This window comes from Pseudomonas antarctica, assembly GCF_001647715.1.
Taxonomy (GTDB): domain Bacteria; phylum Pseudomonadota; class Gammaproteobacteria; order Pseudomonadales; family Pseudomonadaceae; genus Aquipseudomonas; species Aquipseudomonas antarctica_A.
The window spans coordinates 345,044-402,714 of sequence record NZ_CP015600.1 but is presented as its reverse complement, the minus strand read 5'-3'; the positions used below and the strand labels follow the sequence as shown (position 1 = coordinate 402,714).

Here is a 57,671-nt window from a genome sequence, read left to right as displayed (position 1 = left end):
CAACCACATGGGCAGCCGCATGACCGCCCAGCCGGCCGCCATGGCCTGGCTGATGGCCGAGCTGCAACGGCGTAACAAGTTCTTTGTGGACAGCCGCACCAGCGCACAAACCGTCGCGGCCGCCGAAGCACAGAAGATTGGCCTGGCCCATGTCTCGCGGGATGTATTCCTCGATGACGAACGCACCGAAGCGGCGATTACCACGCAGCTGCAAACCGCGATCAAGCTGGCGCACAAACAGGGTTCAGCGGTGATGATCGGCCATCCTTATCCACAGACCCTGGCCGTGCTTGAGCGCGAGTTGCCCAAGCTCAAGGCCCAAGGCGTCGACTGGATTGATATCAAGTTGATGATCAGCGTACGCAGCAACCAGGCCATGAGTGCCCACGGTAAAAACGGCATCTACCGCTAGATACGACGGCGAAGAACCAAAGTGGGAGCGGGCTTGCTCGCGAAAGCGGTGCATCAGTCAGCAGATTTAGTGACTGACACAGCGCTTTCGCGAGCAAGCCCGCTCCCACATTTTTGACCGTGTGTATCCAGAGGCTGACGACCGTCGCATGGCCATCCTGCTGATTGCCGTGCACGACAGGGCTGTATTTGGAATGCAGTCAAACCTGTGGGAGCTGGCTTGCCTGCGATGGCGGTGGGTCAGCAGGCATATTTGTCACTCAAAGACCGCTATCGCAGGCAAGCCAGCTCCCACATTTTTGACCGTGTGCATCCAGAGGCTGACGCCCGTCGCATAGCCATCCTGCTGATTGCTGTGCACGACAGGGCTGTATTTGGAATGCAGTCAAACCTGTGGGAGCTGGCTTGCCTGCGATGGCGGTGGGTCAGGTGGCATATTTGTCACTGAAAGAGCGCCATCGCAGGCAAGCCAGCTCCCACATTTTTGACCGTGTGCATCCAGAGGCTGACGACCGTCGCATGGCCATCCTGCTGATTGCCGTGCACGACAGGGCTGTATTTGGAATGCAGTCAAACCTGTGGGAGCGGGCTTGCTCGCGAAAGCGGTGGGTCAGCTGGCATATTTGTCACTCAAAGACCGCTATCGCAGGCAAGCCAGCTCCCACAATTGCCTCCTGCCAGTTACAGGTAACGGGCCATGATCTCATCAACCACGCCATCTTTACGCAGTTGGTCCAGCGCAGCCTGAAGCTTGGCCACCAACTCGTCCGGTACATCCTTGTTCAGCGCGAGGTAGAGCTGGGCGCTGTTGAAGCGCAGGACCGTCTTCAACCCCGTCACACCCACCTGGCGCGCCAAATAACGCCCGGCCGGGTCGCCGGTGGCCCACAGGTCGATCTGGCCGTCCATGAGCTTTTTCGCGTTGTCCTGGTCGCGTAACACCACCAGTGGGTTGAGACCCTGCTTTTCCAGGGACTCGGCAATGGCATCGCCCTTGTATGCGCCGATCTTGTAGCGGCGCGCGTGCTCGAGGTCGTCCAGTTGAATCTTGCTGTCGGCCTTGGCCAGCATCACCCAATCGTCCGGGCCGATAGGGCCGACCCATTTGAACAGGGCTTCCCGGTCCGGTAGGCGGGCCATGACGAAGACGCCGTAGCCAGGCTTTTCCAGGGCGAGTTTGTAGATTCGCTCCCAAGGAAAGCGCAGGGTGAGGTTGTAGGAAATGCCGGCGCGCTTGAAAGTCTCCCGCACCACGTCCACAGCGATGCCTTCGATGTTCTCGTCTTTGGCGAAGTTCTTGCCGTTTTTCGCCATGTTGTAAGGCGGGAAATTTTCCGTCAGCAACACCAGGGAGGCGTCGGACGGTTCTTCGGCGTGGGCAGCACCGGCGATGAGCACGGAGGTACTGGCGAGAGCGAGCAGCAGGGTCTTGAACATGAAGGCTACCGGAATCCATGGCAAGCGCAGAGAGTGCCGCGCGCCTGCCATGGTGTCCAGCAGCGTTTAGCGAACGACGATACCGCGCGCCGCCATGTAGGCCTTGGCCTCGGGAACGGTGTATTCGCCAAAGTGGAAAATGCTCGCTGCCAGCACCGCGCTGGCGTGACCTTCGATCACGCCGTCGGCCAGGTGCTGCAGGTTGCCGACGCCGCCGGACGCGATCACCGGGATACCCAGTGCATCACTGATGGCGCGGGTCACACCCAGGTCGAAGCCGTTTTTCATGCCGTCCTGGTCCATGCTGGTCAGCAGGATTTCACCGGCGCCCAGGCCTTCCATCTTCATCGCCCATTCCACCGCGTCCAGGCCGGTCGGCTTGCGACCGCCATGGGTGAAAATCTCCCAGCGCGGGGTTTCGCCCGGGCCAGAGACTTTTTTGGCGTCGATAGCGACCACGATGCACTGCGAGCCGAAGTGCTGCGCGGCCTCGCCGACGAACTCCGGGTTGAACACGGCAGCGGTGTTGATCGAGACCTTGTCCGCGCCGGCGTTGAGCAGGTTGCGGATGTCTTGCACGGTGCGCACGCCACCGCCGACGGTCAGTGGGATAAACACCTGGCTGGCCATGCGCTCGACGGTATGCAGCGTGGTGTCGCGGCCGTCGACGCTGGCGGTGATGTCGAGAAAGGTAATCTCGTCGGCACCTTGCTCATCATAACGACGGGCGATTTCCACCGGGTCGCCGGCATCGCGGATGTTCTCGAACTTGACGCCCTTGACCACGCGACCGTTGTCGACGTCCAGGCAAGGGATGATGCGTCTGGCTAAAGCCATAGACTTAATCTCCGATTAAGAAGCTTCAAGCTATAAGCTGCAAGTAGAAGCGGATTTGCTTTTGCTTGCAGCTTATAGCTTACGACTTGGAGCTGGCCGCGTAGCCATCACAAAACGCTTGGGCTTCGGCCACATCCAGCGTGCCCTCATAAATCGCGCGGCCTGTGATAGCGCCGATGATGCCGGGGGCCTTGGCGTCCAGCAGCGACTTGATGTCGCCCAGGTTGTGAATGCCACCGGAAGCGATAACCGGAATCCTGGTGGCCGCAGCCAACGCAGCCGTGAACGGTACGTTGCAGCCCTGCATCATGCCGTCTTTGGCGATGTCGGTATAAACGATGGCGGACACGCCGTCAGCTTCGAACTGCTTGGCCAGGTCGATCACCTGGACAGTGCTGATTTCAGCCCAGCCGTCGGTGGCGACGAAACCGTCTTTAGCGTCCAGGCCCACGATCACTTTACCCGGGAACGCGCGGCAGGCCTCAGCGACGAACGCCGGGTCTTTCACGGCCTTGGTGCCGATGATCACGTAGCTCACGCCGGCCTTGACGTAGTGCTCGATGGTTTCCAGGGAGCGGATACCGCCACCGATCTGGATTGGCAGGTTCGGGTAGCGCTTGGCGATGGCAGTGACCACTTCGCCATTGACCGGCTGGCCTTCGAAGGCGCCGTTCAAGTCCACCAGATGCAGACGACGGCAGCCCCCTTCCACCCATTTGGCAGCCATGCTCACCGGGTCGTCGGAGAACACGGTGGAATCTTCCATGCGGCCTTGGCGCAGGCGGACACAAGCGCCGTCCTTGAGATCGATAGCGGGGATAATGAGCATGCTTTTCCTTCGTCAAAGAGCTGCAAGCTGCGAGCTATAAGCTGCAAGCAAGCACGCGTATTAAGTCTTGCAGCTTGAGGCTTTCAGCTGCTTTTTTCTAAAGCCCACAGGTCGCTTTCGATGCTTTCGAACCTTTCTTTAAGGAGCGTCTGCGTGTCGAAAATCGCCCTGTTGTAATAGTGCGGCGCAACTTCGGTGGTGAACAGTTCAAGAAGCTCGGCGACCTCGAACGAGCCCAGCTTGAGCTCGAAACGGTCCTCCATGAAACGCTTGATCTTGAAGGTAGCCTCACGCTCCTGCTCGGGCGTGAGGTTCAAGATCGGCACCTTGGGCTGCTTGGCCATTTACCAGCGGCCATCCCACGCGGCGAAGTTCTGCAGCAATTGCAGGCCATGGGTATGGCTCTTCTCCGGGTGGAACTGCACGGCAAAGCGCGAACCTTCGGCCAGCGCCGCGGCGAAGTCGACGCCGTAGTGCCCGCCACCCACCACCTGGCGCGGGTTACCGGCGGCGATGTAGTAACTGTGCACAAAGTAAAAACGCGCCATGTCCGGGATTTCGTGCCACAGCGGGTGGTCCACGGTGCGGCGCACTTCGTTCCAGCCCATGTGCGGGACTTTCAAATGCTCGCCGTCTTCATGCAGGTCTTTGCCGAAGAACTTCACCTGGCCGGGAAACAGGCCGATGCAGTCAACGCCGCCGTTCTCTTCACTGCTGTCGAGCAGGGCTTGCATGCCCACGCAGATGCCGAGGAACGGGCGGTCCTGGCTGACTTCGCGCACCAGGCTGTCAAAGCCCAGGCGGCGGATCTCGGCCATGCAATCGCGAATCGCGCCGACGCCCGGAAACACCACCCGGTCGGCTTCGCGAATCACGCTGGCATCGCTGGTGATCAGCACCTTGCCGGCACCTACGTGCTCGAGGGCCTTGGCCACCGAGTGCAGGTTACCCATGCCGTAGTCGATAACCGCGACCGTCTGCATTACAGAACGCCTTTGGTCGAGGGCATCTGACCGGCCATGCGGTCATCGAGCTCTACAGCCATGCGCAGCGCGCGGCCGAAAGCCTTGAACACGGTTTCGATCTGGTGGTGGGTGTTGGTGCCGCGCAGGTTGTCGATGTGCAGGCTGACCAGTGCGTGGTTGACGAAGCCCTGGAAGAATTCCTGGAACAGGTCGACGTCGAAGCCGCCCACGGTGGCGCGGGTGTAGGGCACGTGCATCTGCAGGCCTGGGCGGCCGGAGAAGTCGATGACCACACGCGACAGCGCTTCGTCCAGCGGGACATAGGCGTGGCCGTAGCGACGGATGCCTTTTTTGTCGCCGATGGCCTTGGCAAACGCCTGGCCGAGGGTGATGCCTACGTCTTCCACCGTGTGGTGGTCGTCGATATGCAGGTCGCCCTTGCTGACGATATCCAGGTCGATCAGCCCATGACGGGCGATCTGGTCCAGCATGTGCTCAAGAAAAGGTACACCGATATCAAATCGGGCCTTTCCGGTGCCATCCAGGTTAATCGAGGCTTTGATCTGGGTTTCCAGAGTGTCGCGCTCGACGGACGCCTTACGTTCGGCCATCACCAGCTCCGCAAAATCATTGGGCGAAAAAGGCAGCCATTATAGGGGCGCGGGCGCCAAACAGAAACATCGAAGGGCATAAGACTGATGGAGTGTCGAGGATAGACATGTGCATACAAGTGACCGCCCCAGGATGGTGCGCTCAGCGCATTTACCCGATGCCCCCGGCGGCTTCGCGGTAATATGAGCGCAATGTTTAAAACCTAATGAATATTCAACAATGACGATACCGACAGTCTTACAGCGCAGCGGCGTCCTCCTCCTGTGGGCGGTGACCTACTACGTGACCGGCGTCATGTCGCTGGCCTTTGAAGATCCCGTCTCGCAGATGGCGATTATCTGGTTCCCGGCGGGTATTTCCGTGTCGGCGTTCCTCAGCTCGCGACGCGCTCACTGGCCGATGTTGTTTGCGGTGTTTCTGGTCGCACGGGTGCTGCTGGATGAGCATGGCTGGCAACATCTGCCGGCCGCCGTGGCGCTTTCAGCGATGGCACTGGCAGGCTCTGTTACGATTGCCTGGCTGGTTCGGCGCTTCGCTCGGCGCGGCGACGAACTGCATGCCATTTTGCTGTGGTTGCTGGCAACCGTGGGCGTTTGCTGCGTCCTGGCATTGATCAGGAAAGGCTGGCTGATGCTGGCCGGGGAAGTATCACCGCACACGTTCATGACCAACTGGATGTCCGGCATGAGCGGCGTGTTCTTCTCAACCGTCGTGGTGATGAATGTACTGAACAGCAACCTGCGCGACTTTCCTGCGCGCACGCGCACGAGACTGGCCGGCGGGGTATGGTTGCTGCTGCTGGCATTGAACACCTGGTACGTTTTCGGGGCGTCCCCGCTCTGGCTCATCAACAGGCTGGGCTCCGACGCGGGCGCAGCGGCGTATTTCATCCTGGCCTGCCTGCCCATCGCCCTTACGCTCGCCGTTTGCATAACGTGGCGCAGCCCTGGCGGCTCGATCGCGCTACTGGTGCTGGGCGGTATCGTGGTCAATTTCACCGACCAGAAGACCGGGCCGTTTTATGTGCACGGCCTGCTGGAAGGCGAGCCCTTGCTGCTTGCGCAAAGCTACCTGTCCATCACGGCATTACTGGTGTTGGTAATACGCTTGATGAGGCAATCCGCTCAACCTTATGACCTGGAAACCGGGCGCTTGGCGGGCAGCGGTGTGATGTACCAACTGCACCCGGGAACCGGGGAAATTCTCTGGGACGACAACCTTGAAACGCTGCTGGACGTGAGTGCCCAGCCCCTGCGCACCGTGCAGCAGGTCCTGGAGCGTGTACACCCAGAGGACCGCGACAGACTCAAACGCCACTGGTCGCCGGAAACCCATACCCGCGCCGCGTCATTGGCCTTTCGCATCGACAAGGGCAATGGTGAATGGCTGACCCTGTATGACCAAAGCCCCGGCGCCCTGCGTGATGCCCATGGCCAAGTGATTGTCGGCAACTGGCAAAGCGGCCGCTACTCCTGAACCTTCGCCTGTGACAGCCTGCTTTTCCCTGTAGGGGTACTTAATGATTCAGATTGCTTTACTGCTGTTCGGCGTTGAGTTCGTGCGATCCAAATTCTGGATTCTCGGCCTGGTGGGTATCCTGTGGGGCTCGCTGGGCCTGGGCGTGATGTACGACGGCCTGGACGGTGCACTGTACTTTCCGATGCGCGCATTCGGTTTGATGTTGCTGCTGGAAAGCATTGTCACCCTCAGCGTGGCTGCCAGCGGCGTAGGCGCTCAGCGGGCCGTGCTGTATTTCAAGGGTGGCATTTTCTTCTTCGTCGCCGTGTTGATTCTCGCGAACAATGTCTATAGCCACCTGTTGCTGGCGATCATCTTTGGCCTGACCTACTTCGTGATCGGCTTGCTGACCATTAGCTCGGCCTGGGTCGTCAGGTTCCCGCACTGGCGATCGTCGTTGATCAGCGGCGGCGCTCAGCTGGCGTTCGCGGGGTTGCTGGTCAGTCCTTATCCCATCGCCCTCAGTGCAACGGTGTCGTTTTTCCTCGGTGCATTGATGATCGTCAGCGGCTTCAACACGGTGCGCATTGCGAATCGCGTGAGGCGATTGCGCAACGGCACTTCAACGTTTGAGCTGCTTGTACCAAGGGATTTACTGTCAGACTTCAAGAAGCTGCCACCGCAAAAACCGCTGGAGCCGCGCCTGGAGCAAGAGCCTGACTTGCAGGACCCATTGATCGTGCATATCTGGACGCCGGAAGGCACCGCCGGCGCAACGACAATTCCTCGCCCGATCATCAATCGCTACATTGCGGCGGTGGATGCACAAGGCGTGATTTCAACCGGGCACGCAGCGATTGAGCTGTCGCCCTCGGTGTACCTGAGCCTGTACCCGGTCGCGGACATCGATCGCTCACCGGCGGAGTTTTTCCGCATCCTCAAGGCCACGCGCAATAACGACGTGCCAGGCACATTCCAGCCGGACTACGCCACTGAAGTGGCCAACTGGTGCGACTCGGACCGCAAGATTATTTTTCACCAGTACAGCCGCAAAGCGCTGATCGAGTTCTCGAATAACTATCGCCAACAGGCCACCTACAACCTGACCTACCGCAACTGTTCCAGCAGCGTGGCCTTTGCGTTGGAAGCATCGATGGATGGCGTGTTGTCGGAACGGTCCCGGCGCTGGCGCTCGGTCCTGCAGACCTTGCTCATGCCTGAGTTGTGGATTGCCGCGCAAGTACGCAAGCGCGCCATGACCATGGCGTGGACACCCGGCCTGGTCATGGACTATGCACGTGCCTTGCGGGTGATTGTTCATCCGGTGCCGCGCCCATGGTTTCAACGCATTCCATGGCGCGGCGCTTCAGCCAGGACCTTGCCTGACAAGAAGCAGGACTAGTTGCCCGACGCCCACTCACCTTGCATGAGAGGGCACCGGGAAACCGGCTATCAGTGGAACAGTACCGCCGTCTTTTGCAGGGTCACCCACACACCCCACGCCAACGGAACACCCACGACCAACCACGCCGCAACTGCTAGCGGCACGCTGCCAGACGACGCTTTCCACTCCAGCGAAGTGCTGGCGTCAGCCCCTTTGTCATGGCCCAGCGCCTGTTCGGCCGCCAGCTCTGCGTCAGTCATGAAGTACTTGTCGGCCACCGGGCGCACCAGCAGGTTGCAGATGAAACCCAGCACCAACAGGCCCGCGAGGATGTACAAGGTGATGTCGTAGGCAGCAGCGCGTTCAACGCCGATGCTCAGCTGATACTCACGCAGGTAGTTCACCAGCACCGGGCCCAACACGCCCGCCGCAGCCCATGCGGTCAGCAGACGACCGTGGATCGCACCGACCATCTGGGTGCCGAACAGGTCGGCCAGGTAAGCCGGGACGGTCGCAAAACCACCGCCGTACATCGACAGGATGATGCAGAACGCTGCCACGAATAGCGCTACGTTGCCCAGGTGACCGAGGTTCGGAATCAGCGCGTACAGGGCAAAGCCCAGGGCGAAGAACACGAAGTAGGTATTTTTACGGCCCAGGTAGTCGGAGAACGACGCCCAGAAGAACCGGCCACCAATGTTGAACAGGCTCAACAAACCGGTAAAACCCGCAGCGATGGCGGCGATCGACGCCAACTGCCCGGCATCCAGCTGACCGAACGTCAGCCCATTGCCCAACAACTTGCCACCGAACACTTCCTGAAGCAGTGGCGAAGCCATGCCGAGAATACCGATACCGGCAGACACGTTCAGGCACAGCACCAGCCATACCAAACGGAATTGCGGGGTTTTCCACGCCACACTCACGTGAACGTGACGATGGGTAATCATCGCATTGCTGGCCTTTTTCGCCGGGGCAGTCCAGCCCTCAGGCTTCCAGCCGGTTGGCGGAACGCGATACGACAATGCGCCGCCGATCATGAACACGAAGTAGATCGCAGCCATGACCACGAAGCTCTGCCACACGCCCACGCTGGTTGGCGAAGCAAAGTGGCCCATCAGCGCTGCGGCCAACGGGGCACCCACCATCGCTCCGCCGCCGAAGCCCATGATCGCCATGCCGGTGGCCATGCCGCGCTTGTCCGGGAACCACTTGATCAGGGTCGATACAGGCGAGATATAGCCCAGGCCCAGACCGATACCGCCAATCACGCCGGAGCCGATCCACATCAGCCAGATCTGGTGGGTGTAGACACCCAACGCCGAGATCAGCAGGCCGCCGCACCAGCACAGCGCCGAAACAACGCCGGCCTTGCGTGGCCCGGCATGCTCAAGCCAACCGCCCCAGATCGCTGCCGAGCAGCCCAGGAAGATGAAGAACAGGGTGTAGATCCAGCCCAGCATGGAGATGGGCCAGTCGCATTGGGAAGAGAAGACTTGCGCGATGAAACTCATGTCCGGCGCACAGGCGACCGGTGCGGTGATACCCAGCGCCTTGGACAGTGGCAGCCAGAACACCGAGAACCCGTAGGCCATACCGATGCACAGGTGGATGGCCAGGGCGGCCGGTGGAACCAGCCAGCGGTTGAACCCCGGCTTGGCGATAATGCGTTCCTTGGACAGGAACGCAGGCTGTGCGGCATGACTGCTCGCCGCAGTGCTAGTGCTCATTGGTGTTTCCCCCAGTTATTAGTATGTGTCCGTCAGGCGCTCTCTCCCTCGGCCTTGCACGCAGAGCGTTGGCCGTTGTTGTTGAGTAAAGCTCCTTTTGAGCGCGACGCTGTGTCGCAGACGACAGACGAACCTACGAAGATTAGCACCAGTGGATGACAGAAAAACCAAACTGACATCACCTTTTTCACGCGATCTGGTCTGTTCAGCGACAAAATCCGATTTTGCCGACGCCAGATACAATGTAACGATGCGTGAACTGACGTAAGCCTTCGGGCGTTATACTCTGCGGCTAAATTTTGAAATCGACATACAAGGACTCGCCCATGAAAGCGTTCGGCAAAATCCTGGGTCTGGTACTTCTCGGGCTGTTGCTGATCATTGTGGCCCTGGGCTTTGCCCTGACCCACCTCTTCGATCCCAACGATTACAAAGACGAGATTCGCCAGATTGCCCGCGACAAGGCCCACATCGAGCTGACGCTCAATGGCGATATCGGCTGGAGCCTGTTCCCCTGGCTAGGCCTGGAACTGCACGAAGCCAGCGTGGCGACCCTGACCAACCCCACCCAACCGTTCGCCGACCTGCAAATGCTCGGCCTGTCGGTGCGCGTGCTGCCGCTGCTGCGCCGCGAAGTGCAGATGAGCGATGTGCGTGTCGAAGGCCTGAACCTGCGCCTCAACCGCGACAAGCAGGGCCATGGCAATTGGGAAGACATCGGCAAGAACGTGCCTGTCGCCAGCGCCGATGCGCCAGCTCCCGCCCCCGTGCAAACGCCGGCCGAACCGGAACCGGAAAAACCGCCAAAGCCGATCCGCCTGGACATCGACAGCCTGACCATCAACAACGCCCGCGTTGAATACAACGATGAGCAGACCGGCAAACAGTACAGCGCCGAAAGTATCCAGCTGAGCGCCGGCGCCGTGCACGAAGGTGCGAGCATTCCGCTCAAGCTCACCGCCTTCCTGGGCAGCAACCAGCCGCTGTTGCGCGTCAAGACCGAGCTCAACGGTAACTTGCGCATCCAGAACGCCCTCAAGCGCTACCAGTTCGAAGACATGAAGCTCAGCGGCGAAGCCACCGGCGAGCCGCTGCAAGGCAAGACCGTGACCTTCTCCACCCAGGGCCAATTACTGGTGGACCTGGCGGCCAACGTCGCCGAATGGACCAACCTGAAACTCTCCGCCAACCAGCTGCGCGCCCTGGGCGAACTGAAGGTCAACAACCTGGACAAAACCCCGCAACTCAGCGGCGCCTTGTCCATTGCCCAGTTTGACCTGGCCAAGTTCCTCGACAGCGTCGGCCATCCGCTGCCGGCCATGGCCGAGGGCAGCCTGAGCAAGGTCGAACTGGTCAGCCGTCTCAAGGGCTCGCCCACCAGCGTGGCCCTGGAAGACTTGAACCTGAAACTCGACGCCAGCACCTTCACCGGTCGCATTGCGGTAGATGACTTCGCCAAGCAATCCCTGCGCGTACAGCTCAAGGGCGACACGTTCAACGCCGACAACTACTTGCCGGCCAAGTCCGAATCCGCCAAAGGGGCGACCGCAGCACGCCAGGCCGAAGTACAGAACAGCGAAGTCGGCGCCATGGCCGCTGGTGGCACCACACCGCTGCCGGAAGCTCCGACCAAAGGCGCGTGGAGCACCGACAAGCTGCTGCCATTGACCCGCCTGCGCACCCTGGACGTGAACGCCGACCTGGCCTTTGGCCAACTGACCCTGAGCAAGCTGCCGATCCAGAATGCAGGGCTCAAAGCCTCCGGCATCGATGGGCAGCTCAAGCTCGACACCCTGAGCGGTGGCCTCTACAACGGCACCTTCCAGGCCAACGGCACACTCGATGTGCGCCAGGACATCCCGGTGTTGGCGCTGCAAACCCACATCAAACAGGTACCGGTTGAGCGCATCCTGCAAGCCCAGGGGCAAACCCCGCCGGTGAAAGGCCAAATCACCCTCGACAGCAACCTCACCGGCCGTGGCAACAGCCAAAAGGCGCTGATCGACAGCCTCAATGGCACCGCCAGTTTTGTGATCAATAACGGCGCGCTGCTCAACGCCAACATCGAACAACAACTGTGCACCGGCATTGCCCTGCTCAACCGCAAGACCTTGAGCACCACGCCACAGGGCAAGGACACGCCGTTCCAGGAACTGCGCGGCAACCTGACCTTCCGTAACGGCGTGGCCAGTAACCCTGACCTCAAAGTGCGCATCCCCGGCCTGACCGTCAACGGCAACGGTGACGTCGACCTGCGCGTGCTGGGCATGGACTACCGCGTCGGCATCATTGTCGAAGGCGACCAGCGCGACGTGCCGGACCCGGCCTGCCAGGTCGGCAGCAACTTCCAGGGCATTGAAGTGCCGCTGCGCTGCCGCGGCCCGCTGGAACTGGGCGCCAAGGCCTGCCGCCTGGACAAGGATGGCTTGACGCAGGTCGCCATAAAAGCGGCTGGCAACAAGCTAAGCGAAAAGCTTGAAGAGAAGCTCGACAAGGTCAACCCACAGTTGAAAGACGCTCTGAAGGGCCTGTTCAAACGATGAGAAACGAGCAGTTTTCACAGGCGGTGCTGGATTGGTACGACCGCCACGGTCGCCATGACCTGCCCTGGCAACAGGGCATCACGCCTTACCGGGTGTGGGTCTCGGAGATCATGCTGCAACAGACTCAGGTCAGCACTGTGCTCAACTACTTCGACCGCTTCATGGCCTCGTTGCCGACGGTCGAAGCGCTGGCTGCCGCGCCGGAAGACGAAGTGCTGCACCTGTGGACCGGCCTGGGTTACTACACCCGCGCACGCAACCTGCAGAAGACCGCCAGGATTGTCGTCGCCGAGTACGGTGGCGAGTTTCCAAGGGATGTCGAGAAGCTCACCGAATTGCCCGGGATCGGCCTGTCCACTGCCGGAGCGATCGCCAGCCTGAGCATGGGCCTGCGTGCGCCGATCCTCGACGGCAACGTCAAGCGCGTGCTGGCGCGCTTTACCGCGCAAGAGGGCTACCCAGGCGAACCCAAGGTCGCCAAGCAGCTCTGGGCGACCGCTGAGCGCTTCACGCCACACGATCGCGTCAACGCCTACACCCAGGCGATGATGGACATGGGCGCCACGCTCTGCACCCGCAGCAAGCCCAGCTGCCTGCTGTGCCCACTGGAAAAGGGCTGTGAAGCCCACATGCTCGGCCTGGAGACGCGCTACCCGATCCCCAAACCGCGCAAAACCATCCCGCAGAAGCGCACGCTGATGCCGATGCTGGCCAATGCCGAGGGTGCGATTCTGCTTTACCGCCGTCCGTCCACGGGCCTCTGGGGCGGTTTGTGGAGTTTGCCGGAACTGGACGACCTCGAAGACCTGGAACACCTGGCCAACCAGCACTCACTGGCGCTGGGCAACCCACAGGCACTGCCGGGGCTGATCCACACCTTCAGCCACTTCCAGCTGGCCATTGAACCCTGGCTGGTGCAGGTCGAGGAATCCGCCCATCACGTGGCCGAGGCCGACTGGCTCTGGTATAACCTCGCCACCCCGCCGCGCCTGGGCCTTGCCGCCCCGGTTAAAAAACTGCTGAAGCGCGCGGCTGAAGTATTGAACGCAGGAGTTCTGTCATGACCCGCACCATCATGTGCCGCAAGTACAAAGAAGAATTGCCAGGCCTCGAACGCCCTCCGTACCCGGGTGCCAAGGGTCAGGACATTTTCGACCACGTCTCCGCCAAAGCCTGGGGCGACTGGCTGAAACACCAGACTCTGCTGATCAACGAAAAACGCCTGAACATGATGAACGGCGAAGATCGCAAATACCTGGCTGGCGAAATGGATAAGTTCTTTTCCGGCGAGGATTACGCCAAGGCCGACGGTTACGTGCCGCCTGCTCAATAATTGATCAAAACCCGGGGTCGGCACGTAAGCGACGGTAATAATTAAATATTTTTTGAAAACTTGCTTGACGACCCCCTGAAAAACCAGTTTAATGCGCCCCGTTGCCCAGATAGCTCAGTCGGTAGAGCAGGGGATTGAAAATCCCCGTGTCGGCGGTTCGATTCCGTCTCTGGGCACCACTAATACCGAAAAACCCCAAGCGAAGATGATTCCTTGGGGTTTTTTATTGCCTGCGATTTAGTGGTTGCCGGGCGACGCTCACCCCTATCCCTGCCTGGGGGTTATTTATCGCAAGGCTCATTCGTTTAGGTGTTACTGAATTTTCTGTTGCAAGGTAGTTATTTGATGACCCGGTATTTGTTCTGCGCGCTTTTGCTGCTGACGGCGTTACTCAGTGGATGCGCCACCCAAATGGACGTCTCGATCGACGCGACACCTGATCCGGACTATCACTTTGATCGACAGGCAACGGTACTGGTGACGACGTCCGTGGGCGGCAGTGCGCAAAGCACGCTGAATGCCCGCTACTACTTGCGGGACATGGTCAATGCCATGAAGGACCAGGGCTTTCGGGAGGTGTTTACCGACACGACCCTACCCAAGAACCATGCACCGATCAAAATGACCATCACCCTTGATGTCGACAGCCGGCAGGTCACTTACCGTTACACCGCCACCGACTACGGCCAGGTGCCAACCACCACGACCACCCAGTGCAAGAAAAACAAGAAAAAAGAAGACCAGTTGACCTGCACCAGCAAGCCCAACACCACCTATGGCCCGGTGGGCACCTCCGAGCGAACCGGCTACACCACGCTCACCACGTTCACCGCCACTGCGCGGGATGAAGTGAGCAGGCGCGCGGTGTACCTGCTCCGGGCGATGTCCTACAACGAAGACTGCCAGGCCGCCAAGATCGAAACCTTCCTGGTGGAGCAAGGCTTGCAGAACCTGAATTTCCAGGACCGCGTGCACCGCAACTACACCGTCACGATGCCCGAGGGGTACCAGTGCAAATAGCCTGCACTGGATCGCCTGCCTTACTTCAGTAAAAACACCATCAGCGGGTTGTCGTTCAAGCGCCCTTCGAAATCTGGCGTCTGCTGCTGCATCGGCGTGCCCTTGAGCAGCACAGCCTCTTTGCGCGGCACGATCACCCAGGATGGCCGGGGCAAGGTCAGCAGCTTCTCAGGCTCGTTGCCTGCCACGAACAACGGCTGCTCGTCGTGCGTAAGGTTCATCATGTAGCGTATCGCCCACGTGTCGCGGCCGAGGTCGACAAACACCAATGGCCCCGGCTGCGACGCACGAAGCGTCTCCACTTGGCTGACGAAATTGTGAGTGTCGAACTGCAGGTCCTTGGACGGCTCTATCACCACCACCAGCAGCAACCACTGCGCTACCAGTGCAATCAGGCTGAGCCAGACCAAGCGCACTGACCGACGCCAGGCAACCAACGCCCCCACTTGCAGAATCACCAACCCGCCAATCAACAGCGGCAACGAAACGTCAGGCCAGTAACCGCGTTTTTGCCAACTGTACCGACACACAAACAACACAACCACGCACAACGCCGGCAGCGCCGCGACAAGCCCTTCGTAGCAGCGGCGCACGCCGACAAGCCAGCCTTGCGCCTGGAGCAGCCCATAGGCGGCGACAGCGGCAAACATCGGTACCATCGGCAGAATGTAGTAAGCGCGCTTGAAGTGCGGCACCGACAGCCCGAGCAAAATCATCAAGCCGCACGCCCCCAGCCGCACCACCAACTGTACGTCGTCATTGACCCACCGCTCAGACCAACGATGGCGCAGCGCAATCAAGGCAGCCAGCGCCAGCGGCACCACCGGGAAGTAACGGTACAGACTCAGCTTGAAGTAGAAATAGAACGGCTCACCACTCTCATCGAGCCGCCCGCTGACTTGCATCCTGAACACGTCATCGGCAAAAGCATCGCCACCACTGAACCGCGCCAGCTTCATCAACACCCACCAGCAGGCCACGAGCAGCGCCAACCCCACGAAACCGTGGATCAACACCTGCTTGACCCGCTCCCCCGGCCGGCCCAGCGCCCAATACACGCACACCACACCACAGACCTCGATCAGCCCCAATGGCCCGCGAATCGCAAAGGCCAGGACAAACAACGGGAATACGGCCAACTGCCTGACGCGAGACCCCAGGCGTTCACCAGTGTGCAGCAGGTAGAAACTGCCCACGCATAACAGCGCAACCATCAGGTCCAGGCACACCGAACGCGACTTATCGAGCAGTTGGGTGGTGAGCAACGTGAGCAACACCGTCAGCAACGCCCAGGGCCGGCTGGACGGCGCCAACAGGCGATAGATCAGGGCGATCACGCCCGCCGAAGCCAGCGCCGTCGGCAGTACATTCGCGAGATGGTTCGGCGCACCGAATATTCGAGCAAATACGAAACTGAAGAAGGTGGCGGTACCCGGGTAGTCGGGATACGGCTCGCCGTAGGTGGTAGGGAAAAGACTCGCGCCGTGGCGAAACATTTCCTGCATGAACAGCGCCCAGCGCCCGTCAAATCCTTGGGGTTGTTCGTCCCAGACACCCAACGTAAACAGCAATAAAGCGATCAGAAAAATGCCCAGGGACTCCAGGCGAAAACGACTGCGGTGATCCATTGAATGTCCTTTCAGGTAGGGTGCGCCAACTCCATGGTGCCGACTCTGCCCCTGAATAGCGCCTGAACAAACCCGAATATTTATGGATCTATCGACCAGCGCGCCATACCAGCGCGGGAATCAGCCGGATGTAGAGTAGCTCGCCCACCAGCTCAAGCAGGGTTTGCAGAATCACCGCCGTCGCGGCCAGCCCGCGCACGTCTTCGGGCAAGGCCAGCGCCAGCGGCAATACCACCAGGGAGTTGCGGGTCGACGCACTGAACGTGACCGCCCGCGCCGTGACGGCGGGCAAGGCGAACAGCCGCGCAGCCAACGCGCCCATCAATGGCGCCAGCAACAGGAAGCCTAGGTAGACCGGAATCACCGGCAACAACAACGCGATATCGCGCACCACCGAGGTGATCTGCGAGCCGATGACCACAAACAGCACCAGCGCCATCGCCGGCACCGGCAGCCAGGCCCAGGCATTGCTCCACAGGTTGATGGCGCTTGAACGCCGCGCCAGAGAAGTCGTCAGCACCGCCAGGACCATCGGCAGCACGATCAACCACAAGAACGCCTCGACAAACGGCCCGGCCGCCACCACCACGGCGGACTGCGCGCCCAGCATGAAACTCAGGTACACCGGCAACAACACCAACTGCAGCAACAACAGCACTGGCGTCGCCGCCAGCATCAGCCGCGAATCGCCCTTGCCGATATGGGTAAACACCACCACGTAGTCGATACATGGCGTCAGCAACACCAGTAACACGCCCACCAGCAAGGCCGGGCGCTCTACCAGACCACGGGTCAACGCCCACACCAGCAACGGCACCAGAATGAAATTGGCCAACAGCACGGCCGATATAAAGCGCTTGTTGCCCAGGCCCTGGCGCAGATCCAGAAATGGAATTTGCAGAAACATGGCGTACATCAGCACAGCGATGGCGGGCGTGACCAGCACGCCAAGTCCCTGGGCCGACAAAGGCGCGAGCACACCGAATGCAGCCGCCAGCAAGACGGCGGCAAAGTAGACAGGGATCTGGTTGTGCTCGAGAGTGTCGCGGGTCATGGGCTGACTCTGGCTGATCAATAGACCGCAAGCCTAAGCACACAGGGCGCCAAGGTCGAGCATCGAAAATTTCCTGCGCTCATGCCGCGCTAAATTTGTTAGTTTCGAATGCTTATAAAAGCGCGTGGCTCCCAAGCCCACACCCAAAAGCGCAAGGATCGAGCCGACCGATGAACCTGCCCACCCGAGTTGCCCCAGAAGCCTTCCGCGAGTCGGCTGCCGACGGCTACCCTCTCAGCGGCTTCACCTGGCGCCCTAGCAGACCCGACCCGACACGCCCGGTCGTCATCATCAACGCCGCCACCTCGGTACGCTGCCGCCACTACTCACGCTTCGCCGACTATCTGTTCGCCAACGGCTTCGACGTCATTACGTACGACTACCGTGGAATCGGCGAATCCCGCAATGGCTCGTTGCGCGGTTTCAAGGCGTCGTGGTCGGATTGGGGCGCGCTGGATTTCGAAGCGATGTTGCAGCGCGCACAACGGGAGTTTCCGGGGCAGCCGATTGATGTGGTCGGCCACAGTTTTGGTGGCTGCGCGGCGGGACTGGGGGCGTCAGGCGCGGTGATTCGGCGAGTCGTGACGGTCGGCGCGCAGTTTGCGTACTGGCGCGATTACGCGGCGGGCGGGCGCTGGCGCATGTTTGGCAAGTGGCATGTGGTAATGCCGTTGGTGACGGCGCTGTGCGGGTACTTCCCCGGCAAACGCCTGGGCTGGCTGGAAGATACGCCGGCCGGTGTGGTGCGCGACTGGGGCACGCCAACGCCCAGGTACGAGACGCGGCCCAGCGGGCGCACCTTGGGTGAGTTGCCCTTCACCCGGGTGAAGGCGCAACTGCTGGCCATCAGCATCACCGACGACCCGTTTGGCACGGTAGAGGCCATCGAGCGGTTGCTGCGCTATTTCGATAGCAGCGAGCGCACTCATCTGCGGATTGCTCCCGAAGATATCGGCGAAACAGCTGTCGGGCATTTCGCCTTCTTCCGCAGCGACTATCAGGACCGGCTGTGGCCAATTGCGCTGAAGTGGCTGCAACACGGCGCGCTGGCGCAAGGCACACCCGGACAGCGCGTCTAGAAACCCTTGGGATTTGCACCAACCTGCGCTTCAATACGCCACCCAGATCCAGACCCCAAGGACGTTGAGCCCATGGCCTCGCCGAACAAGCAGCAAAAACGTGCCCACCGGGCCAAGGCCAAGGCCAAGCAAAACCGTACGCAGCGCGCCGTTGCGACCAAGCCGGATGCATTCGCAGGCGACGACAGCCGTATTGACCTTGAGTCAGTGGATTTAACCGAGTTGTTTGTCGAAATGCGCACCGCAGGCGAGACCAGCCAGCAGGCACTGTGTGCGGTGTTCCTGGCGCACCCGTTGTTGGCGGTGGTGCTGGAGCAGGAAGGTGAGGAAGAGGCGACCGACTTTATTCTGGCGGCGCTGATCGAGTATCGGCAATGGGCGACGGATACCGAGGATGAAGCCGCGGCACTGGCGTGGGTCGAGTCGCCGCAATTCCAGGCCGATTATGTTGCCGCGTCCCAAGCGCTGATTGGCGCCCAGGACTGATACAAAACCAAATGTGGGAGCGGGCTTGCCCGCGATTGCGGCGTGTCAGTCGAAGAAGATCTCAACTGTCAGTCCGTCATCGCGGGCAAGCCCGCTCCCCCATGGTTGATGGCGTGCTCCAGAAGCAGCACGCCGTCACATCAATTGAGTACCGCAGCGCCTGCCCTTTGAGCCTTGCGACGGCTCGACACATACAACCCCGCCAACACCACCAGCAAGCTCAGGATCCCGGTCGCAATGATCTCGACCCGGTGTGCTTCCTGGAACAGCATGATAGTCAGCGTACCCACGATGAACACCATCACCGCGTAGGTCAGGCCGGGGAACAGCCACATCTTGAAGACAATCTTCTCGCCCGCTGCCGTGCGCTTCTGGCGCATGCGCAGTTGCGACACGGCAATCACCAGGTACACCAGCAACGCAATAGCGCCGGAACTGGCCAACAGGAATTCGAACACCGCCGCCGGGGCCACGTAGTTGGCGAATACCGCCAGGAACGCCGCGCCAGTCGACAACATCACCGCCCAGTAAGGCGTGCCGCTCTTGTTGGTGCGCTTGGCCACAGCCGGTGCATCACCGCGACGACCCAGGGAGAACAACATGCGCGACGCGGTGTACAGCGCCGAGTTGAGGCAACTGGTCACGGCAACCAACACCACCAGGTCAACGATCAACTTGGCGTTTGGAATGCCCATGCGTTCCAGCACGGTCTGGTAGGAACCTACGGCCGCCAGGGTCGGATCATTCCATGGCACCAGGGACACAACGATGAAGATCGACAGCAGGTAGAACAAACCAATCCGCCAGATCACCGAGTTGGTGGCCTTGGTGATTTGCTGGCCCGGGTTCTTCGATTCCGCTGCTGCGATGGTGACGATCTCGGTGCCCATGAAGGAGAACATGGTGGTCAGGATTGCCGCCAGCACCGCGCCCATGCCGTTCGGCATGAAGCCCTGGGTGTCAAACAGGTGCGAAACGCCGCTGACCTGGCTGGTCGGCAGGAAGCCGAAAATGGCAGCCAGACCAAGGATCACAAAGCCCACGATCGCCACGACTTTGATCAGGGCAAACCAGAACTCGAACTCACCATAATGTTTCACGCTGAACAGGTTAGTCGCCGTCAGCAGCAAGGTGATGATCAAGGTAAACGCCCAGATCGCCACATTGGGGAACCAGGCATGGAGGATGGTCGCCGCCGCGTTGGCTTCCAACGGAATCACCAGCACCCAGAACCACCAGTACAACCAGCCGATGGTGAAGCCGGCCCAGTGACCGATCGCGCGGTCAGCGTAGGTGGAGAACGAACCGGTGTCCGGCGAGGCCACGGCCATTTCGGCGAGCATGCGCATCACCAACACCACCAGCGTACCGGCAGCCGCGTAGGCCAGCAGCACTGCAGGGCCGGCGGCAGCAATCGCGTGGCCGGAGCCGACAAACAAACCGGCACCAATAACGCCGGCAATCGACAGCATGGTGACGTGACGCGGTTTGAGCCCCTGTTCGAGGTCATTGGAGCTTTGCGTACTACTCATTGACACACCTTTGCGAGGAATTGCGAAAACGGTCCGCCCGACCTGCGATCTTTCTCGTGAAAAGAAACCAACGGGGCGTTCTTTATTTTTTACGCAAGATTTGCGCCAAAATGTTACAAGGTCGCGATTGACGCGGGCTGTAGGACAATTGATCAGCCGTCGCAAGTCATTGAGAACAATGGCATTCCGCTATAGCGTTACCGAGCGACTCACTTTCAAGACGCCTGCGCGCACCAAAAACACACACGAAAAGTGCGTGACGCCCCATTAGGGGGCTGATATGGACCGTTTGCCCGGTTAACCCTTCCAACACCCGGCCAAAGCTGGCACCATCGCGCCCTTTTTTACGCGAAGCCTGTGGATTTATCGGGTTCAAACGTCTGTTAGGTTGTTGATGGCGCGACACGCTGCTGTGCCGATGCGACACCCTGCCGCACACCACCCGTTAACAGTCCGTAGCGCTGTTGGCTGCCATCCGAACGCTATGCTAGCTTGGCGCCTCGCCAGGAAGGCGGCCCAACAGCAAGAACGCAATGAACACAATGAGGACCGCACATGGCCCAGGCCGCGCCCGCGCTTGAAATCCGCAACTTGCACAAACGCTATGGTGAGCTGGAGGTACTTAAAGGTATCTCGCTGACCGCTCGCGACGGCGACGTGATCTCGATCCTGGGTTCCTCCGGTTCCGGCAAGTCCACATTCCTGCGCTGCATCAACCTGCTGGAAAACCCGCACCAGGGTCAGATCCTGGTCGCCGGTGAGGAGCTCAAGCTCAAGGCTGCAAAGAACGGCGAGCTGATGGCCGCCGACGGCAAGCAGATCAACCGCCTGCGTAGCGAAATCGGTTTTGTGTTTCAAAACTTTAACCTGTGGCCGCACATGAGCATCCTCGACAACATCATCGAGGCGCCCCGTCGTGTGCTTGGCCAGAGCAAGGCCGAAGCGATAGAAGTGGCCGAAGCCCTGCTGGCCAAGGTCGGCATCAGCGATAAACGCCACGCCTACCCTGCGCAACTGTCCGGCGGCCAGCAGCAACGGGCGGCCATTGCGCGCACCCTGGCGATGCAGCCCAAGGTCATCCTGTTCGATGAGCCGACATCGGCGCTTGACCCGGAAATGGTCCAGGAAGTACTTAATGTGATCCGCGCGCTGGCCGAAGAAGGCCGCACCATGCTGCTGGTCACCCATGAAATGGGCTTCGCCCGTCAGGTTTCCAGTGAAGTGGTGTTCCTGCACCAGGGCCTGGTCGAAGAGCAAGGATCGCCACAGCAGGTGTTTGAAAACCCGCTTTCGGCGCGCTGCAAACAATTCATGTCCAGCAACCGCTAACGGAGCAACATGCATGCAGAACTATAAAAAATTCCTTCTGGCCGCGGCCGTTTCGATGGCGTTCAGCGCCACGGCCATGGCAGAAACCTTGAAAATGGGGATCGAGGCGGCCTACCCGCCCTTCAACAATAAAGACGCCAGCGGCAACGTCGTCGGCTTCGACAAAGACATCGGCGACGCCCTGTGCGCCAAGATGAAAGTCGAGAAGTGCGAAGTGTATGTGTCTGACTGGGACGGCATCATCCCGGCCCTGAACGCCAAGAAGTTCGACTTCCTGGTGTCCTCGCTGTCCATCACCGATGAACGCAAGCAGGCTGTCGACTTCACCGACCCGTACTACTCCAACAAGCTGCAATTCATCGCACCTAAAGCCACTGCGGACTTCAAGACCGACGCGGCTTACCTGAAGGGCAAGATCATCGGCGCCCAGCGCGCGACGTTGGCCGGTACTTACCTGGAAGACAAGCTGCCGGACACCGAGGCCAAGCTCTACGACACCCAGGAAAACGCCTACCTCGACCTGACCTCCGGCCGCCTCGACGGTATCCTCGCCGACAAGTACGTGCAGTACGAATGGCTCAAGAGCAAAGACGGTTCGGCCTATGAATTCAAAGGCGACCCGGTTGTAGAAAGCGACAAGATCGGTATCGCCGTACGTAAAGGCGACCCACTGCGCGAGCGCCTGAACAAAGCCCTGGCAGAGATCAAGGCAGACGGCACCTACAAGAAGATCAACGACAAGTACTTCCCGTTCAGCATCGAATGATCTGAACGGCCTGACCGACGCGCTCGCTTGAGCGCGCCGGCTTTTAGCAATGCCTGCCGCGATATGAAAACACCATGAATTTCGATCTCTACGGATTCGGCCCGGCCCTCGCCGCCGGCGCGCTGATGACCGTCAAACTGGCGCTCACGGCCTTGTGCCTGGGGCTGGTGCTGGGCCTTGCCGGCGCCTTGGCCAAGACGTCCCCCTACAAGCCGTTGCAATGGCTTGGCGGTGCTTACTCGACCATCGTTCGTGGCATTCCCGAGCTGCTGTGGGTGCTGCTGATTTACTTCGGCACGGTCAACCTGATGCGTGCCCTCGGCGAGTTTTTCGGTAACCCCGACCTTTCGCTCAGTGCCTTTGCTGCCGGGGTTATCGCCCTGGGGCTGTGCTTTGGCGCCTACGCCACCGAAGTGTTTCGTGGCGCGATCCTCGCCATCCCCAAAGGCCACCACGAAGCCGGTGTGGCGTTGGGGCTGTCGAAGTTTCGGATTTTCACCCGGTTGATCATGCCGCAGATGTGGCGCATCGCCCTGCCGGGGTTGGGCAACCTGTTTATGATTTTGATGAAAGATACCGCACTGGTGTCGGTGATCGGGCTGGAAGAAATCATGCGCCATGCGCAGATCGGCGTGACTGGGACCAAGCTGCCTTTTACCTTCTATCTTGCCGCCGCGATCATATATCTGGGCCTAACGTCGCTGTCGATGATCGCTATGCACTTCCTGGAAAAACGCGCCGCCCGCGGCTTCGTGAGGACGACGTAATGGAATGGGAAGTCATCTATAAGTGGCTGCCGAAATTTATTCAGGGCGCCATTCTGACGCTGGAATTGGTAGGTATCGCGGTAATATTCGGGCTGCTACTCGCCATTCCACTGGGCATCGCGCGGTCATCCAAACGCTGGTACGTACGCTCCCTGCCTTACGCTTACATCTTTTTCTTTCGTGGCACACCGCTACTGGTGCAGTTGTTCCTGGTCTACTACGGCCTGGCCCAATTCGATGCCGTGCGCGCGAGCTTCATGTGGACGTACTTGCGCGACCCTTTCTGGTGTGCCACGGCGACCATGACGTTGCACACGGCCGCCTATATTGCCGAAATCCTGCGCGGCGCCATCCAGGCTATACCACCGGGTGAAATCGAAGCGGCACGGGCGCTGGGCATGTCCAAGCCGAAGACACTGTTCTACATCATCTTGCCTCGCGCGACCCGCATCGGCCTGCCGGCCTATAGCAACGAAGTCATTTTGATGCTTAAGGCCAGCTCACTGGCGAGTACCGTGACACTTCTGGAACTGACCGGAATGGCTAGGACAATCATCGCGCGTAACTACCTGAACGTAGAAATGTTCTTCACAGCTGGTGTGTTTTACCTGCTGCTCTCCTGCATCCTAGTGCAAGGCTTCAAACTGCTCGAACGCTGGCTGCGCGTCGATGCCTGCCAGGGACGCTGAAGCGCGCTTTGAAGCGCTGGATGCGTTTCTGATCGAGCACCAAGGGCTGTGGCGACCACGGCCCTTTACGCACCTGCAGTTACCCTGGGAAACCCAACATCCCGAGCTGGCCCAGTGGCTGCGCCAGCGCTCGTTGGCCGAGGCTGAAAGCTGTCACAACCACCCCCATGACCTGCCGGCGCCCGCCCCCTTTGCACAATTGGCTGCGCAGGCGTTGCAGCTCAGTGCTGTGGACAGGTTACCGACACACGCGCTTGCACCCGCTCGCCATCGCCTGAATGTCGACGTACCTGGCCGCAAGTGGCAACAGATTGAAGCCTTCGGCACCGCACTTAATTTCGCCGAAACACCCACCCATTGGCTGGACTGGTGCGCCGGCAAAGGCCACCTCGGCCGCCGCTTGCTGCAAGCCGGTCAACACCTGACCTGCCTCGAATACGACCCGGCCCTGATCGCCTCGGGCCAGGCCTTGAGCGACCATCACGGCCTGCCCGCTAACCATCGCCTGCAAGACGTGATGGCGCCTGTGTCGATCAGCGCCGACCACACACCCGTCGCCCTGCATGCCTGCGGCGACCTGCACGTGCGCCTGCTGCAACTGGCCAGCGCAGCGGGCTGCAAGCAACTGGCGCTGGCGCCTTGCTGTTACAACCGCATCAGCGCTGACCACTATCAAGCGTTATCGAGGGTTGGCCGTGCGTCACGGCTGCAACTGTCGGTCGATGATCTGGGGCTGCCGCTAAGCGAAACCGTCACCGCTGGCAACCGTGTACGCCAGCAACGCGACACCTCCATGGCCCGGCGCCTGGGCTTTGATCAGTTGCAAAGGCAGTTACGCGGCCGTGACGAATACCTGGCCACGCCCTCCCTGCCCGCCCACTGGCTGGACAAACCCTTTGCCGACTATTGCCGGGAGCTGGCAGGCCTCAAGGGGTTTGCCACAGGCGAACAGGATTGGGTAACGCTTGAGGCGCACGGCTGGCGCCGCTTGGCGCAAGTGCGAAACCTGGAGTTGGTACGAGCGCTGTTTCGGCGGCCCCTGGAAATGTGGCTGGTGCTTGACCGGGCACTTTTCCTGGCGGACCAAGGCTATAAAGTCGAGGTAGGCAGCTTCTGCGAACCCACGCTGACCCCGCGCAACTTGATGGTGCTGGCTGAGCGCGATTAGGGAGCAATTTTTCCTGCATGCGCCCTGTGGATAACTCTGTTGATAGTTTATTCACAGAGGCTGTAGCTATCAGTGCTACAGACCAAAAGCCACCCTGGTCATTTTTTGTTCACAAAATAAAACGCACACAAAACAGGCAGTTGCAGCGCATTGAGAACAGCGCCACAAAATCGCTGTTTCGTGGCAGCAGCAACCAACCGATTGTGCATAAGCATTTAGCGTCAAGCGAATAAACAGCACTTTAGGCCGTTTTTTTCGGGGCCTTCAACAACCGGCAAATCTCATTCAGATCGTCAGTGAACAGCCTTTTTGCCACGGTATCCAACGGGTCAGTTGCAAACGCCAAGGCTTCATTGATGGCCATGTCGCGATGAATCTCCAGCGGCGCTTTCCCCAACCGCTGCTTGAACGCTTCAACCATATCCAGACTGAATGCACTGCTCTCATCCACTTGGTTGACCACCACATGCACAACTGGCGGGCGCTCACCCTCAAGGTGCGGCGCGAGCAGTACGTCGAAATGGTCGAGCGTACCGAGGCATGCGGCGTCGGCTTGCGTGATCACCAACACCACATCGGCAACGTTCAGCGCTTGATGGAAGTAGACGTTATTGCCGGCGGGCGTATCGATAATCACCGTCTGCCGCTCGCTCAGGCCCAGCGACGCGAGCCGCTGCGCCAGCCAGGCAGGCTCGTGCTTGAGCCAACGTTCGAGGTTTTCCTGCTGCTCAATGTCGATATCGCCAAAGGTAATCACCTGGCAACCGGCGAAGCCAATCTGCTGTAACGGGCGCCATTGCCCATGCTCCAGGCTGGTGCGGCCGATACCGGGCAATGTGGCACTGACGCCGAAGTGATGGTGCAAGGCGTTTTGCGGGTCAAGATCCAGCGCCACCACCGACTCGCCGTGGCGCTGTAAACCACTGCTCAAGGCCGTGGCCAGGGTGCTACGGCCGACACCGCCATTCATCGACACCAACGCCACCACTTTGGGGCGCAGCGCTGCAATATCAGTCAATTGGGATTGGGCAGGGGTGGTTTCATTAGCAGGCACGCTGCCAAAAAAGTGCATGCGCGCATTAATGCCTTGGGCATCATGGGTCACGTTTTTGCCGAACAATGCCAACAGTTCTTCGCTAAGGCTCATAGCCTGCTCCTCACGACGCAGCTTAAAGACGTGAAAGGTCGGCAAGCAGCACTTACCGCAGGTCTTCTTGTAGGCGTCCCAGTTGTCGCATTCTGTGACAGGAGCAACAAAGTGTCATTATTTTGATGTTTTCACTGATTGCTTTTTAGACAGACGGTAAATAGTCAATTTAATGGCCGGCACTTGCTAACTGCATGCGCGCACTCAAGGCACGGCACAACGCATTTACATCCTGGCAACCGACGCTGTTGATCACTGGGTCGAGCGGGTCTCGCCCATAGGCCTGCGCCTCACTGAACGCTAAGTCACGCCGCACGGTTCCCAATACGGCATCACCCAGGTGTAACGTGAAGACACCTGCCATGTCCTGGCTGAAAGCATGGCCGCCATCGACCTGGTTGATCACGTAAAACCGTTGAGGTGACGATGCGTTCGCAAGATACGGCGCGAGCACCTCGTCCATCCTGGCCAAACCACGAAACGAAACCGCATCCGGCTGAACCACCACCAGCACCGTATCCGCCACGGACATCGCCTGGGTCAGATACACCGTGTTGCCAGCAGGGACGTCGATGACCACCGTGTCCTCGCCATTCAGCCCAAGCCCAGCCAGGCGCTTGCCAAGAAATTCGAGGTCCTGCCCCAGCCAGCGGTTCAGGCTCTGTTGCTGCACAGCATTGGTCTTCCCGAAGGTCACCAGACGGCACCCGGCAAAACCTCGTTTGGGCAAGGCTTGCCAGGTCTGGTTAAGCAGGCTGGTTGCGCCAAGGCCCGGCAGATCAAACCCTGGGCACAAGTGATGAAACAGCGCGTTCTGCGGGTCCAGGTCCAACGCCAGCGCCGGGTGCCCCTGGCGTTGCAGACCATTGGCAAGTGCAGCAGCCAGCGTGCTGCGGCCCACGCCGCCTGTCGCAGAAACCACCACCACCACCTTCGGCGCAGACCCATCTGAATAAACAGCGGCAGGTGAACCGTCCAACACCTCAGGCGGGTGAAGAGACTCTGCTCCTCCTCGGTTCAAGTGATCCAGCAAACGCTGCAGGGGCTCAGCCAACCGCGGCTCGCGCAAATCGGGCACAGCGGGCGCGGTGTATGGTTTTGAAAGGTGATCTGCACGCCCCACTGACTGCTCCCCTTTTGCACTGCTGATCAAACAAGGGCGGCATTGTGTGATATCACAATGATAGTGTCAGTGTTTTGGTGCTTGTATCAGAATCCTTTCAGATAAGCGGCATGACGTCATTTTTATGGCTTGTCGTTTTTTTTGAATATTCACTTCTACAACAATGCGCTAGCCGACTCATGAGCCTTTTTTAGACAAACCTTGCTGATTTTTTCGTGATTGAGAGACAGGTGGGTATCGCTCAAACCGACTTCGTATCAGCACACACATATATCTACACGCCTACACAACAAGCCAAAACACCCACCTCACGACACAAACCCTGCGGACGTAAGCCACAAGCCGGATACGCAACGCGTATTCTCCAACCCTGTGGACCCCGCCGGGATGCGGCGTGGTGAATGCGCCGTGACGTATCCCGACTCGAAAGGCCCGACGCAGGCGTTGGGGTACATGGAATTTGCCGACCGTTACGGGGGGGGAATTGAAGCTGATTTGCAGCTCCAGAGACGACGAAAACGCAGCCATCGCAAAAAAACCTTGGTTTCTGCAAAAATAGTCAGAATTCAGGGGTTTACAGAAGCTTGCCAATCGCTATAATCGTCGCCCTAACACGCCGGTATAGCTCAGTTGGTAGAGCAACTGACTTGTAATCAGTAGGTCCCGGGTTCGACTCCTGGTGCCGGCACCATCCAAGGTTCCATAGAAGGCTTTCAAAATCTCTGGAACCCCCGAAAAACCCGCCTTCTGGCGGGTTTTTTCGTTTTGGCGTTCCGTCGGTTTCCGGTGAATTCTGGTTGATTCCAACCGTTTTAAGGATAGAGTTTGGGGTAGAAGGTCACTTCGATAAAAGGGAGTACCCTTATGTCGCGCACCACTGCTCCACTCTCCGACGCAGCTTGCCGCTCAGCCAAGCCCACCGACCGCGCCTACAAGCTTTTCGACGGCGACGGCCTCTACCTTCTAGTCCAACCCAATGGCCGCAAAGGCTGGCGCCTCAGATATGTCAAACCTGATGGCCGGGAAGGCCTTACCGCATTCGGCAGTTACCCCGTTGTAGGGCTCGCCGATGCACGCCGTAAGCGGCTTGAGATCAAACAGATGCTCGCGAACGGCATAGACCCTATAGAGTCCAAGCACCAAGCCAAGGTGGAGGCCGTGATCAAAGGCAGAACCTTTGAAAGCGTTGCACTGGACTGGCATACAGAAATGTCGGCCAAGTGGGCACCAGGCCATTCCAAGACGGTGATGAGCCGCCTCAAAACCCACGTATTCCCGCTGATCGGCGCCCGCGCCATTGTCGATCTCGACACCCATGACCTCATGCAGCCCTTGGAAGCCATCAAGAAACGCGGAACGATAGACGTTGCTTTAAGGGTACAAAACTACCTGCAGAGCATCATGCGCGAGGCAAAACGCCTCCGGCTTATCACCACAAACCCTGCTTACGACCTCGAAGGCTCGATCAAAGCCCCGCGGGTGGTACATCGCCCCGCTCTACCCTTATCGCGACTGCCGGAACTGCAGGAGCGGATCGACACCTATAAAGGCCGGGCACTTACCCGTCTGACGGTGATGCTGTCGCTGCATGTGTTTGTACGCTCCAGCGAGCTGCGTTTCGCACGCTGGAGCGAATTCGACCTCAAGCGCGGCACCTGGGAAATCCCAGACACTCGGCCAGCGCTGGAGGGAGTACCCTTTTCCACAAGGGGTACGAAGATGGCCGGGGACATCCACCTTGTACCCTTATCGCCGCAAGCCGTGGCTCTACTCGAACAAATCCATACGCTCACAGGTAACTTCGCATTGGTCTTCGCAGGCGATGCCAAGCCCTGGAAGCCCATGTCCGAAAATACCGTGAACAACGCGCTTCGAACGATGGGATACGACACCAAAACCGATATCTGCGGGCATGGGTTCCGTTCGATGGCCTGCAGCGCACTGATCGAGTCAGGATTGTGGTCGGAGACAGCCATTGAGCGGCAGATGAGCCACAAGGAGCGCAACAACGTACGCGCCGCTTACATCCACAAAGCAGAGTTCATCGAGGAGCGCAGGCTGATCATGAACTGGTGGAGCCGGTACCTAGAGACCAACCGGCAGGAGCATGTCACTCCACACGAATTTGCGAACCAGACCGGAGCGAACGTTACTCGCCTAAAAGCAAAACGTGGCGCAACCGAGTAAGCGCTCGGCCTTCATATCTCAGTGATCCGCTTGTCCACGCGGGTCCATCCAAACAGGGCTGCAAAGCCGCCCTGCTTGGATGGACCTCACTTAAAAATCTAAAGCCCACACAACTGTCTGAGGAAAACCACAGATTTCCACCGGTGGATAATTTCATCCACAGCCGCAAAACTCCCAAAAATTCGAGCCTTGACCCAAATTATCCACAGGCGTAGAAAAGATCGGGCAATGAGCTGTCGTTGACAGCAACCCAGGTAGCCCGAACCTTTGAGGCTACGCCACACCGTGGTGGTTCACCCCAAGTGCGATTAGCGTCCGGCGGCTCGCACGGTCACAGCAATGTGATGGATGCCTACTTTTACCAATGTGCCCATTGCGGCAACTCATCCCCTTCCTAGCTGCCCTGCAGCAACCTATCCGCTTGGCCATTTCATTGCGCCAACCTGCGCCCGTCTCTTTCTCCCGGAAAGAGACGGGCGCTCCTACCTCTGCTGCAGCCCATATCGCACGTGGCTTTGCGGCAACTCCACTCGTGACAATCGGCGTGACAAACACCGAAGTCACCAACAACAGCGACGCAGATGATGGTGCCGCAGACCACGGAATGGACTGCACCTGACTGACAGTCAGGCACGCCTCGGTCATCGCATCACTGCCTTCACTCGACTCAGGATCTCGTGGCATTGGTCTCGTCAGCCAGCGCAGCCTCCACCCGCCCACTTCCTCGGAAGTGCTCAGGAGGCCAGATCATGAGATACCCAAGCTCCCGGTCGTAAAGAGCCGCCAGTCCCGCGTTAGTGGACAACCCTCACAGGTCGCAGGGGCCTTGATCCCTGATAACACTCAACATTCTTGGCGGGATGACGTGGGGAAGGTTTCAAAGGTTTTGGCTTCGAGAGGAGATTGATCATGGCACTGATAAGCAGGCGAGATGGACGCAATTTTGGCTATGGCCGGCAACTGAGCTATGCCGGGCCGCAAGCGCTCAAAGATCTTTTTGGCGGCGGCCATTACGGCACGGTCAAAGCGCACAGCGATCGCTGGCAGGCGTTCGTGCGCTGGTGTCGGTCGGAAGATGGGCCGGGGCTTAACGATGCGCGGCAGATTGATCGGCAGACCTTGCTGGATTACGCGGAGCATCTGCGTCACCAAGTTGAACAAGGCGCTATTGGCATCGCCACCGCGCAAAACCGATTGTCCAGCGTCAACCGAACCATGGCCGCGCTTCGCGGTGATCAGTATGTGAAAGTGACGAGTCCGAGCAAGGCGTTGGAAATGCGGCGCACCAGTGTTCGTCGCTCGCTGCCACAAGGCCAAGACCGCGAACAGGTGACGCGGATCGTCGACGTGCTCTGCGCACACCAAATGCCACGCGCCGCGGCCATCGCTCAGTTGACGCGAGCCACCGGCATGCGCCTGCGCGAGGCCATTTTGGCCGACCTGCCGCGTCTAAAACGTGAGGTCGAACACTACAGCAAGATCAACATCCAGGACGGCACCAAAGGGGGCCGCTCCGGCGCGTCGGCATCTCGTTGGATTACAGTAGATGATCACATCCGCGACGTACTGGCATTCGCCCAACAAGTCTCGCCTGACGGTAGCCGCAACCTGCTTGCGCTGAACGAAAGCTACCTCGATTTTCAACGGCAGATCGTCCGCCCTGCACGGGACATCCTCCATACGCACAACCTCAAAGGCTTCCACGAATTGCGGGCGGCCTATGCGTGCGAACGCTATGAGCAAATCACTAATCATCTCGCACCCATCAACGGAGGCAGTTGCCACCAGCTCGACCGGCACCTTGATCAGCAGGCCCGAGTGCAAATCAGCTATGAGCTGGGGCACGGTCGTACTGACGTGGTATCGGCCTACATCGGTGGTCGAGTATGAGCACGTCGTTCGATATGGAGCTGTTCCTGGCTGGAGTACTGACCGGCGCACATGCCACACGCGAACGTCACATCCGCCAAGCCAAGACTATTCAAGCAGCCATTTATGAACGCTGGAACCGAGATAATCCATGGACATGGAAAAGAAAATATCTCGTATGGTTTCTAAATCATCACATAAACCAGCATGCGAAATCGACGCGCTATTACTATCTGCTAACCATTCTTCTGCTTACTCTTCGCTTAGGGAAACCTTGGCAGTTCAACATGCCGAATGAAGGTCAACATGCATAACGGACGATCAATCCCGGTAGGGAGTTTGTAACGACAGTGACAGGCCCACAGACTACCCAATTGTGTGAAAACACATGCACCGATGTGAAGTCTGCGTTGCTACATAACATCCGCCAGCGCCTGGTTAGTCAGCAGACCTAAAATTTTCGTAGAAACCCGCTTTTTGTTGTAGTTCAGACTACCAAACTGGCCATAAATCACTTTCTCACAGCCCGGACCCAAAACGAAAGCTACACGAAATGTTATTGAGTGTTACCTCCAGATTACCTTTAGAACCGGGATACCGGGGAGTACTGATGCACATCAGGCCTTTGCATAGATTTTTAGTACGCCTCAAAAATAAAGAATGGCTCTGCACGTAATGTTAAAACTAATTGAAACCCCAATTAAAAACTTCAATTAAATATACTAGATCTTTGCTAGTGATTTTAATCATTAGATCATTAGTAACTCACTCCAAACCCAGCCACTTAAGCTTATATCATATTTGTTCGTATATATTAAAATCCACTTTTTAAAAATCCACCCCTAGACCTGTCGAATTCAAATAAAAAGGAGTAAACTAATGAGGTAAATCGAAAACACCAATTTCAAAAAATATTCCACAGTCAAATCAGACGTTGAGAGAAATATATGAATAGAGATTTCAAAGACCGAATCAAAGCAATGAACACTATGTACAAATTGCCTATCAATGAGCAGCCAGTTTTACTCGAAGACACTGCATCCCGGCTTTTGAAGTTCAAAAAAACTCTTGCAGAAGAAGTGGAGGAACTAGATATTATTGTTGAGCAGATACATAACAACGAAGCCGATATTGAGATTAAAGTTGCAATCGCAGATTTATTGGGAGATGTCATTGTCTATTGCCGTTCTGAGGCAACTAAGTACGGAATCCCTCTCGAGGAAGTGCTAGACATCATTATGGATAGCAATGAAAGCAAACTGGGCGCAGATGGACAGCCAATTTATGACGAGAATGGAAAATTTTTGAAGGGTCCAAACTATTGGAAGCCCGAACCAAAAATAAAAGCGTTATTGGAAAACCACTCCAAAAAGTAACCAATGCAGATTGTCAAGGAGGAACTGTGAAATCCATATACTTGAACAACATAAGAAGCATTAAATCCATAGAGGCTGCATTGTGGCAAATATTTAATGAGCCTCAGTCAGAGTTTAAGCTATCAGCATCAGAGACAAAAGCACGACACGGCGCCATGCATGACGCCTCAAGATTACAAATGCTAGTAACTTTGGCTAGAAGAAACAGCCAAGGCCTTTTAGTTCTCCACGAACAATCTAATGTAGAGAACTCTATCAACGACCTAATGAGCTATGCGCCTGGCATTGCTGCGGTGCGACTTGCAAAAGGCGTAAGGGTTGGCGATAAAATTATAGACCGACGAGAAGTTTTAACTGCGGCTGTTGACAAAATGAATGCAACTGACGCCGAGCAGTATAATAGTTTAATTACGGGGCGAACCATTGATTTAATTTGTGTTGCTGCTTCGAAAGTAGAATTTCTTCGCCCGCTATTTTTTGCTAGAACTGAAAAGGCAGTAAAAGAACCGCGCGATATGTATTTACAAATGAAAAAAATGCTTGCTGTTATCGCTAAAAAACAAGCATCAAAAATTGATATAGAATTCACTCGCGCTCTTGGGTTATTTGCCAGCGAATTAATTTCAAACACGCAAGAACATGCGCGATCAGATCACACGGGCAAACTTTATCCAGCGCACGTGGAGGGGCTGATATTTAGTTTGAGCAGCCTTAATGAGGAACTGTTTTCGGAAGACTTCAAAGGAAATTATCATCTAAACGAATATTGGAAACGTGAAATCTCTGACACTGTGGGGGTGGAGGGAAAGCTAAATGCAATTGAAATAAGCTTTTTTGACTCGGGACCTGGATTAGTTGGTAGATATACAGGGAAATTGGTAACTGAGATGAGTCTGGAAGAAGAGCGCGCGCAACTTATAAAATGCCTGACGCATAATATCACTTCCAAACCCGGACATTTTGCCGGGGAAGGATTACCTTCGGTTATTACAGCTTTAAAAAAAATTGGCGGTTTAATGCGCATTAGGTCAGGCCGCATGTCAATCTTTAATCAGTTTGAGCCATTCGACGTAAAAGATGATCTTTTTGACTTCAAAGATTGGAATCACGAGCCACTAGCACCTGTTCACGGCGCGGTGGTTTCTTTTATTGTGCCGATCAGGGACGCATCATGAAGAGGTACCATTCTTGGATTTGCGATGAAGAGTGCTCTACCAACTCTATTCGCCTAAGCGTATTGGTAATTTGCTACAACTCTTGCATATTGGAGGTTGATAGCTTTTACAAGGATATCGAGGAGTCGTTAAAGCGTTTAGAGGTATTGCCTGACTGTGTATATTTTGTAGGTAATTCTGCGCAATTACGAGTGGCGAAAAACGCCCTTTCCCCGGAGCAAAATCAACGAGAAATACTAATAAAACGCGGACAACGGTACGGCACAGACTTTGTAAAAGTTTATAATTTCTTTGCATGGGACGGTACAAATTTCGTTGAGCATAGCTTATATCCTGGTCCGACCATCGAATTCAAAATAGACGGTAGAAAACTTTTTCTTCCTGGACTGCTTTCTTTAATTGAAGAGAATAACGTAGTCCATCTTGCACCCTCCGGCCACTCCTTCAAGCATCCCTCCGGAAATATTAACAAGCTATTCATCCAGTCCCGTGAACTTGCAAGTAATGAGGCCCAGCTGTATGTATTGGGATACGCATTAGCTGCGAAATACTTTGACAAACTGATTTCCTCCAGACTGATTCTCATTGATACAATGGGTATTTATTCTGTAGTCAAAACCGCATTGCAATTAGTGGGCGGCAGCGCAGAAATTCAAAGCTTTCACTCTTATGAAAATCTAGCGTTAATAAGCGAGCCCGACGTAGAATATTTCTGTGTGATTTCAGCTTCAACTTCCGGCTCGATGGCAAGAAAACTTGTCAAACAAAATTTTAAGCCTGAAAAAATCCTCACATTAATAGATATAAGTGATCAGGGGCGTGAAGGTGGTGTTCTAATACCTTTAAGCAAGATGAGCCGCAGTTATAGCAATTTAGTTTCAGACGAACTGGGTACTCTCATTGAGTTGATTGGAGAGAATTTTACGTCCAAGGCAAAGCCACCAAAATCCGTTACGGTTGCCCTAAAGCATAATCCCGATCATCTTGGTGAAATTTTAAAAAAATTCGGCCTTGATGGCGTACTACCATTAAACTCAATGACTGCTGGTAAATCTAGACTGATAGAGCTAGATGCATCTCGACTTTTGACCGATGCCGAATTTAGCCATTGGCTCGATATCGAGATTAATTGGTCTGTCAGTATGGCTATAAACTGTATAGTCTACTGTGGAGGGGAAAGTTCTCGCCTACTTGCTGAGTTAGCACTGCAGAAGGTGAAATCCAGATTAGACTCAAGCATACAAATTCATTTGGTATCTCAGGATGAACTTTCTTCTTTAACAGACGCGACAGTAACAGGAGTTTTGGTAGTTTCGGCTGTCGTAGGTGATGGAGGGGGGCTAAGAGACGTTAGTAGGGATCTTCGGAATTTTGTAGATGCTACCATCCCAAGACATTTTATTGCAGCGGTTGGGCTTCCACAAACTGAGGCATCTTGGGGGAAGCTAACGGATTTTCTCACTCGAAATCCAACGTCTCGCAAATATGGATTTTCAAATTGGCTGTTGCTCCCTATCGGATACGATGGTGTTGAAACAGCATGGCGACGTCTCGGCAAACTGTCTGCCGAGGCTGAGCAGGCGGATCCAAGTATCTCTGGCCTTGATATAGATATAGCTCGAAACTCTCTGGATATGGTTTCTGTTCTTATAGAAAACAACTACCACAGTTTTTTGCCAAAGCCAGATGGAGAAAAACTGGATCTCTCTCATGGTTTCTTGTTCTTCGAAGCGGGAAGCGAAATTGCTGAAGCGTACGACAAAGTAAGTCAAAGCGCAGTATATCTTACGATGACATCGGTACTGCAGAAAGCGCGCGAGCATAAAGATCATGCTATCCAATTGAAAGCTTCTGGGTACGAATCTGTTGTGCTCTCACCCGAGTGCTTCTTGCGCTTTAACGACAATATTTTGCAGGCATGTTTTTTAAGGGCTGCTCATCCTCATGAATTGGATTACTCGGCAAGCCCCGATCTGAGCAAACTAATGAAAGAGTTTTTGCTCAAGGTTTTTCAGCGGCATTCGCACAAATTCGGTGACGCGTCATTGGAATTTGCGGCAGCGTTAGCTGTCGGGAGTTTAAAACTTAGCGAGCCTGACACAAAGGTTTTAATATCAACCGCCATTTCCATTATGAAAGATGTAGCTTCTCCACTGCTCGGCTTTCTAGTTATGGCACATATAAAACATTCAAATTGAAATCATGTTCGCTGTAACGCCATTTGGCGTTACAGCATTTTCAAAATAATTCTCAGCTTTTTAGTTATCGCGATGATAATTTTTATTGCTAATCTACAGCTAATCCAATCCCAGCATGGCGGAACGAATTAGCACATAAACTAAAGCAGTTATTTCACTCGACACACGAAAACACCAAGTAGCCACCACTTACCTAACGCTTAAGTTTTTCTTGCTGATCATTTTATTGATTTTCAGCAAGCTGACTTATTGGGATAGTTTTAGAGATAGAAGCACTCACATAAAAATATTTTTCTAATGATACTCAATTATTTACAAATCGATTCGACTCTTGGTGCCGGCACCATATAAGACGAAGCCCTCACAGCAATGTGAGGGCTTTGTTGTTTCTGGGCGCCTGTAATCTTCTGCAGCGCTTCGACACATCCCTCCCGCGTCCCCTATCCGCTATTGACCCCTCTCCCTCTGGAGCCTGACGGCTGCAGATCTTGTACACAGCGTATACCGTGGAAATAGTGGTATGAGCCCGATTTCATTCTCATAACTTCCCGCAAGGCTGGAAAGGTAAGTTGGTCTGCAACGATTTTAGCGGTTACAAGGCCAGCTTCGAACTCGGCGCGACCGAGCTTGGCTGCCTGGCCCAGGCCCGGCGCAAATTCTTCGAATTGCGCGCTACTAATAAGAGCCAGCTCGCCGAGCAGGCCCTGCGTTGCGTCCAGTGGCTGTACGAAATTGAGAGTGTTGGGGGGCAGTATTCAATCAGCGCCAACAGCCTGAACCCAGGCCCACTGAGAATCCGACTTTTTCAGCAGAATCGGCCAATTGTTGCTCACTGGCTATGTCTAGCCTCCCGCAAATTTCTGGATCAGATGGGTCGGCCCGGACACGATTAGCAGATCACCAGGCCGGATCAGGGTGCTAGGGGTGGCATGCTGGAAGTCTTGATTGGTGCGCTTCAACCCCACGACGGTCACCCCGAATTTTTCGCGGATTTGCCCGTCGGCCATCGGGATGATGGGCTGGCGAGTGGGGCTAATTTGGGCGTGCGACTGAAGGAGATAGAGGTGGCACGGAGTAATTCATTAATACTGCGATGTCACACGTTAGAGGCCTGCAGGCGCGCATAAAAAAACCCCGAACCAGTCGGGGTTTTTTATCGCCTGGCATCAGGCGCGACGTGCGATCAATTAGAAAACGTTGATCGGGTAGTCGGCGAACAGACGGATTTCGTTACCGCCTACGTTGTAGTTGCTGGCGTTGCTGGAGACGCGCAACCAGGACGCACGAGCGCGCAGGCTCAGGTCTTTGGCCGGGCCGCTCTGAACGACGTATTTGAACTGGTTGAAGATTTCACGCTCGGTGCCACTGCCGCGGTTGGAACCGTCGTCAATGTTGGTGCCGCGCACGTAAGCGATGTTGTAGGTCAGGCCAGGTACGCCGAAGGCACTGAAGTCCAGGCCGTAACCTGCTTGCCAGGAGCGCTCGTCCTTACCGTTGAAGTCGGACCAGTAGGAGTTGGCCAGCAGGATGGTGTTGCCGCCGTCGCCAATGCCGCCAGCGTTGCGGTAGCCGCCGTACAGGTAGCCGGTGTCGCCGGTGCTGCGCTGGTGAGCGACGGTGAAGCTGTGCGGGCCAACAGCCCAGGTAGCACCCAGGCTCCAGATTTTGTTGTCGCGAGCGTCCGCGTCACCTTGGTTTTCCAGGGCGAAGCTGCGGTCCAGCTTGGTTTTGTAGCCGTTGAAGTCAAAGGTCAACGATTGCTTCTCTGGCAGGGCCAGCACGTAGTTAACGTTGACGTATTGCTTCTTCAGCACGTCTTGCATGTCGGACGCATACAGCGCGGCGGACAGGCTTTCGGTGAATTTGTAGCTACCACCGATGTAGTCGATGCTTTTCAGGCGGCCGCTGTCGCCGCCTTCGGCGCTCTTGCGAGCTTCCTTGGTGAAGTGACCCGCGTCCAGTTGCAGACCGGCAATTTCTTTGGACACGATCGAGGTGCCCTCGAAGGTTTCCGACAGCAAGCGCGAGTTGTCGTATTCCAGGACCGGAACAGCTGGCATCTGCTGACCGTATTTGATCACGGTGTTGGAGATGCGCGCCTTGACGGCTGCGCCGCCCTTGGCCAGGTCGTTGGCGGCTTCGCCGCTGTCACCTTGCTTGAAGAAGTCGATACCGCCCGCGCCGCTGCGGCCTTTGCCACCGTCCAGGCGCAGCGCGTATTGGCCGATCACGTCCACACCCACACCGACAGTGCCTTGGGTGAAGCCGGACTCGAACTTGCCGATGAAGCCCTGGCCCCATTCGGCTTTGTCTTGCTTGCCGTTTTTGTAGTCACGGCTGATGTAAGCATTGCGTACTGCGATGTTCAGGTGGCTGTCGTCTACAAAACCCTTGGATTGCTCCTGGTCGTTAGCCATTGCCTGAGATGCGCTCAAAATCCCCAGAGCGATCAGACCCATCCGTTGCTTCAACATTTCTTATATTCCTTATTACTGGTTGAGTACGCGCTGAGACACCAGGCTCCGTGTTGCTTTTCTGGTGTCGACTTTCTCCAGAAAAAAGAAGGCCCGCGGACGACTGAACTGCCGCGGGCCTTTTTTTATTGGATGAGTTATGGCGGTTAGCCACAGGCGTTGGGCGCAATCGTATGCGCGCGTTGAACTATGTGTCAATTTCGTGAATCGTCTGTATTTAGGCGAAAAAAGTCTAAGCGGCGCATTCCAGAGCCTTCACCCAAGCCCGAAAAACCATCCAATTCGTCAACAAAACATATCATGTAACACTTTTAGCAGCCTGAATCTTTGGGAATACATAACGCGCGCAAATGCAAAGCATTACCATTTGCGCACATTTTTCTCCCGCCCTTTTTGGATGCATTTCTCCATGCCTGCCTCTCGCCTGACGCCCATCACCCTTGGGCTCTCTGTCCTGCTGTCTGCCGGTTTTGCCTGTGCTGCCACCGTCTTGCCCGAAACTTCGGTCAGCGCCGAAGCTGACGAAGACGACCCACGCGTCAAGGAAACCAACACCGCTACCCGCACCGCCACCTCGGTGCGCTACGTGCCCCAGGCAATCGATTCGGTCAAAACCGAAAGCCTGCGCGCCTACGGCACCAACGACCTGGGCCAGGCATTGAGCGGCATTCCCAACGTGAGCAGCGGTGCCGACACACGGTTCGACAGCCTGCGTATCCGCGGTTTCGACGCGAGCAATGACTTCTACCTGGACGGCATACGCGACGACAGCCAGTACGTGCGCGACCTGCATAACATCGAGCGCATCGAAGTGCTCAAAGGCCCGGCAGCCGTGCTTTATGGGCGAGGCGGCCAGGGCGGGATCGTCAACCGCGTGAGCAAACTGCCCCAAGCCGGGCAGAAGTCCAGCATCGAAGCTCAAGGCGGCAGCCATGATTTGCGCAGCCTGTACGCCGACCTCAGCACCGACCCTAGCGACGACATCAGCCTGCGCCTGAACATGGGCAACCAGGACAACAACAGCTTCCGCGACGGCGTGAGTGGCAACCGCCAGCTGTTTGCGCCGTCCATGAGCTGGCAACTGACGCCTGACTTGAATTGGTTGGTGCAATACGAATACAGCCGCTACAACCGTACGCCGGATCGCGGCATTCCAGGGGTTGGCGGTCGCCCGGCGCAGGTGAGCCGCAGCACCACTTACTTTGACAGCCGCGACTACATCGACGACAAATCCCAGTCCCTGCGCTCCAAGCTGGCCTACGAACTCAACAGCAACTGGCAACTGCGCCATACCCTCGGCGTGTTCAAGCTCGACAGCGATTTCGACAACACCTACCAGACCGGCTATGACGCCAAGACCAACAAAGTCACGCGCCAGCGCTGGCAGCAGGACCTGACCACCCGCAACGTTTTCAATAACCTTGAGCTGGAAGGCGGTTTCGACACCTTCGGCCTGGAACATCGCCTGCTCACCGGCCTTGAACTGGGCAGCCAGCGCCGCGACCCGAAGTTGTACAGCGCCACTGCCGTCAACCGCGGCGGCCAGGCCGTACCCAGCCTGGACCTCAACCAGCCCGACCGCCACCTCAGCCACACCGGGCGGATGAGTCTTTCAAGTAACAACCACACCGAAGTCGAAAGTCGCGCGCTCTACGTGCAGGATCAACTGCGCCTCAACGATCAATGGCAAGTGCTGGCCGGCCTGCGTTACGACTACTTCGAAGTGGACACTACCAATAAGCTGCTCAACATCCGGCAAGACGTCGAGAGCCACAGCACCAGCCCGCGAATCGGTCTGGTGTGGACGCCACTGGAACATCACTCGTTCTACGCCTCGTGGAGCAAGACCTTCTCGCCGGCGGGTGGCGGCTTGATCGGCATCACCCCGAATGCCGCAGGCAGCGTCAACGACCTGAGCCCCGAGCTGACCAAGCAAAAGGAAATCGGCGTAAAAAGCGACTGGCTCGACGACCGCCTGAGCACCACTCTGGCCCTGTACGAACTGGAGCTCTACAACCGCCGTACCAGCGACCCGCTGGACCGCACTATCACCCTGCTCTCCGGCGAGCAACGTTCACGCGGCGTGGAGTTGACGGCCACCGGCAAGGTCGTCGGCAATTGGTATGTGCGCGGTGGCGTGGGCTTGCAGGACGCCAAGGTCGAGAAAGACAACAACGGCTTTGAAGGCAAGCGCATCAGCGATGTGGCCAAGCGCAATGCCAGCCTGTTTATCACTTGGAAACCGGAAATGGGCTGGTACGCAGAAACCGGTCTGACCCTGGTAGGCGACCGTTATGCCGACAACCTCAACACCGTGGTGCTACCCGGCTATGGCCGGTGGGACGCGTTGGCCGGGTTCCGTCAGAAGGAATGGGATGTGCGGGCGGCGCTGAACAACATTGCCGACAAAAACTACTACGCCTCGGCCACCAGTGCGGCGCAGATTCAACCGGGCGAGCCGCGTAGCCTGGTAGTAACAGGCACCTATAACTTCTAAGGTTCATGCGGTCATTGTGGGAGCTGGCTTGCCTGCGAAAGCGGGTTCTCTGCTGGAAAATAATGCACTGAAAGACTGCAATCGCAGGCAAGCCAGCTCCCACAATTGATCTCTGTTTTCTTCAGTTTTGCATCAGCTCGCATAACGCGCGCACTTCATCCTCACTGAACAACCCCACCGGGTAACGTTCACTCATCACGCTGCGCAAGTCAGGTTGCCTCACCTGTCGCGAGCCGTTTGCCTTCAACCAGAGCGCCAACGCATGGATCGCCTTACCGTCGACCCGCGTGGGGTGGAACGGGCGCGTGTAGATCAGGTTCATATCGGCATTCATTTCAGCGCTCTCTCCTACTGCGTGAGCGGCTAACTTACTCAAGGTTTATGACAGAACTGTGCAGTCATCACCTTGGTTCACTGTGGCAACACCGATACAAGAGCTATGCCAATGTCCCGTGTTTATAGGCATTCGGAAACAAAAAAGCCCGCGACCTAACGGGGCCGCGGGCTTGCTGTGAGCGCTTTAAACAGGTAGCGCCGTGTTATCACTCAGACACTGTTACAACTGCACTCAGTTTTTGTGCGGCGCTGGCTGTTGTTGGGTCAGGCAATGAATATTTCCGCCGCCCAGTAACAGTTCGCGGCCCGGCACCATCACCACTTCGTGCTGCGGGAACAGGTTTTGCAGAATGTCCTTGGCCTGGCTGTCCAGCGGGTCGTCGAAGCTCGGCGCGATGATGCCGCCGTTGACGATCAGGAAGTTCACGTAGGAACCTGCCAACCGCACGGTCGGATTTCGTTCCTGGCTGCCGTCCACCGGGTCCACACCCGCGCATTCTTCCTCGGTGGCATACAGCGGCCCCGGAATCGGCATTTTATGCACTGTGAACGCGCGGCCCTGGGCGTCGGTGCTGCTTTGCAGCACGTCCATCGCTGCGTGGCAGCGCGCGTAGTTCGGGTCTTGCGGGTCATCGGTCCAGGCCAGCAGCACTTCGCCCGGGCGCACGTAGCAGCAGAAGTTATCCACATGGCCGTCGGTTTCGTCGTTGAACAGGCCGTCCGGCAACCAGATGATCTTATCCACAGCCAGGTTGTCGCTGAGCACCGCTTCGATCGCCGCACGATCCAGGTGTGGGTTGCGATTGCGGTTCAGCAGGCATTCTTCGGTGGTGATCAGCGTGCCTTCACCGTCGACATGGATCGAACCACCTTCCAGCACGAAACCTTCGGTGCGGTAACGCGGCGCGCGCTCGATCTCGAGGATCTTGCCGCCCACCTGCGCATCGCGATTCCACGGCGCATACAGGCCGCCGTCGAAGCCGCCCCAGGCATTGAAATCCCAGTTCACACCGCGCACTTCGCCGCTGTGGTTGATGACGAACGTAGGGCCGGTGTCGCGTACCCACGCATCGTCGTTGGACATTTCCACCACGCGGATATTGGGCACATCCAAACGCGCGCGAGCGTTTTCATACTGGTCGGCAGAAACGGCGACCGTCACCGGCTCAAAGCGCGCGATAGCCTTGGCCACCGCCACATGAGCTGCCTGCGCCGGCTTGCCACCCAGGCGCCAGTTGTCCGGACGCTGCGGCCAAATCATCCAGGCTTGGGTTTGCGGCGCCCATTCGGCGGGCATGTAGAAGCCATCGGCGCGAGGTGTGCTGTGCAGGGTGGTCATGGCGATCAGGACTCCGAATGGGGTGAAGGCCGACTTTATAACGGATAAAAATCGGCTTTAGAAGCAACAAAAAATCATAGACGACAAACATTACAATAATTAGCCGATAACAATCGATTAATTACAATTGCTCGTCCAGCGCCTTCGACAGCATGTCGACAAAGAAGTCCACGCTGCGTTTAGAAGTCACCATCGGCGGCTTGATCTTCAGAATGTTGAGATAATCGCCCGTCGGCTGCATGAAAATACCCAACACGCGCAGACGCTCACACAACAACGCGGTTTCTTCTGTGGCGGGTTCCAGGGTGTGCCGATCACGCACCAACTCCAGGCCCAGGTAAAAGCCGGAGCCGTGAACGGCCCCCACCAAAGGATGACGATCAATCAAGGCTTGCAGGCGCGCCTTGAAATGCCCGCCTACCACTTGGGCGTTTTCCCACAGTTTTTCCTCCTCCATCACGTCCAACACGGCCATGCCGATCCGGCAACTGACCGGGCTGCCGCCCGACGATGAGAAGAAATACCCTTCTGCCTCCAGCGCCTCGGCGATGTCCCGCCGGGTAATCACCGCGCCCAGCGGCTGGCCGTTCCCCATGCCCTTGGCCATGGTGATGATATCCGGCACCACGCCTTGCTCTTCAAAGCCCCAGAAGAAATGCCCCATGCGGCCGTAGCCCACCTGCACTTCATCGGCGATGCACACGCCGCCTTGGGCACGCACCAACGCGTACACCTGCTGCAGATAGCCCGGCGGCAACGAGATGCCACCGGCGTTGCCATACACCGGCTCGCAGATAAAGCCTGCCAATTGGCGTTTGCTCGCGGCGATTTTCGCCAAGTTGTGTTCCACACTTCTTACGTAATCCGGCGCACTGTCCTGCCCACGGAACTCGCCTCGATAGGTATTGGGCGCGGTCACCGGGTGCACCCAGTCAGGACGGCTACTGAGTGCCTGAGGGTTATCGGCAATCGACGTGGACACCGCGTCCGCCGCCACCGACCAACCGTGGTAGGCCTCCAGCACGCTGAGCATGTCGCGCCCGCCGCTGTAGGCCCAGGCCAGGCGTATCGCCAGGTCATTGGCCTCGGTGCCGCTGTTGACCAGAAACACCCGGTCCATGCCCTCCGGCGCCAACGCCAGCAACCGTTCGGAAAACTCGGCAATCGCCGCATAGTGGAAACGCGAGTTGGTGTTGAGCAATGACCATTGCCGCGCCGCCTCCGCCGCCATGCGCGGGTGGCCATGGCCCAACACCGCGACGTTGTTGAGCATGTCCAGGTAAGAGCGGCCCTGCATGTCGATCAGATGGTTGCGCCAGCCACGTTCGATGCGCGGCGGGTCAACGTAATAGTGCTTCTGCGAGCGGGCGAAACTGGCGTCACGTCGAGCCAGCAAGGCCTCGGCGTCCAACTCGGGTTCAGCATCACAGGCCAGCCCCAGCAGCGTGGCCGGCGACGGGCAGATTGCCTGCCAAGCCAGGGCTCGGGACGGCGTGCAGAACAACGGCGGCTCAAGGTCGGCGCGGCATAACTGCACGGTGAGCGGCGCGTGGACCTCGCCGAGGATTTGCCCTTTTACCACTGCCGAACCCGGTTTCAAGGCCGTCTCCACACCCCCTAAGCGCAAGCTCAACGGAGCGCTATGCAAACACAGCACACCGTCATCGCCCTGGCGCAACGTCCCACCAAAGGGCGCTTCCAACACGCAACCATGGGGAAGGTGCAGCTCTACGTGAAGGGGGAAAGTGTCCGGTTCGACGGCACTGTCGGCACGGGTACGTGACAGCCGATATTGCCCGTACCGACTGGCGGCCAACCCGTGCACCGCCGCCGCTTCATCCAACAGCCGTCGGTCGACGCCGGGCAATTCCCAATTGCCGGCCTCGAAATGCGGGCTGAGCACGCCCAGGTCGATCAGCGCGAACTCACGCCCCACGAGGCCCGGCAATAACGGTGCGAAGTCCTGACTGGCCAACGGCGTCAACGCCTCACCGACGCAACGCAGAATGGCGGCTTCCATCAACTCAAACGGCACCGACGTCGCCACATGGAAGATTTCCCACTCGTGTTCGGCGTTTTTCAATAAGTACGTGTTGCCCGGGTCCAGACGCTGCTGTTGTTCGCTGCTGAGCACCAGCACCGCCGCGCGGGCGACAATCAACGGCCACAACGCCTGCAATTCCTCACGCTGCAACGGCGTCACCGCGTGATAAGCCTGGATCGCCGGCAGGATGGCAAAAGGATCGCCTTCGGCATGGTGCAGCAGGGCCGCGCAGGTCACGGACAGGTCGGCTATGCGCCAGGTGTGCACCAGATCGCCGAAATCAATGACCCCCTGGACCTGCCACTGCCGCTGGGCATCGCGCTGCCAGACGACATTGTCATCGGTGATGTCCATGTGCACCGCTTGCCATGGCAAATGATCCACCAAGGGCAGCATGCGGTGTTCTACCTCCACGGCCACCTGTTCCAACGTCATGCGGTGGGGCAGGTTTTCCAGTGTGGCCAGCAGGTGGGCGATCAGCCCCCGTGCGTGGCGTGGGTCCCATTGCAGGGTGCGATCAAGGCCCGGATGTGTGAACGGGGCCAGCGCCAGGCTCATCCGCCCGCACAGGGCGCCGAAGCCTGCGATCACCTCGCGCCCCAGATGAGGCAGATGGGTCAAGGGTTGGCCGTCGATGTAATCCAACAGCCGCACGTGCAGGGTTTGCCCCGCTATCGCCAGGGTGAGCAACTCATCACCGGTGAGCGCCTTGATAACGTTGGGCACCTGCACGTACGCATTGGCCTGCAGCTCATTGAGCGCCGCGTGCTGTGCCTGCAACTCAACCGCAGCGTAATCGCCCCGGCAGATCTTGAGCACAAATCGGCCGCGATCACTGTCGACCCTGTAGTTGAGGTCTTGCTGGCTGCCCAGTGCGTGCAACGTGCCGGTCAGGCCGTAATGGTGCTCGAGCAACTGTGCTGCTTGATCAGGACCCACTTGCGGGCAGGGCAAATTGGCGCGATGGATCAACGTGGCGAGCAACATGTGACGACCTCGGTTTTTTTGAGCGTCTATATCGCCATTAACCCGGTCAGTATGGCAACCCCCAGCACACACCACGCTTGCACCGCCCGGCCTCACAACTCAAGCTATGCTCTCGCTTAATGACCGTCTAAGGAAAAGGCTCTCTGACATGCGCATTCTCATCACCGGCGGTGCCGGGTTTATCGGTTCTGCACTGATTCGCCACCTGATTCAACACACCGAGCACGAAGTGCTCAACCTGGACAAACTCACCTATGCCGGCAACCTGGAGTCGCTGACCAGCATCGCGTCCAACAGCCGCTATGAGTTCGTGCAAGCCGATATCATCGACCAGGCCACCGTCAGCGCCGTGCTGGCACGCTTTGAGCCCCAGGCGATCATGCACCTGGCAGCCGAGTCGCACGTCGACCGTTCCATTGACGGCCCGTCGGACTTTATCCAGACCAACATCGTCGGCACCTACAGCCTGCTGGAAGCCACGCGCGCCTATTGGCAAACGCTGGCCGAACCGGCCAAGAGCGCGTTCCGCTTTCACCACATTTCCACCGACGAAGTGTATGGCGACCTCCACGGTGTGGACGACCTGTTCACCGAAACCACTCCTTACGCGCCAAGCTCGCCGTATTCGGCCAGCAAAGCGGCCTCCGACCACCTGGTCCGCGCCTGGCAGCGCACCTATGGCCTGCCGGTGCTGCTGACCAACTGCTCGAACAACTACGGGCCGTTCCACTTCCCCGAGAAGTTGATCCCGCTGGTCATCCTCAATGCCCTCGCAGGCAAGCCACTGCCGGTCTATGGCGACGGTTTGCAGGTGCGCGACTGGCTGTTCGTCGAAGATCACGCGCGTGCACTGCTCAAAGTCGTGACCGAGGGTGAAGTCGGCGAAACCTACAACATCGGCGGTCACAACGAGCAGAAGAACATCGACGTGGTACGCGGCATCTGTGGCCTGCTGGAAGAACTGGCGCCACACCGCCCCGCCGGCGTAGAAAAATTCACCGACCTGATCACCTTCGTCAAGGACCGTCCTGGCCACGACCAGCGCTACGCGATCGATGCGAGCAAGATCGAAGCCGACTTGGGCTGGGTCCCTGAAGAAACCTTTGAAACCGGCCTGCGCAAGACCGTGCAGTGGTATCTCGATAACCTCGACTGGTGCCGCAGGGTCCAGGACGGTAGTTATCAAGGTGAGCGACTCGGCAATACCGACGAAAAAGATCTGATCGCATAAGGATCTGATCACACGACCTGTTCACCTCGGCGAGGCAAACCCAATGAATGTAATCGCGACTGAGCTGCCCGATGTGTTGATCCTCGAACCGAAGGTGTTTGGCGATGAGCGCGGCTTTTTTTATGAGAGCTTCAACGCCAAGGCTTTTGCTCAAGCCACAGGCCTGCAGTTGGAGTTTGTGCAGGACAACCACTCCCGTTCGCAAAAGGGCGTGCTGCGCGGCTTGCACTATCAGATCGAAAATACGCAGGGGAAACTGGTACGTGTGACTGCCGGTGAGGTCCTGGATGTGGCGGTGGATATCCGCCGCAGTTCGCCTGATTTCGGTAAATGGACCAGCGTACGCTTGTCCGCCGAAAACGACCGGCAGTTGTGGATTCCACCCGGGTTTGCCCACGGTTTTGTAGTGCTCAGCGACCACGCCGAGTTCCTCTACAAAACCACGGATTACTACACGCCCTCTGCAGAGCGTTGTATTCGCTGGGACGACCCGCAGCTCAATATCGACTGGCTGCTGGACGGGGCTCCGACCTTGTCCGCCAAGGATCAAAACGGCAAGTTCCTGGCAGAGGCCGACGTGTTTCCTTGACCGGCGAGTGTCTTGCACGACAGCCCTAGGCATAATGCGCCTGTACCCACAGGCGCATGACTCCCATGACACCACCCCTTCCGCGAAGACCCCGCTGGCGCAGCCTCGCGTTGTTGGCGTTGTGCCTGGCGCCGCTGCTGTGGCCGCTGGAACATCTGGCCGAGCGTTATTACCGCAGTGAACTGGCCGGGCAAAACCGCCAGACCCTCGATCTATACGTCGCCAACCTGCTCGGCACCCTGCACCGCTATGAGGTGCTGCCGCAAATCCTCGGCGACCTGCCCGCCCTGCGTACCGTGCTGGATGCGCCCCACGTCAGCACCAACCTGACCAACGCCAACCGGCTGCTCAAGGACGTCGCCGCCCAGGCCGGTGTGGAAGTGATGTACCTGATGGACACCACCGGCAAAACCCTCGCCGCCTCCAACTGGGATAAACAGGACAGCTTTGTCGGCCGCAACTTCTCGTTTCGTCCCTATTTCAGCGAAGCCATGGCCGGGCACCTGGGGCGGTTTTTCGGCCTGGGCACCACCTCGGCCAAGCGCGGCTACTTCTTCGCTGCCGCCGTTCACGATGGCGATAAAATCATCGGCGTGCTGGTGGTCAAGGTTGACCTGGACCACACCGAAAGCCTGTGGGGCAACACGCCAGAACAACTGCTGGTGACCGACCACAACGGCGTGGTGATCCTCACTTCGCGCCCGCAATGGCGATTCCGCGCCACCCGTCCGCTGACCGCCGAGGAACGCCAGGCGATCATCGCGATCCAGCCCTACCCGACGCGCGACCCGCAGCCGCTGGCGCTGAGTCCCACAGCGTGGCTGCGCCAATCCACGGCCATCGCCGAAACCGGATGGACCGTGGAAATTCTCGCGCCGCGCTCATTGATCAATCGCCCGGTGCGTACCGTGGTGGCCGTCGGAGGCGCCGCGTTACTGGTGCTAATGCTGTTGCTGGGCTTGATGATGCAGCGCCGTCGGCATTACCTGGAGCGCATCGCGTTCGAAGCCAAGGCCCGACGCGAGTTGGAAGCCCGTGTGGTGGAGCGCACCAGCGACCTGGAAGGCCTGAACCGGCGCCTCAAACAGGAAGTGCTCGAGCGTGAGCACGCCCAGCAGGAACTGGTTCGCGCCCAGGATGACCTGGTGCAGGCCGGTAAACTGTCGGCGCTGGGGACCATGTCGGCGAGTATCAGCCACGAACTCAATCAGCCCCTCGCGGCGATTCGCAGCTACGCGGAAAACGCCGAGATCCTGCTCGACCATGAACGCACCAACGACGCACGGGGCAACCTCAAACTGATCAGCGAACTGACGGGGCGCATGGCCTCGATCATCGCCCACCTGCGCGCATTCGCCCGACGCGACCGCCACGCCCCGGAAAGCGTGGCCTTGCAACCGGCACTGGATGACGCGCTGGCGTTACTGGCCAAGCGGCGGCGGTCGATGGAGGTCGAGCTGATCCGTGACTTGCCGGAAGCCACCCTATGGGTGCAAGCCGGGGAAACGCGTCTGCGTCAGGTACTCGGCAACCTGCTGGCCAACGCCCTTGACGCCCTGACCGAAAAAGGCCCGCCGCGCAAACTCTGGTTGAGTGCCCAAACCACCGAACAGGGCGTCAACCTGTACATTCGCGACAATGGCCCGGGCTTTTGCATGGAAGCCCTGGGCCGGGCCAGTGAACCGTTCTACACCACCAAGACCCGCACCCAGGGCCTGGGGTTGGGCCTGGCGATCTGTGACACCTTGATGCGTGCCTTTGGCGGTGAACTGCTGTTCGCCAACCACAAGGAAGGCGGCGCACTGTTAACCTTGAAATTGCGTGCCGGCTCGCCGGGCGTCAGTCTGCAACCGTCCGAGGACCGCAGTGTATGAGTATCGATAACCAGATTCAGGTGGTGCTGATCGACGACGATCCCCACCTGCGTCAGGCCCTGTGCCAGACCCTGGACCTGGCCGGTCTGAAGGTCCTGACCCTGGGCGAAGCCACCGGCCTCACCGCGCGCCTGTCCCGCGACTGGCCGGGCGTGGTGGTCAGCGATATCCGCATGCCCGGCATGGACGGCCTGGAGCTGCTCGCCGAACTGCATGGCCAGGACCCTGAACTGCCGGTATTGTTGATTACCGGCCACGGTGATGTGCCGTTGGCGGTGCAAGCCATGCGCGCCGGCGCGTATGACTTTCTCGAAAAACCGTTCGCCAGCGACGCCCTGCTCGACAGCGTCCGCCGCGCCCTGGCCCTGCGCCGTCTGGTGCTGGACAACCGCAGCCTGCGCCTGGCCCTCAGTGATCGCCAGCAACTGAGTACGCGCCTGGTCGGGCACTCACCGCAGATGCTGCGTCTGCGCGAGCAGATCGGCGCCCTCGCAGCGACCCGTGCCGACGTGCTTATCCTCGGCGAAACCGGGGCCGGCAAAGAAGTAGTGGCCCGCGCGCTGCACGACCTGTCGAGCCGGCGTAGCGGACCGTTTGTGGCGATCAACGCCGGGGCCCTGGCCGAGTCAGTGGTCGAAAGCGAGCTGTTCGGCCATGAGCCCGGCGCTTTTACGGGCGCGCAGAAACGCCGTATCGGCAAGTTCGAATTCGCCAACGGCGGCACACTGTTCCTCGATGAAATCGAAAGCATGAGCCTGGATGTACAGGTCAAACTGCTGCGCCTGTTGCAGGAGCGCGTGGTTGAGCGCCTGGGTGGCAATCAGCTGATCCCGCTGGATATCCGCATTATCGCGGCCACCAAGGAAGACCTGCGCCAGGCCGCCGACCAGGGCCGCTTCCGGGCCGACTTGTATTACCGCCTCAACGTCGCGCCGCTGCGCATTCCGCCGCTGCGCGAGCGCGGTGAAGATGCACTGATGTTGTTCCAGCACTTTGCCGACGAAGCCAGCAGCCGCCACGGCCTGCCGCTGCACGAGCTGCAACCGGGCCAACGGGCGCTGCTGTTGCGTCATAGCTGGCCGGGCAATGTGCGCGAACTGCAAAATGCGGCGGAGCGCTTCGCCTTGGGGCTGGAGTTGGCACTCGATGCCACGGCGGACAATCCCGCCACCGGCGTCCTGACGTCCACACCCGGCGGCTTGAGCGAACAGGTCGAACAGTTCGAAAAAAGCCTGATCGCCGCCGAACTGACCCGCCCCCACAGTTCGGTCCGCAGCCTCGCCGAAGCCCTCGGCGTGCCGCGCAAGACCCTGCACGACAAACTGCGCAAACACGGCCTGAACTTCGCCGACAGCGCCAGCCACAACGCTGACGACGAATAAACCTGCCCACTCGCCAAGAGGCCATCATGAGCCGCGACAGCCGTTACCTGGAATCCATCCTTCATCACGACATCCCCCTCACCCGGGAGATGGGCCTCAAGGTGCTCGATTGGCAACACGACCAACTGCAGCTGCACCTGCCCTTGCAGGCCAATATCAACCACAAGAGCACGATGTTCGGCGGCAGCCTCTATTGCGGCGCCGTGCTGGCGGGTTGGGGCTGGCTGCACTTGAAACTGCGCGAAGAAGGCATTGAAGACGGGCATATCGTGATTCAGGAAGGGCAGATCAGTTACCCGCTGCCGGTCACGCGGGATGCAACGGTGGTGTGCCCGGCACCGGAAGAAACGGTGTGGAAGCGGTTTTTGGCGACGTACAAGCGCTATGGCCGGGCGCGGTTGACGCTGGAGACGTGGATCGTCAACGAAGGCAGTGCAGAACAGGCCGTGTCCTTCACCGGCCAATACGTCCTGCACCGCTAGAAGCCACAACACAAAACAACTGTGGGAGCTGGCTTGCCTGCGATAGCGGTAGATCAGTCACTGAAGCGGTGACTGTCAGACCGTTATCGCAGGCAAGCCAGCTCCCACATTTTGATTTTTTGAGGCCTTAAGAACGCGCCAGGGTCAGCAATCGCTCGCGCCACGCAGCCTTCGCCGGCAACGCCAAAAAGAACGGGTTCAACAACGAGGCCCGTGCCGGATAGCTGAACGGCTCGCCGCTCAATTCCAGCACCTCGCCCCCTGCGCCTTCCAGTACGCCCTGGGCCGCAGCGGTGTCCCATTGCGATGTTGGCGCCAGGCGCGGGTAGCAATCGGCGCTGCCCTCGGCCAGCAGACAGAACTTCAGCGAGCTGCCGATATTCGCCAGTTTCAATGCCCCAAGCCCTTCACTCAAACCGTCGAGCAGGCGTTCCTGTTCAGGGCTGGAATGGCGCCGGCTGGCGACCACGGTAAAGGACTCGCCCGCCGCCGGTGCCTCACGCACCTGAATCTGCCTGGGCGCGTCATTCACATCGGAGCGCCACGCCCCCAGCCCGGCACCACCGAAGTAGCAACGGCCACTGGTCGGCATCGACACCACACCGAATACCACTCGGCCTTGCTCGATCAACGCAATATTGACGGTGAACTCTTCGCTGCCGGAAATAAATTCCTTGGTGCCATCCAACGGGTCCACCAACCACCAGCGCTGCCAGCCGGCACGCACGCTCTGATCGATATCAGCATCTTCTTCGGACAGCACCGGAATGCTCGGGTCGAGCGCGGTAAGGCCCGCCAGGATCAGGTGGTGAGCCGCCAGGTCCGCCGCCGTCACCGGCGAATCATCCGACTTGGCGGTAACGGCCACATCGGCGCGCCAAAACGGCAGAATCACTTCACCCGCCTGGCGAGCCAGCTCAATCACAGGGGCAATATACGGGTGGCCTAAAAACAGTTCGCTCATGCGGTAAACGCTCCACGCTGGGTCAACAGGTCTCGTACCAGATACAGTGCGGCCAGGGCGCGGCCTTCGCTGAACTGCTCGTTTTGCGCCAGTTGCGACAACTCGCGCAGGTTGACCCTGTCCACACGCATCGGCTCAGGCTCATCGCCTTCCAGGCGCTCTTCGTACAGTTCAGTGGCCAGCACCACCTGGATTTTCTGGCTCATATAGCCAGGCGACAACGACAGCTCGGTAATGTGCTCCAACTGTCGCGCGCCATAGCCGGCTTCTTCCTTGAGTTCACGGTCGGCTGCCGCCAGCACGTCTTCGCCGGGTTCGATCAACCCTTTGGGTAACGACAACTCATATTCGTCGGTGCCACCGCAGTATTCTTCCACCAGTAACGCATGGTCCTCGTCGATCATCGCCACGATCATCACCGCGCCGTAGCCGGCACCGCGGCCTACCAGGCGCTCGTAGGTTCGTTCAACGCCATTGGAAAAGCGCAGTTGCACTTCCTCCACGCGGAACAAACGGCTACTGGCGACTATTTCGCGGGCGAGTACGGTGGGTTTCTGGCGCATAAGCGGCTCCTTGGCATGATCGGGTTACTATACCGTGGCTTTTCCGATTGTCTGTGTCGGATATCTTTACTTACATGAGAACGCCCCATGCCCTCTTTGCCCTGGCACGCCATCGACACCGTCCTGCTGGACATGGACGGCACCTTGCTTGACCTGCATTACGACAACCACTTCTGGATGGAGCACCTGCCCCAGCGCTATGCCGAGCTGCACGGCGTGACCCGGGCCATGGCCGAGATGGAGTTGCAGCCACTGTTCGAGCGTAACGCCGGACAGTTGCAATGGTATTGCCTGGATTTCTGGAGCACGGAGCTGAAGATCCCGGTGCGCGAGCTCAAGCTCGAAACCGCCCACCTGATCGCCCTGCGCGCGGATGCGGATACGTTTCTGGCAGCGGTCAAACGGGCCGGCAAACGCGTCATCCTGATCACCAATGCGCATCGTGACTCGCTGTCATTGAAACTGGAACGCATTGAGCTGGCGCCGTATTTCGAGCGGTTGATCAGCTCTCACGACTACGGTTTCCCCAAGGAAAACCTGCAGTTCTGGGATGCCCTGCAAGCCGATATCCACTTTGACCCGGCCCGCAGCCTGTTTATCGATGACACCTTGCCGATCCTGCGCAGTGCCCGGGATTTTGGCGTGGGGCATCTGCTGGCGGTGAAAGAGCCGGACAGTCAGAAAGGGCCGAAGGATACTGCGGAGTTTGCGGCGGTAGACGATTACCGGGACTTGATCGTCGGCCTTTAGATCGCATCGCGGGCAAGCCCGCTCCCACATTTGGAATGCACTCTCCTGTGGGAGCGGGCTTGCCCGCGATTGCCGTTACTCGGAGTGAGGCTTTACTCAGGAATACGCAGCGTCTGCCCTGGGTAAATTTTGTTCACATCTTTGAGCAGCGGCTTGTTGGCCTCGAAGATTTTGTTGTACTGGTTGGCGTTGCCATACACCGCCAGGGAAATCGCACTCAGGGTGTCGCCCTTTTTCACCACCACAAAACGGGCGGCGGCGACGACAGGGCCGGAGACGGTAATCTGGTCATCTACAGTGGCTACACCGGCAATATTGCCCGCCGCCAGAAGGATTTTTTCTTTCTCTTCCTGGCTGGCGACTTCACCCGTGATCGTCACCTTGTCACCGTCCACGGTGGCGTGAACGTTAGGGTTACCCAGCCCTACTGCTTCGATATGTTTTTTCAACTCATCGCTGGCGTTAGCGTTACCCGGCGTCAACAGATCGATCAGCTTTTCGCCTGCTTCTTTCACGAAACTAAAAAGACTCATGGTGTGCTCTCCTTGGGTTTGATTTCCAGATGCCAAAGACTAGACCAATCCCGCAGACTTGGGTTCCAGCCGACCAAAGACCCAAACGCGCTAGAATCCCACGCCATTGGTATAAGCCCGGAGCGAAGATGGACATCAAACAGTTGAAATTCCTCATCGCCCTCGACGAGACCCGGCACTTTGGCCAGGCGGCCGCGCGTTGCCATATCACCCAGCCGACTCTGTCGATGCGCCTGCGCAACCTCGAAGAAGAACTGGACTTGCAACTGGTCAACCGTGGCCAGCGCTTCGAAGGCTTCACCGCGCCGGGCGAGCGCGTCCTGGCATGGGCACGCACCGTACTGGCGGCCTATGACGGCTTGCAGGCGGAAGCGGCGGCCTGTCGCGGCAACCTCGTGGGTACGTTGCGCCTGGGTGTGGTGCCGCTGTCGAGCTTCGATCCCCTGGCGTTGATGCAACAACTGCACAAAGAACACCCGAACCTGCGCTTTGAGCTCTCGGCATTAAGCTCCGAACAAATCCTCGAACAGCTGGCGAGCAATCGCTTGGACCTCGGTGTGTCGTATCTGGAGCGCCTCGACAACGAGCGCTTCGACTCGCTGGCACTGGGCGAAACCCGCATGGGCCTGCTCTACGACCAACGGTTTTTCAGCTTCGGCGACAAGCCGTTGAGTTGGGAAGCACTGATTGAATTGCCGTTGGGCATGCTCACCAGCGGCATGCACTTTCGTCAGTCAATCGACCACAACTTCCACAGCCGTGGGCTCAACCCGCAGCCTTTGTTACAAACCGATGCGGTGCATCAATTGTTACAAGCCGTGCACGGCGGCCTGTGTTGCGCCGTGATGCCGCTGGACGGTGGCCTCGACGCCCTGACCGAACACCTGCGTCTACAACCGATTGAAGATGCTCACACCCTGGCGCGACTGGGGCTGATCATGCGCCGTAGCGCACCCCGCTCCGCACTGGCCGAAGCCTGTTTCGCGCTGTTTCAAAAATCGCAAATCGAACCTTGATCGACGCCATCTATCGGTAGATCAGTACTGGCAATTAGACGCGACCCTTTGTCGCGCCTAGTCTAAACACTGATCAATCCCCCGGTGGTACTGCCCCATGGAAGCCAAGCGCCCAGTCTGCGCGGCGCCCGCCCCTGAAACGCCCGCGCCCGCCGCCAGTCAGAGCTACCAGTTTTGCAACCTGGAACACACTGAAGTCGCCAGCACGGCCTTGGCCGAAGAAGTGGCGTTAGCGATTGCCTATAACGACATCAGCCAAGCCGTGATGCTGGTGACGCCGACGGATCTGGAAGACTTCATCGTCGGTTTCAGTATCGGTAGTGGCATTATTGCCGACGTTAGCGACATTTATGACCTGAAACTCAGCGGTTCGGGTTCTGCCCAATACGCCCAGGTTCAGATCTCCAGCCGTGCCTTCTGGAACCTCAAGCAGCAACGCCGCCAGTTGGCAGGCACCAGTGGCTGTGGTTTGTGCGGTGTGGAGGCGGTGGAACAAGCGTTGCCAGACCTTCAGGTGCTGCCCGGCGCACCGTTGCCGCCCGCCGAATGGCTCGACGGCCTGCGCCAGCGCATCAGCGCGTTCCAGCCCTTGGGCCAGTACAGCGGCGCGGTGCATGCGGCGGTATTTATGAACAACCAGGGCGAGTTGCTGATGGGCCGTGAAGACATCGGCCGGCATAACGCCCTCGACAAGTTGATCGGCGCACTGATCCGCCAAAAGATTCCGACCGACGGCAGCCTGGCAATCGTTACCAGCCGCTGCAGCCTCGAACTGATCCAGAAAGTTTTGCGCGCAGGCATCCAGACCCTGGTCAGCCTGTCGTCGCCTACCGGCCTGGCCGTGCAATGGGCCCGCCGCCACAACCTCAATCTCATCCACCTGCCACAGAAAAGTGCGCCGCGGGTCTACAGCCCTGCGATGGAGAACCAGCCATGAGCCTGCACCACCAAGCCGACGAAACTCCGAAGCCACGCTACAAGCCCTACAAAGGCCCGGCCGGCGGCTGGGGCGCACTGATCAGCGTGGCGCAGGCCTGGCTGACCAGCGACAACGCGCTGAAAAACCTGCGCATGATGCTCAAGACCAACCAGAACGGCGGCTTTGACTGCCCGGGCTGCGCGTGGGGCGACTCGCCAGAAAGCGGGGTAGTCAAATTCTGCGAAAACGGCGCCAAGGCGGTCAACTGGGAGGCCACCAAACGCCGTGTGGATGCTGCCTTCTTCGCCAAGCACAGCGTCACTGCGCTGCTGGAGCAGAGCGACTATTGGCTGGAGTACCAGGGCCGCCTGACCGAACCGATGCGCTATGACGCCGAGACCGATCGCTATACGCCGATCAGTTGGGAAGCGGCATTCGACCTGGTCGGCAAACACCTCAACGCCTTGCCCAGCCCGGACATGGCCGAGTTCTACACCTCGGGCCGCGCCAGCAACGAAGCGGCGTACCTGTATCAGCTGTTTGTGCGCGCCTACGGCACCAACAACTTCCCGGATTGTTCGAACATGTGTCACGAGGCCAGCGGCGTGGCCCTGGCGCAAAGCGTGGGCGTCGGCAAAGGCACCGTGACCTTTGATGACTTCGAACATGCCGATGCGATTTTCGTCTGGGGCCAGAACCCCGGGACTAACCACCCGCGCATGCTCGAGCCGCTGCGTGAAGCGGTGAAACGTGGGGCCCAGGTGGTGTGCATCAACCCACTCAAAGAGCGCGGGCTGGAACGCTTCCAACACCCGCAACACCCGCTGGAAATGCTCACCAACGGCGACAAGCCGACCAACACCGCTTACTTCCGCCCAGCCCTGGGTGGCGACATGGCCATCCTGCGCGGCATGGCCAAGTTCCTGCTGCTGTGGGAGCGCCAGGCCCAGGCCGAAGGCAAAGAAGCTGTGTTCGACCACGACTTCCTCAACGAACACACGGCCAATGTGCTGGATTACCTCGGCCAGATCGACGACACCTCGTGGGATGAGATCGTCGCGCAGTCCGGCCTGACCCTGGTTGAGCTTGAGCAAGCGGCGCGCATGTACGCCAAAGGCAAGAACGTGATCATGTGCTGGGCGATGGGCATCACCCAGCACCGCCACTCGGTGCCGACCATCCAGGAAATCGCCAACCTGATGCTGCTGCGCGGCAACATCGGCCGCCCAGGCGCAGGCCTGTGCCCGGTGCGCGGCCACAGTAACGTGCAGGGCGACCGCACCATGGGCATCAACGAACGCCCACCGGTGGCATTCCTTGATTCGCTGGAGCGTCGCTTCCAGTTCCAGGTGCCCCGCCACAATGGCCACAACGTGGTGGAAGCGATCCACGCCATGCTCGAAGGCCGCTCCAAGGTGTTTATCGGCCTGGGCGGCAATTTTGCCCAAGCCACGCCGGACAGCCCGCGCACCTTCGAAGCGCTGCGCAGCTGCGACCTGACCGTGCAGATCAGCACCAAGCTCAACCGCAGCCACCTGATGCACGGCAAAGACGCGCTG

49 protein-coding genes, 2 tRNA genes and 2 pseudogenes (2 of these 53 running past the window's edge) are annotated in these 57,671 nt (G+C 58.4%); 33 read left to right on the top strand and 20 right to left on the bottom strand.

Going from position 1 to position 57,671, the window contains the following annotated elements; all coding sequences use genetic code 11:
* Positions 1 to 412: the 3' portion of a divergent polysaccharide deacetylase family protein gene (locus tag A7J50_RS01605; protein WP_064450248.1), read on the top strand. Its footprint begins 362 nt before the window's first position; the window shows 412 of its 774 coding nt (coding positions 363–774); the start codon falls outside the window, past its left edge; its stop codon occupies positions 410 to 412.
* 680 nt (positions 413 to 1,092) lie between these two features.
* Here A7J50_RS01605 and A7J50_RS01600 read toward each other — a convergent pair.
* From A7J50_RS01600 to hisB, 6 genes are all read right to left on the bottom strand, one after another.
* The gene (locus A7J50_RS01600) at positions 1,093 to 1,848 is read right to left on the bottom strand and encodes a substrate-binding periplasmic protein (RefSeq protein WP_064450247.1); all 756 of its coding nucleotides are present in this window, start codon (positions 1,846 to 1,848) and stop codon (positions 1,093 to 1,095) included.
* A gap of 66 nt (positions 1,849 to 1,914) precedes the next feature.
* Entirely contained in the window at positions 1,915 to 2,685 is a 771-nt protein-coding gene (hisF, locus tag A7J50_RS01595; RefSeq protein WP_064450246.1) for an imidazole glycerol phosphate synthase subunit HisF, read from the bottom strand.
* Between the two features lie 79 nt (positions 2,686 to 2,764).
* Positions 2,765 to 3,514, bottom strand: coding sequence for a 1-(5-phosphoribosyl)-5-[(5-phosphoribosylamino)methylideneamino]imidazole-4-carboxamide isomerase (hisA, locus tag A7J50_RS01590; RefSeq protein ID WP_020299544.1), 750 nt, complete (start codon positions 3,512 to 3,514; stop codon positions 2,765 to 2,767).
* A gap of 83 nt (positions 3,515 to 3,597) precedes the next feature.
* A complete protein-coding gene (locus A7J50_RS01585; protein WP_064450245.1) occupies positions 3,598 to 3,858 on the bottom strand; it encodes a DUF2164 domain-containing protein in 261 nt (86 codons plus the stop codon).
* On the bottom strand, positions 3,859 to 4,497 hold the full coding sequence (gene hisH / locus A7J50_RS01580) for an imidazole glycerol phosphate synthase subunit HisH (RefSeq protein ID WP_064450244.1): 639 nt from the start codon (positions 4,495 to 4,497) through the stop codon (positions 3,859 to 3,861).
* The gene (gene hisB / locus A7J50_RS01575) at positions 4,497 to 5,090 is read right to left on the bottom strand and encodes an imidazoleglycerol-phosphate dehydratase HisB (RefSeq protein WP_003218037.1); all 594 of its coding nucleotides are present in this window, start codon (positions 5,088 to 5,090) and stop codon (positions 4,497 to 4,499) included. The genes hisH and hisB overlap by 1 nt, the downstream gene beginning before the upstream one ends.
* A 220-nt stretch (positions 5,091 to 5,310) precedes the next feature.
* Here hisB and A7J50_RS01570 point away from each other — a divergent pair, with 220 nt between their 5' ends.
* Complete coding sequence (locus A7J50_RS01570) at positions 5,311 to 6,567, top strand: MASE1 domain-containing protein (RefSeq protein WP_064450243.1); 1,257 nt, start codon at positions 5,311 to 5,313, stop codon at positions 6,565 to 6,567.
* Positions 6,568 to 6,610: 43 nt separating this feature from the next.
* Entirely contained in the window at positions 6,611 to 7,951 is a 1,341-nt protein-coding gene (locus A7J50_RS01565; RefSeq protein ID WP_064450242.1) for an HdeD family acid-resistance protein, read from the top strand.
* Between the two features lie 50 nt (positions 7,952 to 8,001).
* On the opposite strand, the gene A7J50_RS01560 is transcribed toward A7J50_RS01565, so the two are convergent.
* Complete coding sequence (locus A7J50_RS01560) at positions 8,002 to 9,663, bottom strand: OFA family MFS transporter (RefSeq protein WP_064450241.1); 1,662 nt, start codon at positions 9,661 to 9,663, stop codon at positions 8,002 to 8,004.
* 326 nt (positions 9,664 to 9,989) lie between these two features.
* On the opposite strand from A7J50_RS01560, the gene A7J50_RS01555 reads away from it, so the two are divergent.
* From A7J50_RS01555 to A7J50_RS01535, 5 genes are all read left to right on the top strand, one after another.
* The gene (locus A7J50_RS01555; RefSeq protein WP_064450240.1) at positions 9,990 to 12,206 is read left to right on the top strand and encodes an AsmA family protein; all 2,217 of its coding nucleotides are present in this window, start codon (positions 9,990 to 9,992) and stop codon (positions 12,204 to 12,206) included.
* Entirely contained in the window at positions 12,203 to 13,270 is a 1,068-nt protein-coding gene (gene mutY / locus A7J50_RS01550) for an A/G-specific adenine glycosylase (RefSeq protein WP_064450239.1), read from the top strand. Before A7J50_RS01555 ends, mutY begins: the two co-directional genes overlap by 4 nt.
* Complete coding sequence (locus A7J50_RS01545; protein WP_053253876.1) at positions 13,267 to 13,539, top strand: oxidative damage protection protein; 273 nt, start codon at positions 13,267 to 13,269, stop codon at positions 13,537 to 13,539. The genes mutY and A7J50_RS01545 overlap by 4 nt, the downstream gene beginning before the upstream one ends.
* A 103-nt stretch (positions 13,540 to 13,642) precedes the next feature.
* Positions 13,643 to 13,718: transfer RNA gene (locus A7J50_RS01540), tRNA-Phe, on the top strand.
* Between the two features lie 166 nt (positions 13,719 to 13,884).
* Positions 13,885 to 14,559, top strand: coding sequence for a hypothetical protein (locus A7J50_RS01535; protein ID WP_064450238.1), 675 nt, complete (start codon positions 13,885 to 13,887; stop codon positions 14,557 to 14,559).
* Positions 14,560 to 14,579: 20 nt separating this feature from the next.
* On the opposite strand, the gene A7J50_RS01530 is transcribed toward A7J50_RS01535, so the two are convergent.
* Both A7J50_RS01530 and A7J50_RS01525 read right to left on the bottom strand, forming a co-directional pair.
* Complete coding sequence (locus A7J50_RS01530) at positions 14,580 to 16,187, bottom strand: ArnT family glycosyltransferase (RefSeq protein ID WP_064450237.1); 1,608 nt, start codon at positions 16,185 to 16,187, stop codon at positions 14,580 to 14,582.
* A gap of 88 nt (positions 16,188 to 16,275) precedes the next feature.
* Positions 16,276 to 17,241 (bottom strand): arsenic resistance protein, encoded by a 966-nt coding sequence (locus A7J50_RS01525; protein WP_064450236.1) that lies wholly within the window; start codon positions 17,239 to 17,241, stop codon positions 16,276 to 16,278.
* Between the two features lie 170 nt (positions 17,242 to 17,411).
* Here A7J50_RS01525 and A7J50_RS01520 point away from each other — a divergent pair, with 170 nt between their 5' ends.
* Both A7J50_RS01520 and A7J50_RS01515 read left to right on the top strand, forming a co-directional pair.
* Entirely contained in the window at positions 17,412 to 18,320 is a 909-nt protein-coding gene (locus A7J50_RS01520) for an alpha/beta fold hydrolase (protein ID WP_064450235.1), read from the top strand.
* A 72-nt stretch (positions 18,321 to 18,392) separates the two neighbouring features.
* Positions 18,393 to 18,806 carry a hypothetical protein gene (locus A7J50_RS01515; protein WP_053253871.1) on the top strand — a complete coding sequence of 138 codons (414 nt, stop codon included), beginning with the start codon at positions 18,393 to 18,395 and terminating at the stop codon, positions 18,804 to 18,806.
* Positions 18,807 to 18,946: 140 nt separating this feature from the next.
* On the opposite strand, the gene gabP is transcribed toward A7J50_RS01515, so the two are convergent.
* Positions 18,947 to 20,338: a GABA permease gene (gabP, locus tag A7J50_RS01510; RefSeq protein ID WP_064450234.1), complete on the bottom strand. Its 1,392-nt coding sequence runs from the start codon at positions 20,336 to 20,338 to the stop codon at positions 18,947 to 18,949.
* A gap of 555 nt (positions 20,339 to 20,893) precedes the next feature.
* Here gabP and A7J50_RS01505 point away from each other — a divergent pair.
* The 5 genes from A7J50_RS01505 (at position 20,894) to A7J50_RS01485 (ending at position 25,057) form a co-directional block, all read left to right on the top strand.
* Positions 20,894 to 21,667, top strand: coding sequence for an ABC transporter ATP-binding protein (locus tag A7J50_RS01505; protein ID WP_053253869.1), 774 nt, complete (start codon positions 20,894 to 20,896; stop codon positions 21,665 to 21,667).
* 13 nt (positions 21,668 to 21,680) lie between these two features.
* Positions 21,681 to 22,433, top strand: a complete 753-nt coding sequence (locus A7J50_RS01500) for an ABC transporter substrate-binding protein (protein ID WP_064450233.1) — start codon at positions 21,681 to 21,683, stop codon at positions 22,431 to 22,433.
* Between the two features lie 74 nt (positions 22,434 to 22,507).
* Positions 22,508 to 23,200, top strand: coding sequence for an ABC transporter permease (locus tag A7J50_RS01495; protein ID WP_064450232.1), 693 nt, complete (start codon positions 22,508 to 22,510; stop codon positions 23,198 to 23,200).
* Entirely contained in the window at positions 23,200 to 23,889 is a 690-nt protein-coding gene (locus A7J50_RS01490; protein WP_064450231.1) for an ABC transporter permease, read from the top strand. The genes A7J50_RS01495 and A7J50_RS01490 overlap by 1 nt, the downstream gene beginning before the upstream one ends.
* Positions 23,870 to 25,057 (top strand): methyltransferase, encoded by a 1,188-nt coding sequence (locus tag A7J50_RS01485; protein WP_064450230.1) that lies wholly within the window; start codon positions 23,870 to 23,872, stop codon positions 25,055 to 25,057. Before A7J50_RS01490 ends, A7J50_RS01485 begins: the two co-directional genes overlap by 20 nt.
* 241 nt (positions 25,058 to 25,298) lie before the next feature.
* On the opposite strand, the gene bcsQ is transcribed toward A7J50_RS01485, so the two are convergent.
* Both bcsQ and A7J50_RS01475 read right to left on the bottom strand, forming a co-directional pair.
* A complete protein-coding gene (bcsQ, locus tag A7J50_RS01480) occupies positions 25,299 to 26,204 on the bottom strand; it encodes a cellulose biosynthesis protein BcsQ (protein ID WP_064450229.1) in 906 nt (301 codons plus the stop codon).
* Positions 26,205 to 26,373: 169 nt separating this feature from the next.
* Positions 26,374 to 27,126, bottom strand: coding sequence for a cellulose synthase operon protein YhjQ/BcsQ (locus A7J50_RS01475; protein ID WP_237140878.1), 753 nt, complete (start codon positions 27,124 to 27,126; stop codon positions 26,374 to 26,376).
* An 816-nt stretch (positions 27,127 to 27,942) separates the two neighbouring features.
* Here A7J50_RS01475 and A7J50_RS01470 point away from each other — a divergent pair.
* The 8 genes and pseudogenes from A7J50_RS01470 to A7J50_RS01440 all read left to right on the top strand — a co-directional run.
* Positions 27,943 to 28,018 (top strand) — tRNA-Thr (locus A7J50_RS01470).
* Positions 28,019 to 28,191: 173 nt separating this feature from the next.
* Entirely contained in the window at positions 28,192 to 29,514 is a 1,323-nt protein-coding gene (locus A7J50_RS01465; protein WP_064450228.1) for a tyrosine-type recombinase/integrase, read from the top strand.
* A gap of 909 nt (positions 29,515 to 30,423) precedes the next feature.
* Entirely contained in the window at positions 30,424 to 31,404 is a 981-nt protein-coding gene (locus A7J50_RS01460) for an integrase domain-containing protein (RefSeq protein WP_064450227.1), read from the top strand.
* Complete coding sequence (locus tag A7J50_RS30330) at positions 31,401 to 31,697, top strand: hypothetical protein (RefSeq protein WP_082895812.1); 297 nt, start codon at positions 31,401 to 31,403, stop codon at positions 31,695 to 31,697. The genes A7J50_RS01460 and A7J50_RS30330 overlap by 4 nt, the downstream gene beginning before the upstream one ends.
* A 633-nt stretch (positions 31,698 to 32,330) precedes the next feature.
* Positions 32,331 to 32,759, top strand: a complete 429-nt coding sequence (locus tag A7J50_RS01455) for a MazG nucleotide pyrophosphohydrolase domain-containing protein (RefSeq protein ID WP_064450226.1) — start codon at positions 32,331 to 32,333, stop codon at positions 32,757 to 32,759.
* A 26-nt stretch (positions 32,760 to 32,785) separates the two neighbouring features.
* Complete coding sequence (locus A7J50_RS01450; protein ID WP_064450225.1) at positions 32,786 to 33,934, top strand: hypothetical protein; 1,149 nt, start codon at positions 32,786 to 32,788, stop codon at positions 33,932 to 33,934.
* Entirely contained in the window at positions 33,931 to 36,132 is a 2,202-nt protein-coding gene (locus tag A7J50_RS31305; RefSeq protein WP_156526244.1) for a hypothetical protein, read from the top strand. The genes A7J50_RS01450 and A7J50_RS31305 overlap by 4 nt, the downstream gene beginning before the upstream one ends.
* A 533-nt stretch (positions 36,133 to 36,665) precedes the next feature.
* A pseudogene (locus A7J50_RS01440) lies at positions 36,666 to 36,872 on the top strand (IS66 family transposase); the annotation flags it as partial.
* Positions 36,873 to 36,974: 102 nt separating this feature from the next.
* Here A7J50_RS01440 and A7J50_RS30325 read toward each other — a convergent pair.
* Positions 36,975 to 37,127: pseudogene (locus tag A7J50_RS30325) on the bottom strand (TrkA C-terminal domain-containing protein); the annotation flags it as partial.
* A gap of 192 nt (positions 37,128 to 37,319) precedes the next feature.
* Positions 37,320 to 38,606, bottom strand: a complete 1,287-nt coding sequence (locus A7J50_RS01435; RefSeq protein WP_064450223.1) for an OprD family porin — start codon at positions 38,604 to 38,606, stop codon at positions 37,320 to 37,322.
* Between the two features lie 409 nt (positions 38,607 to 39,015).
* Between A7J50_RS01435 and A7J50_RS01430 the strand changes: the two genes are divergently transcribed.
* A complete protein-coding gene (locus A7J50_RS01430; RefSeq protein ID WP_064450222.1) occupies positions 39,016 to 41,103 on the top strand; it encodes a TonB-dependent receptor in 2,088 nt (695 codons plus the stop codon).
* Positions 41,104 to 41,224: 121 nt separating this feature from the next.
* Here A7J50_RS01430 and A7J50_RS01425 read toward each other — a convergent pair whose 3' ends face one another.
* The 3 genes from A7J50_RS01425 to A7J50_RS01415 form a co-directional block, all read right to left on the bottom strand.
* On the bottom strand, positions 41,225 to 41,437 hold the full coding sequence (locus tag A7J50_RS01425) for a hypothetical protein (RefSeq protein WP_064450221.1): 213 nt from the start codon (positions 41,435 to 41,437) through the stop codon (positions 41,225 to 41,227).
* Between the two features lie 234 nt (positions 41,438 to 41,671).
* Positions 41,672 to 42,778, bottom strand: a complete 1,107-nt coding sequence (aguA, locus tag A7J50_RS01420) for an agmatine deiminase (protein WP_064450220.1) — start codon at positions 42,776 to 42,778, stop codon at positions 41,672 to 41,674.
* 121 nt (positions 42,779 to 42,899) lie between these two features.
* Positions 42,900 to 45,809 carry an aminotransferase gene (locus tag A7J50_RS01415; RefSeq protein WP_064450219.1) on the bottom strand — a complete coding sequence of 970 codons (2,910 nt, stop codon included), beginning with the start codon at positions 45,807 to 45,809 and terminating at the stop codon, positions 42,900 to 42,902.
* A 148-nt stretch (positions 45,810 to 45,957) separates the two neighbouring features.
* Here A7J50_RS01415 and rfbB point away from each other — a divergent pair, with 148 nt between their 5' ends.
* From rfbB to A7J50_RS01390, 5 genes are all read left to right on the top strand, one after another.
* Complete coding sequence (gene rfbB / locus A7J50_RS01410) at positions 45,958 to 47,040, top strand: dTDP-glucose 4,6-dehydratase (RefSeq protein WP_064450218.1); 1,083 nt, start codon at positions 45,958 to 45,960, stop codon at positions 47,038 to 47,040.
* Between the two features lie 43 nt (positions 47,041 to 47,083).
* Positions 47,084 to 47,629, top strand: coding sequence for a dTDP-4-dehydrorhamnose 3,5-epimerase (gene rfbC / locus A7J50_RS01405; RefSeq protein ID WP_064450217.1), 546 nt, complete (start codon positions 47,084 to 47,086; stop codon positions 47,627 to 47,629).
* A gap of 65 nt (positions 47,630 to 47,694) precedes the next feature.
* Complete coding sequence (locus tag A7J50_RS01400; RefSeq protein ID WP_064450216.1) at positions 47,695 to 49,503, top strand: sensor histidine kinase; 1,809 nt, start codon at positions 47,695 to 47,697, stop codon at positions 49,501 to 49,503.
* Positions 49,500 to 50,885: a sigma-54-dependent transcriptional regulator gene (locus A7J50_RS01395; RefSeq protein WP_064450215.1), complete on the top strand. Its 1,386-nt coding sequence runs from the start codon at positions 49,500 to 49,502 to the stop codon at positions 50,883 to 50,885. Before A7J50_RS01400 ends, A7J50_RS01395 begins: the two co-directional genes overlap by 4 nt.
* A 26-nt stretch (positions 50,886 to 50,911) precedes the next feature.
* The gene (locus tag A7J50_RS01390) at positions 50,912 to 51,367 is read left to right on the top strand and encodes a thioesterase domain-containing protein (protein WP_064450214.1); all 456 of its coding nucleotides are present in this window, start codon (positions 50,912 to 50,914) and stop codon (positions 51,365 to 51,367) included.
* Between the two features lie 127 nt (positions 51,368 to 51,494).
* Here A7J50_RS01390 and cysQ read toward each other — a convergent pair whose 3' ends face one another.
* Together cysQ and nudE are read right to left on the bottom strand one after the other, a co-directional pair.
* Positions 51,495 to 52,331, bottom strand: coding sequence for a 3'(2'),5'-bisphosphate nucleotidase CysQ (gene cysQ / locus A7J50_RS01385; RefSeq protein WP_064450213.1), 837 nt, complete (start codon positions 52,329 to 52,331; stop codon positions 51,495 to 51,497).
* On the bottom strand, positions 52,328 to 52,894 hold the full coding sequence (nudE, locus tag A7J50_RS01380) for an ADP compounds hydrolase NudE (protein ID WP_064450212.1): 567 nt from the start codon (positions 52,892 to 52,894) through the stop codon (positions 52,328 to 52,330). Before nudE ends, cysQ begins: the two co-directional genes overlap by 4 nt.
* An 87-nt stretch (positions 52,895 to 52,981) precedes the next feature.
* Here nudE and yrfG point away from each other — a divergent pair, with 87 nt between their 5' ends.
* A complete protein-coding gene (gene yrfG / locus A7J50_RS01375) occupies positions 52,982 to 53,644 on the top strand; it encodes a GMP/IMP nucleotidase (RefSeq protein ID WP_064450211.1) in 663 nt (220 codons plus the stop codon).
* Positions 53,645 to 53,736: 92 nt separating this feature from the next.
* Here yrfG and lysM read toward each other — a convergent pair whose 3' ends face one another.
* Positions 53,737 to 54,177: a peptidoglycan-binding protein LysM gene (gene lysM, locus A7J50_RS01370; protein WP_053253809.1), complete on the bottom strand. Its 441-nt coding sequence runs from the start codon at positions 54,175 to 54,177 to the stop codon at positions 53,737 to 53,739.
* Positions 54,178 to 54,305: 128 nt separating this feature from the next.
* On the opposite strand from lysM, the gene A7J50_RS01365 reads away from it, so the two are divergent.
* The 3 genes from A7J50_RS01365 to A7J50_RS01355 form a co-directional block, all read left to right on the top strand.
* Positions 54,306 to 55,193 carry a LysR family transcriptional regulator gene (locus A7J50_RS01365; RefSeq protein WP_064450210.1) on the top strand — a complete coding sequence of 296 codons (888 nt, stop codon included), beginning with the start codon at positions 54,306 to 54,308 and terminating at the stop codon, positions 55,191 to 55,193.
* Between the two features lie 97 nt (positions 55,194 to 55,290).
* Complete coding sequence (gene fdhD, locus A7J50_RS01360) at positions 55,291 to 56,130, top strand: formate dehydrogenase accessory sulfurtransferase FdhD (RefSeq protein WP_064450209.1); 840 nt, start codon at positions 55,291 to 55,293, stop codon at positions 56,128 to 56,130.
* Positions 56,127 to 57,671: the 5' portion of an FdhF/YdeP family oxidoreductase gene (locus A7J50_RS01355; protein ID WP_064450208.1), read on the top strand. It continues 804 nt past the right edge of the window; 1,545 of the gene's 2,349 nt are visible here — the first part of the coding sequence; its start codon is at positions 56,127 to 56,129; its stop codon lies off the right edge, out of view. Before fdhD ends, A7J50_RS01355 begins: the two co-directional genes overlap by 4 nt.

Bases quoted from the DNA above. Each gene is read 5' to 3' on its own strand.
- nudE (WP_064450212.1), bottom strand. From the start codon at position 52,894: ATGCGCCAGAAACCCACCGTACTCGCCCGCGAAATAGTCGCCAGTAGC.
- A7J50_RS01415 (WP_064450219.1), bottom strand. From the start codon at position 45,809: ATGTTGCTCGCCACGTTGATCCATCGCGCCAATTTGCCCTGCCCGCAA.
- lysM (WP_053253809.1), bottom strand. From the start codon at position 54,177: ATGAGTCTTTTTAGTTTCGTGAAAGAAGCAGGCGAAAAGCTGATCGAT.
- aguA (WP_064450220.1), bottom strand. From the start codon at position 42,778: ATGACCACCCTGCACAGCACACCTCGCGCCGATGGCTTCTACATGCCC.
- A7J50_RS01530 (WP_064450237.1), bottom strand. From the start codon at position 16,187: ATGGATCACCGCAGTCGTTTTCGCCTGGAGTCCCTGGGCATTTTTCTG.
- A7J50_RS30330 (WP_082895812.1), top strand. From the start codon at position 31,401: ATGAGCACGTCGTTCGATATGGAGCTGTTCCTGGCTGGAGTACTGACC.
- A7J50_RS01485 (WP_064450230.1), top strand. From the start codon at position 23,870: ATGCCTGCCAGGGACGCTGAAGCGCGCTTTGAAGCGCTGGATGCGTTT.
- A7J50_RS01455 (WP_064450226.1), top strand. From the start codon at position 32,331: ATGAATAGAGATTTCAAAGACCGAATCAAAGCAATGAACACTATGTAC.
- hisH (WP_064450244.1), bottom strand. From the start codon at position 4,497: ATGCAGACGGTCGCGGTTATCGACTACGGCATGGGTAACCTGCACTCG.
- A7J50_RS01400 (WP_064450216.1), top strand. From the start codon at position 47,695: ATGACACCACCCCTTCCGCGAAGACCCCGCTGGCGCAGCCTCGCGTTG.
- A7J50_RS01600 (WP_064450247.1), bottom strand. From the start codon at position 1,848: ATGTTCAAGACCCTGCTGCTCGCTCTCGCCAGTACCTCCGTGCTCATC.
- rfbC (WP_064450217.1), top strand. From the start codon at position 47,084: ATGAATGTAATCGCGACTGAGCTGCCCGATGTGTTGATCCTCGAACCG.
- A7J50_RS01520 (WP_064450235.1), top strand. From the start codon at position 17,412: ATGAACCTGCCCACCCGAGTTGCCCCAGAAGCCTTCCGCGAGTCGGCT.
- A7J50_RS01570 (WP_064450243.1), top strand. From the start codon at position 5,311: ATGACGATACCGACAGTCTTACAGCGCAGCGGCGTCCTCCTCCTGTGG.
- rfbB (WP_064450218.1), top strand. From the start codon at position 45,958: ATGCGCATTCTCATCACCGGCGGTGCCGGGTTTATCGGTTCTGCACTG.
- A7J50_RS31305 (WP_156526244.1), top strand. From the start codon at position 33,931: ATGAAGAGGTACCATTCTTGGATTTGCGATGAAGAGTGCTCTACCAAC.
- A7J50_RS01395 (WP_064450215.1), top strand. From the start codon at position 49,500: ATGAGTATCGATAACCAGATTCAGGTGGTGCTGATCGACGACGATCCC.
- A7J50_RS01565 (WP_064450242.1), top strand. From the start codon at position 6,611: ATGATTCAGATTGCTTTACTGCTGTTCGGCGTTGAGTTCGTGCGATCC.
- A7J50_RS01425 (WP_064450221.1), bottom strand. From the start codon at position 41,437: ATGAATGCCGATATGAACCTGATCTACACGCGCCCGTTCCACCCCACG.
- A7J50_RS01390 (WP_064450214.1), top strand. From the start codon at position 50,912: ATGAGCCGCGACAGCCGTTACCTGGAATCCATCCTTCATCACGACATC.
- A7J50_RS01505 (WP_053253869.1), top strand. From the start codon at position 20,894: ATGGCCCAGGCCGCGCCCGCGCTTGAAATCCGCAACTTGCACAAACGC.
- A7J50_RS01555 (WP_064450240.1), top strand. From the start codon at position 9,990: ATGAAAGCGTTCGGCAAAATCCTGGGTCTGGTACTTCTCGGGCTGTTG.
- A7J50_RS01465 (WP_064450228.1), top strand. From the start codon at position 28,192: ATGTCGCGCACCACTGCTCCACTCTCCGACGCAGCTTGCCGCTCAGCC.
- mutY (WP_064450239.1), top strand. From the start codon at position 12,203: ATGAGAAACGAGCAGTTTTCACAGGCGGTGCTGGATTGGTACGACCGC.
- A7J50_RS01430 (WP_064450222.1), top strand. From the start codon at position 39,016: ATGCCTGCCTCTCGCCTGACGCCCATCACCCTTGGGCTCTCTGTCCTG.
- A7J50_RS01545 (WP_053253876.1), top strand. From the start codon at position 13,267: ATGACCCGCACCATCATGTGCCGCAAGTACAAAGAAGAATTGCCAGGC.
- A7J50_RS01435 (WP_064450223.1), bottom strand. From the start codon at position 38,606: ATGTTGAAGCAACGGATGGGTCTGATCGCTCTGGGGATTTTGAGCGCA.
- A7J50_RS01525 (WP_064450236.1), bottom strand. From the start codon at position 17,241: ATGACCCGCGACACTCTCGAGCACAACCAGATCCCTGTCTACTTTGCC.
- gabP (WP_064450234.1), bottom strand. From the start codon at position 20,338: ATGAGTAGTACGCAAAGCTCCAATGACCTCGAACAGGGGCTCAAACCG.
- cysQ (WP_064450213.1), bottom strand. From the start codon at position 52,331: ATGAGCGAACTGTTTTTAGGCCACCCGTATATTGCCCCTGTGATTGAG.
- A7J50_RS01365 (WP_064450210.1), top strand. From the start codon at position 54,306: ATGGACATCAAACAGTTGAAATTCCTCATCGCCCTCGACGAGACCCGG.
- A7J50_RS01490 (WP_064450231.1), top strand. From the start codon at position 23,200: ATGGAATGGGAAGTCATCTATAAGTGGCTGCCGAAATTTATTCAGGGC.
- fdhD (WP_064450209.1), top strand. From the start codon at position 55,291: ATGGAAGCCAAGCGCCCAGTCTGCGCGGCGCCCGCCCCTGAAACGCCC.
- A7J50_RS01515 (WP_053253871.1), top strand. From the start codon at position 18,393: ATGGCCTCGCCGAACAAGCAGCAAAAACGTGCCCACCGGGCCAAGGCC.
- A7J50_RS01585 (WP_064450245.1), bottom strand. From the start codon at position 3,858: ATGGCCAAGCAGCCCAAGGTGCCGATCTTGAACCTCACGCCCGAGCAG.
- A7J50_RS01460 (WP_064450227.1), top strand. From the start codon at position 30,424: ATGGCACTGATAAGCAGGCGAGATGGACGCAATTTTGGCTATGGCCGG.
- A7J50_RS01560 (WP_064450241.1), bottom strand. From the start codon at position 9,663: ATGAGCACTAGCACTGCGGCGAGCAGTCATGCCGCACAGCCTGCGTTC.
- A7J50_RS01500 (WP_064450233.1), top strand. From the start codon at position 21,681: ATGCAGAACTATAAAAAATTCCTTCTGGCCGCGGCCGTTTCGATGGCG.
- hisA (WP_020299544.1), bottom strand. From the start codon at position 3,514: ATGCTCATTATCCCCGCTATCGATCTCAAGGACGGCGCTTGTGTCCGC.
- hisF (WP_064450246.1), bottom strand. From the start codon at position 2,685: ATGGCTTTAGCCAGACGCATCATCCCTTGCCTGGACGTCGACAACGGT.
- hisB (WP_003218037.1), bottom strand. From the start codon at position 5,090: ATGGCCGAACGTAAGGCGTCCGTCGAGCGCGACACTCTGGAAACCCAG.
- A7J50_RS01535 (WP_064450238.1), top strand. From the start codon at position 13,885: ATGACCCGGTATTTGTTCTGCGCGCTTTTGCTGCTGACGGCGTTACTC.
- bcsQ (WP_064450229.1), bottom strand. From the start codon at position 26,204: ATGAGCCTTAGCGAAGAACTGTTGGCATTGTTCGGCAAAAACGTGACC.
- A7J50_RS01495 (WP_064450232.1), top strand. From the start codon at position 22,508: ATGAATTTCGATCTCTACGGATTCGGCCCGGCCCTCGCCGCCGGCGCG.
- yrfG (WP_064450211.1), top strand. From the start codon at position 52,982: ATGCCCTCTTTGCCCTGGCACGCCATCGACACCGTCCTGCTGGACATG.